This window comes from Clostridium sp. MSTE9, assembly GCF_000277625.1.
In the GTDB taxonomy this organism is placed as follows: domain Bacteria; phylum Bacillota; class Clostridia; order Oscillospirales; family Acutalibacteraceae; genus Faecalispora; species Faecalispora jeddahensis.
Genome location: NZ_AKFU01000046.1, coordinates 1 through 45,192, shown reverse-complemented (window position 1 = coordinate 45,192; position 45,192 = coordinate 1). Strand labels below are relative to the sequence as shown.

Genomic DNA, 45,192 nt, shown 5'->3' with positions numbered 1-45,192 from the left:
ATCCGCCGCCGGCCGCGCCGCCCTTTACGCCGAATACCGGGCCGAGGGAGGGTTCACGCAGAGCAACAATCGCCTTTTTGCCGATGTGGCGCAGGCCGTCGGTCAGGCCGACGCTGGTGGTGGTCTTTCCCTCACCCGCGGGGGTCGGATTGATTGCCGTGACCAGAATCAGTTTGCCGTTCGGTTTGTCCGCCAGATCACCCAGAAGCTTATAGTCTACCTTTGCTTTGTTGCGTCCGTACATCTCCAGGTATTTCTCGTCGATACCCGCGGTCTTTGCAATGTCTCGAATGTCTTTTGCTTCGTACTGCTGTGCAATTTCAATATCAGATAAAAAGCCCATTGTTACAAATCCTCCTGATCCATTATGAATTCGGCCCCCGAACGCCATCATAAGCCGCCACGTGCAACCCGCCAGGCGTTTGAAACCACTCTTTATTTCAAAATACCACACCAAATTCCCCGTTACAATAACCAAATTACCGCGAAGCGTCCAATTTGACGATAATAAGACGAAAAACCATATGAATTCCAGACGCTAAAACCATCGAAAATCCAGCAGGCATCCCGTTTTTACGAAGAACTGAAGTATTTGAAACGAACTGTTCCGACAAATCTCTTGCGTCGAAAATAAAAGGCTGATGTTCAGAAAATTCCGCCGAATAGGACGGATGCCACCAAACGAGCAAGTGCCGGGAATGGAAAAGTACTCATTTTAAATCGTTCAAGACGCAAATGTCAGGAAAGAAAAGACACCTGCGCCACCATCAGCCGGACGGGAGAGTCCCCCTGATTTTGAACCTTTACATTTACGGCAGCCCCGCCGGGTGCTACTTCCAGACGGGCCGCGTCGCGCGATGAAAGAGCGGTGGTTTCCCCTCCTGCGCTGAGCTCGGCGCTCCCCTGCACACACCAGCACAGCAGGACGCTGCGGCCCTGCTCACCGCTTTCGCAGCGGATCTCCGCCGTCTGCCCTGCGCCGACGATCAGCGCAAATGCGTTGCCCCGGCAGACGCCTTTCCGGGTCATCAGATTATAGTCTACAACCCTTCCGCGGCTGCGGGTTTCCCACGCGCCGTCAAATGCGGCGCATTCCAGCTCCCGCAAGATCACCGGCGTTTCGCTTCCATTATAAGTAAGGGAAAGCTCCCCCTCGACCGGCGCGATGATACGGTCGTAATCCGGCAGAGAGGTAAAGTCCGATTCCTCAAGCTCCACTGTAGCCGAGCTCAGCCGAAAATGAAAGTCGCGGTCGGCATATAATGCGCCGGGCGGCTCAATGATGATCTGCGTTGTTTTCCCGCCGGACCATTCGCTCACCACAAAATCCTGCGGCACGATCTTCTCCAGTTTTGTCATTTTGTGTCTCTCTCCTTCTGTAAAACGATGTGAATAAAGACGGTTTTCTTACACTATATCCGCTCTCTCGTCTAATAAACGTCATAAAGAGGTTGCTTTCACCGAAAAAGCCGGTTTGGGTGGTTGCACTTGCCGAAATCTTCTATTATGATTATTTTGTAGCCGATTCCGTTGCCGGATTCCCGTTCTCAGCGCGGATTCATCCACCATAAAAAATTTCAGTATAGAAACGGAGCCGATCATTATGATGAACAAAATTCTGGAATGTGTACCAAACTTCAGCGAAGGACGCGACCTGGAAAAGGTTGAGAAAATCGTCTCCTCTTTCCGCGGAAAAGAAGATGTAAAGCTGCTGGATTACAGCACCGATAAAGACCACAACCGCTGCGTTGTCACCGTAGTCGGCGAGCCCGAAGCGGTACGCGACGCGGTGATCGAGGCCATTGGCGTTGCCACCGAGCTGATCGACATGACCAAGCACGAGGGCCAGCACCCCCGCATGGGCGCAACCGATGTTGTTCCCTTCATCCCCGTGCGCAACTGCACCGTAGACGAAGCCAGCGAGATCGCCAAACAGGTCGGCGCCGCCATCGCAGAGAAATTCGGCGTACCAAGCTTCCTGTATGAGAAGTCCGCTTCCGCTCCTCACCGCGAGAATCTCTCCGAGATCCGCAAGGGCCAGTTCGAGGGCATGCCCGAGAAAATGAAGGACCCCAAATGGAAACCCGATTTCGGCCCGGATCACATTCACCCCACCGCCGGCGTAACCGCGGTCGGCGCCCGTATGCCCCTGGTTGCCTTCAACATTAACCTCGATACCCCCAACCTTGAAATCGCCAACCAGATCGCCCGCAAGGTCCGCTTCATCGGCGGCGGCTTCCGGTTTGTTAAGGCGATGGGCGTTATGCTCGAGGATCGCAACATCGCTCAGGTCTCTATGAACCTGACCGACTACACCAAATCCGCTGTATACCGCGTATTTGAAACCGTTAAGATGGAAGCCCGACGTTACGGCGTCAATGTGGTCGGCAGCGAAGTGATCGGCCTGGTTCCCATGGCCGCTTTGATCGACTGCGCAGAGTATTACCTGCAGATCGAGAACTTCAACATGGAGCAGGTCCTGGAAACCCGCCTGTAAGCAATCAATTTTGGAGGTAACATACCAATGGAAATGAAAGATATGACCCTTGAGGTCTTTTGTGCCACTACCGCATCCAACGAGCCCGCGCCCGGTGGCGGAAGCGTTTCTGCTCTGGCCGGCGCACTGGCCGCCGCTTTGACGGAAATGGTCGCCCAGCTGACCATCGGCAAAAAAGGCTATGAAGAGGCCGCGGACGAAATGAAGGCGATCATCCCTGAGGCTGCGGCGCTGCGCGCGGAGCTTCTCGATGAGATCACCCGTGACAGTACCTCCTTCAACGCTTATATGGAAGCGATGACTCTGCCGAAGGACACCGACGAGCAGAAGGAAGTTCGCCGCAACGCGATGCAGGAGGCTTTGAAAAAGGCCGCCGAGGTGCCGCTGCATGTTGCCGTAACTGCGGCAAAGATCATGCCGATGGCCGGCACTATGGTGAAAAAAGGAAATGCCAACGCCGTAACCGACGGCATGGTGGCCGCGATGATGACCCGCACTGCGGTTCTGGGCGCTCTGCTCAACGTGAAGATCAACCTCGGCTCCATTAAGGACGAAGCGTATGTAGCGGACATGAAGGCAAAAATCCACGAGATCGAAACCGCTATCGTTCGCGACGAAGCCGCTGTTTTGGCAGCTTCGCCCCTGAAATAAGAAGCTTATGATTTGAAAAGCACCAAACAGAATAAGTGAATGATGGGAACGGTCTGAGAAATCAGGCCGTTCTTTTTTGCTCTCCTTCTTTTGATACGATTAAAAACTCATGTGAAAGTAGTACCAGCGGTCAACGATTTTTTCTGTTTCATATTGATTGTCCCCGTTGACCTGCTCATAGCTCCACCCCGTATCGGTTTTTACCAGAGACATAACTTCCCCCTGAAAGCCCAAAGGAACATCCGACGGGGAATAATAGAACCCGGTGTAGGAAGAGGATGGAGCCAGACCAAAGCCGCCGCACAGGAATTCGACCATTTTGCTGTCGGAATGATAGACGATCTCCTGAACGCCGGAGACAGAAGCGCCCTCTGCGCTGCCGCGCTCTATGACAGAGGAAGCAACCTCTGTCAGCTGCGCTTCGTTGTTTTTCACACGAGAGACAATGGCCCCTTTGGTGCCGGGATACCAAACCGATACAACGGGAATACTGATCAACAGACAAACTACGAGAAACAAAAGCAGCACCGGCCGTTTTTTCAATTGGTCTTTCATCAGCTTTTCCCCCTGCCATTTTCATTCAGTCATTTCCAACGATAGCTTTCTGAAAGTGATCGGCGGGTTGAGCACGCTGACACCCGCGGAGAAGCGTCTCAAAAAACTGTCTGTTCCCACACGGATACGGCCTTGCAGAAAGCTACCGCAAGCAGCTATGCAGGCCAATAAGAACTTTCTGAAAGCGGCTGGTGGGTTGAGCCCACTGACACGCCACGGGGAACCCGCAGAAAACTCTCTTCTCTGGAAAGATAATCTGCCTTCGCGTCTTTTGCAAAAAGAAAAAAGCATACCGCAGCATCACCGCTTAGTATGAAGTTTGAAGTTATTTTACCACAAATACCCGGATCGTTCCACCCTGAAAAAGTCTGCGCGGGCAGTGAGCGTTTCGACGCTAAAGACCGCGGAGAAAGAATTTTACGTCGCATTTTATCAACCAAAATTGTTTCGGAAAACGAACATAACGACTTCTGATCCTTCCATTTTTTGTTTGCCAGGAAGATCGAGAAAAAGTGAAAGGATAGAAAAAGATTCTATATTTTGGTAAAAACCCAGTTATACTGTGATTTTCTCTTGTATTCAAAATGGAAGGAGTCTCTTGCTTCTTCTCATCTTCCATAAACCCTCTGTTCGCGGCTCCAAGAAGAAAATATTCAAAACTTGTTTTCGCAGGATTTTCTGCCCATATCTTCAACTTTCGCGCGTATTTTCAATTATTTTGATGAAATTTGAATTTTTTTCAGGAAAAAGAAGGCATTTTCCTGACTTTGAAAAATGCGATCAGACGGAAGAAAAAACAGGAAAAGAGCGATCTTGACGTAAAAATCCAGGCAGACTGCGCATTCTATAGTTTGTTATCAGATTAGCACAGTAAAATTCCATCTTATTTCCGTCTTTTCTATCAGAGCAAATTAAGGCTCAATGCAGGGGCAAAAACACCGCTTTTTCCCTAAATCATAACGAAAAAACCTGTAACATAAAATGAAATAGACGGACAAGCCTTCGATTGTTCCGGGAAAAACGGCATTTTTTCCTTTTCGAGCGCTTTGCAATAAACCCCCCTGATTTGCTCAAATTTTCACGTTTTGAATTCAATTTAACGTGCTAACATGTTAGCTAGCTACCAAATCATCTAGATGACACAATAAAGCAAATTTGGAATATTGTCATTAAAAACACAAGTGTGAAAACCTGCGTTTTTTTCATTCTATATTAGAAGTAAAACACCTTTCACAAAGCTCTTCAAAGCCGCATCGCACCTGGCTTTTTCAGGGCTTTTGAGGAGCAAAATCACTCTTATCAGAATCACAACTTTTTTTCATTGATCAATCTTTTCAATTTTTTTGCCTTTACCCTCTTCTCTTTTGTATCTTTTCCCCGTAAAATAAGAAGGAAAGTAAATTTAAGGCCATCAGTCTGGGTTTTGGCCACCCCAAAATTACGATCTTTTTCGCTTCAATCTGTCGGTTTTCATTATTTATTACAGTTTGCGTTTGTTTTTACCTAAGATTGCTCCTTTTCGGCCTGCAATTGCAATTCAGCAATTTTTGCAGCCTGATTTTTAGAAAAATAAGAAGATTCACTTAGACGTTTCTTTGACATGCGGCGATGTATAATCTGGTCAAAGTTCAACAAGTGATTTGTGTGTGAGTTGCATTGAAACCAAAATGGTAAAAGGAGATTGTACATTATGAAAACTGTTATTTTGACCGGCCAGGATTTGACCCTGGAAGAATTCGCACTGGTTTGCCGCGAGGACGTGCCTGTTGCTTTATCGGAGCAGGCCAAACAGAACATCATCGCTTCCCGCAAGGTTGTGGATCAGATCGTCGATGAGGATCGCGTTGTTTACGGCGTAACCACCGGATTCGGAAAGTTCAGCGACGTTGTCATCAGCAGCGACGAATGCAAGCTGCTGCAGAAGAACCTGATCATTACTCATGCGGTCGGCGCCGGCAATCCGTTCCCGCGCGATGCGGCCCGCGGAATGCTGCTGCTCCGCATTAACAATATGGCGAAAGGCTTTTCCGGATGCCGTATGGAGGTTGTAGACGTTCTGATTGAAATGCTCAACAAGGGCGTTACTCCTCAGATTCCCGAAAAGGGCTCTTTGGGCGCTTCCGGTGACCTGGCTCCTCTGGCTCACATGGTTCTGCCGATGATCGGCCTTGGTCAGGCGGAATACAAGGGCGAAATCCTCGACGGCGCCGAAGCGATGAAGCGTGCGGGCATCCCCGTCGTGGAGCTGAGCGCAAAAGAGGGCCTGGCACTGATCAATGGTACCCCGGCTATGACCTCTACCGGTGCTTTGACCGTTTATGACGCTCTGGAACTGCTGAAGGTCGCCGACGTTGCCGCCGCTCTGAGCTTTGAGGCACACAACGGCGTAGTCAACGCTCTCGACGAGCGCATCCATGTAATCCGCCCCCACAAGGGCCAGATGGATACCGCCAGAATCCTGCGGCAGCTGCTCAGCGGCAGCAAAAATACCACCCATCAGGGCGAGATCCGCGTTCAGGACGCTTACTCCCTGCGCTGCGTACCGCAGATCCACGGCGCGAGCAAGGATGCCATCAACTTTGTCAAGCAGAAGGTCGAAATCGAGATCAACTCGGTTACTGATAACCCGATCATTTTGAAGGACACCATGGAGGGCATCTCCGGCGGTAACTTCCACGGCCAGCCGATGGCGCTTCCCTTCGATTTCCTGGGAATCGCGATCGCGGAGCTCGCGAACGTTTCCGAACGCCGCATGGAGCGCCTGGTAAACCCCGCGCTGAGCGGTCTGCCCGCATTTTTGACCAAAGACGGCGGCGTAAACTCCGGCTTTATGATCGTTCAGTATTCCGCTGCGGCTCTGGTTTCTGAAAACAAGGTTCTGGCGCATCCCGCCAGCGTTGACAGCATTCCTTCTTCCGCAAACCAGGAAGACCACGTCAGCATGGGCACCATCGCGGCGCGCAAGGCCCGCGAGATTCTGGGCAACGCCCGCCGTGTTCTGGCAATGGAGCTGATGTGCGCCTGCCAGGCGATCGATATGCGCGGCGACAAGGGCATGGGCGCAGGCACGAAACCCGCTTATGATACCATCCGCGCTCTGGTGAGCAAGCTGGAAGAGGATCGCCCGCTGTATGAGGATATCAATCTGTGCGAAAGCACCCTCATCGACGGCAGCCTGATTTCTCATGTAGAAGAAGGCGCTTCAAAGATCGAGCTGTAATTTATCGAAAGAACGAACCTGAACACCGCCGACAGTTTTGATCCAACGCAAAGAGCATTCCCCGTATGAAGCCAGGATTCGGACGGAGATTGTCAGGTGTGGAAAAAATTGATCTGGTATGTCCCAGCACTGTTACTCTGCTCTTTGTTCTGATGGATCGCCCGAAGGAACGGGCGGTGTTCGGTTTTTCTTAACCCCCACGGTTCGTGCGGATAGTCCTTGCAGCGAATGAGATTCACAGCATACACAAATAAACGCAACGAAAGGAGAAATGAAACGCACTTGTTCACGCTGTGTTTGCTGACCGGCTGTATCCCCACAAAAAGGTCTGCGCCGGAACACTGAGAATGGTTTGCTTTCGCTTTCTCAGTTTGTGCTCTGTGAATCCTCCATACCGCTAACGGGGCTTGTGGCATAAAGAGGGGATGTTTTCTGTATCAGTTTTACAGGTTTTCCCTTTATTAAAACAAGAGGAGGTTATTTTATGATTTTGACGAACCCGGTACTTATTGCCGTTGTTGTGCTGCTTGTACTGTGCTTCTTGAGAGTGAACGTTCTGCTGGCCCTGTTTGCCTCTGCAGTTACTGCTGGTTTGGTCGCAGGCATGGACGTTTCGACAACAATGACAACCTTTATCACCGGTATCGGTGAGGACCCCGAAACGGCCCTGTCTTATGTGATGCTGGGCGGTCTGGCCGCCACCATCAGCTACACGGGTGTTTCTGACATTCTGGCGGTTAAAATCGCCAAGCTGGTCAACGGAAAATCACTGGTATTCGTGTTTTTCCTGGGCTTTATTTCCTGCTTCTCGCAGAACCTGATTCCCGTACATATCGCTTTCATTCCGATTTTGATTCCGCCGCTGCTGATCGTCATGAACAGGATGAAGATCGACAGAAGAGCTGTGGCCTGCGCCCTTGCGTTTGGTCTGCGTGCTCCTTATGTTGCCATCCCTGCCGGATTCGGTTTGATTTACCACGGCATCATTTCGAACAACATGACCAAAAACGGCATGGAAATCGACAAAATGGATGTTTGGCGTTACACCTGGCCCCTTGGCGTTGCAATGCTGATCGGCTTTGTTCTGGTCGTTCTGTTCCTGTATCGCAAACCCAGAGAGTACAAGAACGTGGAAGGCTTCGCGGTTGATCTGGATACCGTTGACACCACCATGACCTTTAAGCACTGGTCTGCGGTTATCGCTGCGGTTGTTACCCTGGTGATTCAGCTGGTTTGGGGTTCCCTGCCGCTGGGCGCTTTGATCGGTTTGGCCATTATGTTCATCACCAAGGCAGTCAAATGGTCCGACATGGATAAGATCATTGACGAAGGCGTTCAGCTCATGGGCTTCATCGCATTCGTTATGCTGGCTTCCAATGGCTTCAGCGCCGTTCTCCGCGACAGCGGCGGTGTTGATCAGCTGATCCAGAGCTCTTTGGGCTTCATCGGCGGCAGCAAGCTGCTCGGCGCGTTCATCATGATGCTCGTTGGTCTGTTCATCGTAATGGGCACCGGTACTTCTTTCGGTACCGTTCCTGTTCTGGCGGTTCTGTATGTACCGCTTTGCGCACAGCTGGGCTTCAGCGTCGGCGCAACCACGCTCCTGATTGCTGCGGCTGCTACCATCGGCGATACCGGCTCCCCTGTTTCCGATACCACACTCGGACCGACGGCCGGACTCAACGCGGACGGACAGCACGACCACATTTGGGATACGTGCGTACCAACCTTTATTGCATCCGATATTCCGATCTTTATTTTGGCAATCGTTGCTCCCCTCTTGATGTGATCGGAATTCCAAACAAACAGAGCGCCGTGGAAATTTCCACGGCGCTCTTTCTGTTACAGAAAAGTTCCTTTGAAGCAATCCTTTTTCCCCTCGAAGGGTAAAGAGAAACTGAATTTGAACTGCCGTAATCCTGAACGGTTTTAAAAGAATTCTTGAAAAAGATTTTAAAGCGTGTTATGGTGCGGATAGTTCATCAATCAGGAGGGATTTTTATGACCTATCAAATAGAAGAGATGACGGCAGGCCGGGCCATGTCGATGCGGCGTACCGGCTCGTATGGCCCCGGCAGTCACGTGCTGATGGAAACATTCAAGGAATGGGTCAGGGCCAACGACCTGTTCACCGACTCGGCAGTCATTCTGGGAATTTCACAGGATCATCCCCAGACCACACCGCCGGAACGCTGCCGCTACGACGTTTGCATTCTGGTTTCTGACGACTATCTCCAAACGGACACGGCTGTTACTGAACTCTCCCTGCCGGGCGGCAAATACGCGGTCTTTTCCATCCCCCACACCGCAGAGGCGGTTCAAAAAGCGTGGAACGACATCTTTCCGCAGCTTGCCGTCGATGGGCTGACTTTAGACCCCTCCCGGCCGATTCTGGAGAGATACGTGCCGGCAATGCTGCAAAAGCATCTGTGTGAAATCTGCGTCCCGGTGTGAGCGCATCTTTCCTCACAAATCATCCATCAGCAGACCCGTCCGCAGCTTTTTTGCGGACGGGTCTGCTGTATTTCTTTCGAAGTATGTTTACTCCCGGCAAGCGGGTTTCTGCTGCTCCAGCAGGTCTTTCAGGCTGCGGGCCGCGGCAGCGATATCCTGGGCAGCGATGATTGCCGAAACAACAGCAACACCGTCTATACCGCTCCCCCGGAACAAGGGAATGGTCTTTGCGTTGATGCCGCCGATCACAACAATTGGAATACTCACGGCGGAACGGATTTTTCTCAGTTCTTCCATGGAGACGAGCTGTGCGTCCGTCTTGGTGCCGGTGGCAAACATGGCGCCGACGCCAAGATAGTCCGCACCGTCGCGTTCGGCCTGAAGAGCCTCCTCCACTGTGGAGACAGAAACGCCGAGAAGCTTATCCTCCCCGAGGATGGCGCGAACCGTTTTCGCGGGCAAGTCCTCCTGCCCGACATGGACCCCCGCGGCGTCTACGGCAAGGGCAATGTCCACCCTGTCGTTAATAATGAGGGGTATCCCCTTTGCATCGGTCATCCGCTTCACACCGAGTGCCGTGCGGTAAAAGTCGAGAGAAGAAGCATCCTTTTCGCGCAGCTGCACCAGCGTGATCCCTCCTTTTATCGCCTGTTCCACAGCCTGCTCGAGCGTCGTCGTGCTCATCAGATCGCGGTCGGTAACCAGGTACAAGCTGAGATCAAAATCAGGCTTCATCGAGCTTCGCCCTCTCTTCCAGAATTTCGGCGCTCATGCGGCTGACTGCATCGACCAGCGCAACGCGAAAACTGCCGCTGCCGAGCTCTTTCGCCCGCTCAACCGCGAGCTCCCCCGCGATGCTCATGCAGAGGATTCCTCCCGCGGCGGCGGAGAGGAAATCGTCTGTGGCGCCGCAGAACGAACCGACGAGAGAGCTGCACATGCAGCCGGTTCCCGTCACGCCGGAAAGCGCCGGAACGCCGTTCTTCAAATACAGCGTGCGGGTTCCGTCCGTTACAATGTCGATGGCGCCGGTTACTGCCGTAACGCAGCCAAGGCGCTTCGATACCTCCTGTGCGGTATCGCGCGCGGCCTGCAGTCCACCGCGGCTGTCCTCCTCCGAGACATCCACGCCCTTTGTCCGGGAGTCAAGACCGGCCACAAACCGGACTTCGGAGAGATTCCCGCGCAGCACGCTGATCTTCACTTCTTCCAGAATCCGTCTGGTCGTTCGGTTGCGCAGCTCGGAGGCCCCCGCGCCGACCGGATCAAACACAACGGGGATTCGAGTTTTATTTGCCTGTTTCCCAGCCGCAAGCATCGACTCGATCGTTCTTTCATTCAGCGTGCCGATATTCAGCACCAGCGCGGAGGAAATCGCGGTGATATCCGCCGCTTCGCCGATATCGTCGGCCATGATGGGCGAGGCCCCAATCGCCAGCGTGATGTTGGCGCAGTCATTGACGGTAACATAATTGGTAATGTGGTGAACCAGAGGCTTTTTCGAGCGAACTTTTTCTAAAATTCCGCCGATTTGCTCTAGCCATTTTTTTTGAGTCATGCCATCTCTCCCCTTTCGTTTATTTGCGCTCGGGCATCAGTTCGACGTCGAGCCCTTCGAGAATCCGGTTCATGGTGCGTACGGCGCACATTTTCCCGCACATGGAGCAGCTGTGCTGATCCTCCGGCGGAACACTTTCAAAGTATGTTCTTGCCTTTTCCCCGTCGAGCGCGAGCGCAAAGGTTTCTTCCCAGTCCAGCCGCCTTCTGGCTTCGCTGATGCGGTAATCCGCCTCGCGCGCATGTTTGATTCCTTTGGCGATATCCGCCGCGTGGGCCGCGATTTTTGACGCAATGATCCCCTCCTTCACGTCGGACAGATCGGGCAGGCGCAGGTGTTCTGCAGGAGTGACATAGCAGAGGAAATCCGCTCCGTTTGCTGCAGCAATCGCCCCGCCGATCGCGGAGGTGATATGGTCGTACCCGGGGGCAATATCCGTGACCAGAGGTCCAAGCACATAAAACGGCGCGCCGTGACACAGCCGCTTTTCGAGCTTCATATTGGCGGCAATTTCATCCATCGCCATGTGGCCGGGGCCCTCCACCAGAACCTGTACGCCGCGCTCCCATGCGCGCTTGGTCAGATTCCCAAGCTCCGTCAACTCGGCGATCTGAGAGGCGTCTGTCGCGTCCGCAATGCTGCCAGGGCGCAGGGCGTCGCCAAGGCTGATCGTGACGTCGAATTCGTGCAGAATTTCGAGCAGCTCGTCGTAATGCTCGTAGAACGGGTTTTCGTTCCCGGTCATCTTCATCCACGCGAACAGCAACGAGCCGCCGCGCGAAACGATGTTCATCTGACGCCGCTCCCGCATGAAAATCTCTACGGCGCGGCGATTGAGCCCGGCGTGAATCGTCATGAAATCCACACCCTCTTCCGCGTGGGCGCGCACCACCTTCAGAAAATCCTGCGCCGTAATCTCTTTTAAATCCTTTTCCAGATACCCCACCGCATCGTAAACCGGTACGGTACCGATCATGGCGGGAGAGGTTTCGATCAGCTTTTGCCGGAAGGTATGCGTCTTGCCGTAGTTGCTCAAATCCATGATGGCTTCGGCCCCGAAGCGCTCGGCAAGGCGAACCTTTTCCATCTCGACCCGGTAATCCACACAGTCGCCGGAAACACCGAGGTTTACGTTGATTTTCGTGCGGAGCCCCTTCCCCACGCCGTGCGGATGAAGCACCGTATGCCGCACATTGGCCGGGATGACGACCTGTCCGCCGGCCACCAGCTCCAGCAGCTCCTGCTCCGCGATAGCTTCTTCCTGCGCTACCTGACGCAGTTCTTTTGTGACAATCCCTTTACGGGCAGCGTCCATCTGTGTTTGAAATTCCATTCATTTGCCCTCTCTTTCCTGTAATCCGTTCTGATAAAGATCGTAAAAATGATGCGTGGGGCCGCAGCCCTTACCAATCGCGAGCGAATGACGGATCGCGGTGGTAACGTACGCCTTTGCTTTGCGCACCGCTTCCTCCATGGAACAGCCCAGCGCCAGATTGCAGGCGATGGCAGAGGAATACGTACAGCCCGTGCCGTGTGTGTTTTTGGTCTGGATTCGCGTTTCGCTGAACCGGTAAAAGCGCTCGCCGTCGAACAGGATATCCAGCGCATCGCCGTCGGCGTGGCCGCCTTTTACCAGAACCCCCCTCGCCCCCATGGCGTGGATTTTCTTCGCAGCGCGCTCCATATCCTCCGGCGAGTGAATTGCAAGGCCGGTAATGGTCTCCGCCTCGGGAATATTGGGAGTGAGCAGATCGGCCAGCGGCACGATTTCGTGGATCAGCGTATCCATCGAATCCGGCTGCATCAGGGGGCAGCCGTTTTTGGCCAGCATCACGGGGTCGATCACCACATTGTTCGGGCGGTATTCGCGCAGCTTTTCCGCCACAGCCAGCATGCAGTCGGATTTGGAAAGCATACCGACTTTCACCGCGTCTGTGCCGATGTCCTGAAACACGGCGTCGATCTGCTGTTTGATCATGTCGGGAGAGATGTCCTGCACACCGAGAACTTCGCACGTGTTTTCCGCCACCACGGAGACAATCACGCTCATGCCGAAGGTGCCGTGCGCCGCAAAGGTTTTCAGATCGGCCTGAATTCCCGCGCCGCCGCTGCAATCCGAACCGGCTATGGTCAAAAGCTTTTTCATATGGGTCACCTTTCTTTCCTCAAAACAAAAAGGATGCCGCCGACCATGGCAAGCATCCTTTCGATCGATGTTTTGCTTCCCTACGCCAGTGTTAACTAACAGGTTCAAAGGGTCAGGTTTTAACCTTCTCAACTCCATAGAGTCCCCCCGCAACAGATTCAGTTGTTAAATAAAAAAGTGCTTTCCCTTATGAGGAAAGCACCGATTCATTCGTTCTGCATTTGCTTCCCTGCGCCAGTGTTAACTGACAGGTTCAAAGGGTCAGGTTTTAACCTTCTCAACTCCGTAGAGTCCCCCCGCAATCTATTCGATTACTCATAACTTAGCACGTATTTTCTTTTGTGTCAATACCGAACGAAAAAACACGTTTTGAGATTGGCCTTGTCAGAGCGGTACTCCGGCCGAGGACGCTGCACCATTGCCCAAACCCGATTGCCGTGGTAAACTGAGCTTATTAGAAGCGGAAATTCTGAACCTATACGCAGAGAAATTGGGATTTAGAAAGGGAAAACCGGATGAATATCATAAAAATTGAGGGAATATCAGAATCATATCCTGAACGGATAGATGGTACCCTAGAGTGGTATGCTTGCCAAGAGAGCAAAGATTACTTTTGTGATTTATATGAAGCTGAAGCAATTGTGAAATCGGGAAAAATATTTTCTGGAATGACCTGCCATTTGATTCATTATCCAGAGGGAACGGTTTACAGTCCATTCGAATTGAAAGAAAACGTCTATATCGAGCAGCCGGTTTGGGATGAAGGAAAGCTATCCTTTTTAGGAGTAGATTTTTTCAAACAGAAAATACAGCTGTATCGCTATTTTCCGGAGAATCAGGAACTTGAAATGATCAAAGAACTGCCGTTGGGAATTGTAGAAAATTGTTACAATCTTGCATTAAAAGTCTCGCCCCTTATGCTTTGTCGAGATGCAAACAATAAGATTTTTGAAATTGTCTGGCCAGAAAATAAAAGAATAGAGATAGGACAAACCGAGGATTTATTGTTCCGCGATGGAGAAGACTTATATTTTTCCGAATGGTATGAAGACCCGGAATACCATGAAAATGTAATCATCAGAGATCTGTCTACTGGAAAGATAAAGGAAAAACATTCCGGCTATCTCATTAAGCTGCCCAACGGAGTGTATTGGAAGATTTCATTATAATTTCCAATTTGAAAGGAGGGGATTCGATGCAGTACGGCCCGAATCCTGATGCGATCTACCCCAACGAAGCGATCAAAAGTGTCTGCTTTATTAAGAATGTCATCACCCGTCCCAATATTCTTGTGGGCGACTATACCTACTACGACGACATCCACGGCCCGGAGCGCTTTGAGGAGCACGTCACCCATCATTATGAGTTTCTGGGCGACAAGCTCATCATCGGAAAATTCTGTGCCATCGCCAAGGGCATCGAGTTTGTCATGAATGGCGCCAACCACCGGATGTGCAGCGTTACCACCTATCCATTCAACATCATGGGCAGCGGCTGGGAAAAATCCATGCCCTCTTTGGATGACCTTCCTTTTAAGGGCGACACCATAGTGGGCAACGATGTATGGATCGGACAGAATGTTACGGTGATGCCCGGCGTCCATATCGGTGACGGCGCCATCATTGCCGCAAATTCTGTGGTGGCGAAAGACATCCCCGCCTACTGCATTGCCGGGGGAAATCCCTGCAAGGTTATCAGAAAGCGTTTCGATGACGATCTGACCGAATACCTGCTGCAATTGCAGTGGTGGAACTGGCCCGCCGAAAAGATCTTTGAACATCTGGACATTCTGTGCAGCGCGGATTTGGAGAAAATCCGGACAATAGAAAAGCAGTGAACAGACGGAAAATACACAAAAGCGGAATTGACAGAGGCGCACAGAACCATATCTTCCATCATCCACAAATGCGAAAAAGCACGGGAAAAATTCTCGAACGGTACCTTTCATCACACGCTCCTAAAGAACAGAAGAAAAGAGATGTATATGTCCAAAGCCTTGATTGAAGAAGCTCTCGGCATCGAGGAGTGAAGTCCGATACGATAGCCATCCTGAAAAAGGCAGAGCGAATATACCGCCCTGAATCCGGAAATCATTACTGACAATCCAGGATACCGATTGCGGCAGAATTGCAGCGGAAAATTTTGATTAGGAGATGTCAATATGAAAAATGAAAAACGGGAATTGTCGCTCGAGCAGCGTGAGGAGCTGCTCAAAACCTTAAAGGCCCGCTTTGAGAAAAACAGGAATCGGCATCCGGGTATTGAATGGGATGAAATACAGGCAAAATTGGAAGCCAACGCGGAAAAGCTGTGGTCGCTGAACGAAATGGAAAAAACCAGCGGCGAACCGGATGTTGTGGGGTTCGATCGTTCTACGGGCGAATATCTTTTTTATGATTGTGCGGCGGAAAGCCCAAAGGGCCGCAGAAGCGTCTGCTATGACCGCAAAGGGCTCGAATCGAGGAAAGAACACAGGCCGGAGAATACCGCGGTTGATATGGCGGCTGCTATGGGCATTGAGTTACTGACGGAAGAACAATACCGGGAACTGCAGAAACTGGGAAGCTTTGATACCAAAACGTCAAGCTGGGTGAGAACTCCCTCCGATATCCGGAAATTGGGCGGGGCCCTCTTTTGCGACCGCCGCTACGATACCGTCTTCGTATACCACAACGGGGCGGAATCTTACTATGCCGCCCGGGGCTTTCGAGGCATGCTGAGGGTCTGAATTTGATAAGGATACAAAGGAACGGAGAAGTATAAAAGTATTGTTGACAAAATACTCAGCAAAATAGAAATTTACAGGGGAAGTATATGACATATGAAAAGATGAAGGCCGTACTCCAAGATTACAATTGGGATAATGGGTTTGATGTACCGAAACAAATGCTCCTGGATGAGAATTGCGATTTGGCTTTGGCATTAGAGGTTTTCTATCTTGGGGATGGCTTTGGATACTTTCAGACCTTTGCCCACAATATTGGCGGCACAAAGGAATGGTTTTGCTTTATCAGTGACCTGTATGATGATATTGATAACGGGAAATACAAGAAGTCAGAACACCACTATACAATTCCGCTGTCACAGGTACAACGTTATCAGCTTAGAAAAAACATCCCGGAAGTATTTTTGACAGACATATAAATCCCGGTTTAAGGAGGGCAAAATGATCATTCGTCAAGAACAAAAAAGTGATTCTGAAAAAGTGTATCAGGTGGTTCAGAAAGCGTTTGAGAAAGCGGAACGTTGCGACGGCAACGAGCAGGATTTGGTTGTTGCGCTGCGAAAAAGCGCGGCATACGTACCGGAGCTCTCTTTGGTCGCCGAAGAAAACGGTGAGGTTGTTGCGCATATTCTATTTACCAAAATCCGCATAGGCGATCAAACGGAACTGGCTTTGGCGCCGCTTTCCGTTTTGCCGGAATATCAGCGCCAGGGGATCGGAACAGCACTCATGGCTCGTGGGCATCAAATTGCCGCTCAGATGGGCTACGGATTTTCGGTAGTTCTGGGCAGCGAAGAGTATTATCCGAAAGCAGGATATGTACCGGCAGAACAATACGGCATCCAGGCGCCGTTTGATGTTCCAAGTAAGAATTATATGGCGCTTGACCTGCAGGGTAAGCCGCGTAAACTGAACGGTACCGTGGCGTATGCCAGGGAATTTTTTGAGGTATAGCGAGAAAATGGTGAGCGTATTGACCCAAGGCACAAAGAGTTGACAGTAGGAACAGAGACAATAAAATATGATCAAAGGGGGAATCATCTTGAAAACGATCGGACTGATTGGCGGGATGAGCTGGGAAAGCACGGTTACTTATTATCAGGTCATCAATGAAATCGTAAACCAAGAGTTGGGCGGACTGCATTCCGCAAAAATCCTGCTGTACAGTGTGGATTTTGCAGAAATCGAAAAGTGCCAGGCGGACGGTGATTGGGATAAAAGCGCGGATATTCTCTCTGCGGCGGCCCGGAACCTGGAAAAAGCCGGAGCAGACTTTATTGTGATCTGCACCAATACCATGCACAAGGTAGCGCCCCAGGTTCAAAGCAAAATCGGCATCCCGATCCTACATATCGCCGAAGCGACAGCGGATGAATTAAAGCGCTGCAACATTACAACGGTCGCATTGCTTGGAACCAAATATACCATGACACAGGATTTTTATAAGGAAAAGCTGACGCGTGCGGGAATTACTGTTCTGATCCCGGATGAACAGGAAATTGAAACGGTAAACAATATCATTTATAAGGAATTATGTTTGGGGATCATTTCGGAAATTTCAAAGGAAAAGTATCGGGATATCATCAGGGCTCTTGCCAGGCGCGGCGCTGAAGGAGTTATTCTCGGCTGTACGGAAATCGGGATGCTGATTCGGCAGCAGGATACCGACCTGCCTGTTTTTGATACGACCAGAATTCACGCGTCAAAAGCCGCCATGCTGTCCATCGAAAGATAATTTTTTCAATTTCTCAGCGGGGCTTATGGCCCTCTGCACAGAAAAAGCCTGCCAACAGCACAAGACCGTTGGCGGGCTTTTGGAATGCAAAGAAAAATCAGAATTCGGGCAGAGTAATGATAATTTCTTCCGACAGGCTCACCGGGCCGCCCATGCGGCAGCGGATAACCTTGCCGTTTTCGATTGCGGCGGCAGCTTCGATCACGCCGCCGGGCTGGTGCAGGCTGAAACGATGCTCGCCGTCACCCTGCTGCAAAGCCAGAAACACCGCAACCGCCATGGAACCGCTGCCGCAGCTGCTCTCCCAGATCAGGGAATCTGTGTCACACACATACACAACGGGCACCATGTTTTCTCCGTTCAGGAAAAGGATTCCGTAGGCGCTGGCGGGTGCGGCCGCCTGAACTGCCGCAAGCAGTTCCCGGACAAACGCCTCCCCTTTGGCTTCTCCGGGAACGATGGTATGTACAATTCCGTCAAAGCAAACGGCATTGTATTCCTGACCGTCAAACGGAATCTGAATCGTTCCAACAGGCAGCGGCATTTCCGTTTCGCACCGGCCGCCCTCCCGGTCAATCTGCACGGTGAGGGGCTGTTCGGCGCCGCTGACCTCTACAATTACGGTATCGGGGGTCCCAGGAAGCTGCGTGCTGAGCAAATACCCGAAGCTGCGGGTAGCGTTGCCGCAGAACTCGCCGCCCATCATCTGAATGCGGCCCTGTGCGCCCATGCGCGGCGGTACCTGAAAAGCCACCTGTTCTGCATGGTACTCTTCCATGGACAGCAGCTTTGCCGCAACGGGGGCATACTGCTCCGGCGGCACATCGCCCAGTACAAAAATAGTGATATTGCCCGCGGGATCGGCTACTCTGATCGAAAACTTCACTCGAAAGCTCCTTTCCTGCATACCGGCAGTTCTCCGGTATGATGTTCTGCCCTTACAGCAATTTCCTAAGAATCGTGCGGAATAAATTTTGTTCTCTCCCCGCCTTCGGCGGGGAGAGAACACTCTACTTTCCGACTTTGATTTGAATTTGCTATAGCATACCATGTGTGCGTCTTTTTTCCGTTTAAATTGTCGTGTCCGCCAGCTCCAGCGGCAGGTACAGCTCATAGGCCCCCGGAAGGTGCCCCATGTATTTTTCGGCGTTCGCACAGCACGCTTCAAAGCCCTCCGGAATCACGTCGGTGAACTCTTCGGGATAGTTTTTGATCAGGATCGCCTTAATCCGCTCCAGAATGCCCAAAGACATGGGCGAAGCCAGCATCTGCGCATGTCGTTCTGCCTCTGCGAGCAGGGGCTTCGAGTCCTTAAAGTTCCCTTCGGCGGCGTACAGCAGCGCGCAGTAGGATTTGGTGATGCCGCGCCCTACCAGGATGTTGGAGGCATCGTACAGCTTATTCGAGGTAAAGAAACGGTCAGCCGCCTGCTCCTTCTTACCCAACGCAAGCAGCGCGCGCGCCTGATTGGAATAGAATGTGGGATTTTTGGGGTATTTGCGGTCGCTGCAGATTTCCAGCGCACGGTCGTAATATTCCAGCGAGCGCTCAAAATTCTGCTGCTTGCGCTCCACCTCGCCCAGGTAATTGTAGCAGGCCGCAAGATTCAGCACGTAGTTCTGGGCATCCAGCGATGCGGATTCAAACCGGTTGATGGCCTGATTCAGCTGCTCGCGGCTTTCATCGTAGCGGCCGCACATCAGCAGGTACAGCCCGTACAGCCGGCATTCGATCGCGTAATCGATCCCAAGGCGGTTCTCCTTCGCGATCTCCATGCTCTTCTGAATGTTTTCGCACATCAGCCCGGTATCCCCCACCTGAATCCCGTAGAAGGTCAGCTGGCGCAGGCAGGCAATATGCATTTGCGGGTGTTCCTCCAGGTATTCGGCATGGCTCAGGCTGCGGTGAATCGCGTCGAGCCCCTTTTTGTACTGTCCCTGCGAAATACAGTATTTGCCGATCACAAGATACAGCCACGTTTCCATCTCGGCAAAATCCAGCGCGTTCGGCTGGTAGTTATACAGACGAACCAGCTCCGCCGTCAGCTCGTCAAAATACTTGGTCAGCTGCTTCGGCGCCTTTAGTGCCGAATCCTTTTGTAATTGCAGAATCGGATACAGCTCATAATTAAAGCGGGAATAATCCGAAAGGCTCAAAATCTTATACTGCAGCACCTTGGCGTCGTTGCCCGCCTGCGCGTAATGATAGATCACCCGCTGATACCAGCTGTTGTTATGAACCAGTTCGGCCGCCTGCTCGTAATAATTGGCGACGCGGGCGTGCAGCAGCCTGCGCTTGGAGGGTGAGAGCTGCGAATGGACGAAATCCTGCATCTTCGCGTGGCGGAACTGGAAGCGGATCTGCCCGTCCGACACCTTTTCCCGGATCAGGCTGCGCTGCTTGAGATCATCCGTCAATTCTATGATCTCTAAGGTGTTGCGATTGAAGATATATTCGACGATATCGAGCGTGATGGACTCGGGGCAGACCGAGATGGTGTCGAGCAGCTGCCGCGAATCGGTGGAAAGCTCCTCCAGCCGGGCCAGCAGGATATCCTGCGGATTCGACGGCATGTGCACGCCGGACGCGCCCGCATCCTGCGTCAGGTAGCTCATCAGCAGATCGAGGAAAAAGCCGTTGCCCTCCGAATCCTGATAAATGTGGCGGATGATCTGGTCGTTCAGAGCGTCCGGCCCCAGACGGTCGGCAAGAATATCCTTGACCACCTGCTCGCTGAAAGGCTCCAGCAAAAGCTGTGTGGCAAACTTTTCGCGCAGCAAGGCATTGATCTGCTTTTGAAGCTGCGGGGTCTGTACATCCAGGCAGGTGCAGATGCACATAATATTAGGGTTGCGCTCACGGATAATCAGCGAGAGCAGCTCGAGGCTGAGGTTATCCATAAACTGAATGTTATCGAAGAACAGAATGATGGGCGTTTCCTCCCCCACGAGAGAAAACAGCTTGAGCACGCTGTTGCGAGTGGTGCGGTAGTTGTAAGAGATCATGATGTCCTCCGGCACCTGCAGCGAAAGAGGCCGGTCGCCGAACAGCGGAAACAGCGTGTTGATGTGGTTCATATAGTTGGCGGGAACTGAGATGTTATGGCTGCGGATGTATTGATCGAGCTGCAGCATAATCGTGTTCCAGGGCTGGAGAATAAACTCCCGCTCCTCCTGAAAGCAGATGGTTTTCAGCACAATGCAGGAATCCTCACCGATGCTGTCAAAAAAATGATTGATGAGGTATGTTTTTCCGACGCCGTTGTCGCCCAGAACAAAAATGGCCGTGGGGGTTCCAAGCAAAAACGAGCGGTACGATTTCATCAGATACTGCATCTCTTCCTTGCGGCCGATCACGTGCACCATCGGCTGCTCGGGCTCTTCGGTGCTCGACTGCGTCCACGCGCTGAGCAGCTCGCGGTGCAGCTGAGAGAGCTCGGCGCACGGCGCGATGCGCAGCTCGGCGTTGAGCAGCTTGCTGATATTCTGATACACCTTGATTCCTTTATAATAGAGGCCGTTTCTCTGGTAGCATTCCATCATCAGCTGATAGACGCGCTCGTCCAGCGGATCTTTCTTGACATATTTGGCAAACAGCGATTCCGTCTCAGAAACATCCTTGCCCGCGGCCTGAATCATGCTGTCGTACAGCTGGCGCAGATAATATTCCTTGAGCTCGGTGCGCTCCATATCCAGCCAGTTTTCGAACACGTCCGCGTTTTTCAGGCTGAAGCCCTGCATCAGCTCGCCGTCGCACAGCGAGAAATCACGATTCTTCATAAAGTTGTCATAGTCGATATCGTAGCTGAGCTCGGGGTTCAGCGTAAGCAGGTGCTTTTTCGGCGAAACAATCAGTTCCAGATCAAACGTCTTTTTAATCGTATAAAGCGTATGGCGCAGATTCTTTTTGGCCACCTGCGAATCGTCGGAATCCCACAGCAGATTCGCGGCCTGTTCCCTTGAAATCGTCTTTTTCAGGGCCAGGCAATACAGCAGCGCTTCTGCCTTTTTAAACGGAAGCAAAACCTGCTGCCCGTCTAACAAAACTCTCGGGGTCTGCAAAAGTTGGAAAGAAATAGTCGGCATAACGGAAACCCTCTTTCTCATATTCAACAAAAAAACAGAACGAATCGGCTCAAATTTCTCCTCTGCATTTTATTATACACGATCTTTCATGAAAAAGCATCTATGAATTCAAATTTTTTTAAGTCATCCCCGCTTATTATAGACGTTATTTAGACAGCGCTGTGCTACTATATATTTGCAAAGGAGGTTCTACCACATGAACAATATTGAGATCGGTAATGCTATGACAATCAAACTCGACCCCGTTCTGCCGGAATATCCCACCTTCAAAGAGGGTGTTCGCCGCGCACCGAAGCGTGAGTTGACCTTGAACGAAAGAGAGATCAAGCTCGCACTGAAAAACGCGCTGCGTTATGTTCCGGAAGAGCTTCACGAGCAGCTTGCTCCGGAGTTCCTGGAGGAGCTGATGACACGGGGCCGCATCTACGGCTATCGCTTCATGCCGAAGGATCGCATCTACGGCAAGCCCATCGACGAGTACAAGGGCAACTGTGTAGAAGGCAAGGCGTTCCAGGTCATGATCGATAACAACCTGGACCACGAAGTGGCCCTGTACCCCTACGAGCTGGTTACCTACGGCGAGACCGGCCAGGTCTGCCAGAACTGGATGCAGTATCAGCTGATCAAAAAATATCTGGAAGCGCTGACTGACGAACAGACGCTTGTCATGATGTCCGGCCACCCGATGGGTCTGTTTAAGTCCCATAAGACCAGCCCCCGCGTGATTATCACCAACGGCCTGATGATCGGTATGTTCGACAATCCGCACGACTGGGCCAAGGCCACCGCAATGGGCGTTTCCAGCTACGGCCAGATGACTGCCGGCGGCTGGATGTACATTGGGCCGCAGGGCATCGTCCACGGCACCTTCAACACTCTGCTCAACGCGGGCCGCAAGGTTCTGGGCATTCCGCAGGACGGCGATCTGCGCGGACACCTGTTTGTCACCTCGGGCCTCGGCGGCATGAGCGGCGCGCAGCCCAAGGCGGTTGAAATCGCCGGCGGCGTAGGCATTGTTGCCGAAGTGGACGCTTCCCGTATTGAAACCCGCCACAGCCAGGGCTGGGTCGGCAAGGTAGCCGAAACTCTGGAAGACGCTTTTGCCTGGGCAAAGGACGCTATGGAAAAGAAAGAGGTTCTTTCCATCGCTTATCACGGCAATATTGTAGATCTGCTGCAGTACGCCGTGGACCACAACATTCACATCGACCTGCTCTCCGACCAGACCTCTTGTCACGTGCCGTACGACGGCGGCTACTGCCCGCAGGGAATGAGCTTTGAAGAGCGCACCAAAATGCTTGCTACTGACAAGGATGCCTTCTGCAAGAAGGTTGACGAGTCTCTCGTGAAGCACTTCCACCTGATTAAAACGCTGGTAGACCACGGCACTTACTTCTTCGATTACGGCAACGCCTTTATGAAGGCCGTATTCGACGCCGGCGCGAAAGATATTGCCAAAAACGGCGAGGACACAAGCGAAGGCTTCATCTTCCCCTCCTATGTGGAAGATATCATGGGCCCGATGCTGTTCGACTATGGCTATGGCCCGTTCCGCTGGTGCTGCCTGTCCGGCAAGCCGGAGGATCTGCGCAAGACCGACCACGCCGCCATGTCCATCATCGATCCCAACCGCCGCGGCGCAGACCGTGACAACTACATTTGGATCCGCGACGCGGAAGAGCACAAGCTGGTTGTCGGCACCCAGTGCCGCATTCTGTATCAGGATGCGCTTGGCCGCCGCGACATCGCCCTGAAATTCAACGAGATGGTCAGAAACGGCGAAATCGGCCCCGTAATGCTCGGCCGTGACCACCACGATACCGGCGGAACCGATTCTCCCTTCCGCGAGACCTCGAACATCTACGACGGCAGCAATGTGACCGCCGATATGGCGATTCACTGTTACGCCGGCAACGCAGCGCGAGGCATGAGCCTGGTGGCTCTGCACAACGGCGGCGGCGTAGGCATCAGCAAGTCCATCAACGGCGGCTTCGGCATGGTGCTCGACGGCAGTGAACGCGTGGACGACATTCTGATGGCTTCGATCCCGTGGGATACCATGATCGGCGTCGCCAGAAGAAGCTGGGCGCGCTGCGAGCATTCCATTGAGACCGTTGCGGAGTATAACCAGACCCGTAAGGACTCTGACGCGATCACAATGCCTTATATCGCCTCTGACGATCTCATTAACAAGACCTACGATAAAATCGTGAAATAAGAAAGCGGAGGAACCGATCATGAGCAAAAAACTGATCTGCCATGCCGCAGAGCTGGTTACCTGCGCCGGGAAAGGGCCGAAGCACGGCAAAGACATGTCCGACATCGGAATGATCAAGGATGGCGCGGTTCTGATCGACGGCGACAAGATCGTCGCTGTCGGCACGACCGAGCAGCTGAAACAGCAGTGCAGCGGAATCGACTGCGAGATCATCGATGCGACGGGCAAAACGGTTATGCCAGGATTCGTGGATTCTCACACGCACTTTGTGTTCGGCGGTTACCGCGCGGATGAATTCTCCTGGCGCCTGAAGGGCGACAGCTACATGTCCATTATGGAACGCGGCGGCGGAATTAATGCGTCTGTATCGAAAACCCGCGCGGCATCGCTGGAAGAACTGGTGGAGGTGGGCCGCGACCGGCTCGACCGCATGCTGGAATTCGGCGTGACCACCGTGGAAGGAAAAAGCGGCTACGGGCTGGATAAGGAAACCGAATTAAAGCAGCTTCGCGCCATGAAAGAGCTGAACAGCACACACTGTGTGGACGTTGTCTCCACCTTTATGGGTCCGCACAGCGTTCTGCCGGAATACAAGGGCCGTGAGCGTGATTTCATCGATTTTCTGCTCCATGAAGTCATGCCTGTGGTAAAGGAAGAAAACCTTGCTGAATTCGCGGATATTTTTACGGAGAAGAATGTATTCTCTGTTGAAGATTCCCGCCACTATATGACAGAGGCAAAGAAGATGGGCTTTAAGCTCAAGATTCATGCCGATGAAATTGTTCAGCTGGGCGGCGCTGAACTGGCGGCCGAAATGGGCGCTGTTTCCGCCGAGCATCTTCTGCAAAGCTCCGACAAGGGGATTGCCGACATGGCCAAGGCCGGCGTGATCTGCAACGTTCTGCCCTGCACGGCGTTCTGCCTGAAGGAACCGTACGCGAAAGCCCGCAAAATGATCGACGAGGGCGCGGCGGTTGCCCTTGGCAGCGACCTGAACCCCGGCAGCTGCTTTACCAACTCCATTCCCCTGATGATTGCACTCGCCTGCATTTACATGGGTCTGTCGATCGAAGAGGCCATCACCGCTCTTACCATCAACGGCGCAGCAGCGGTAGACAGAGCCGACCGGATCGGCAGCATCGAGCCCGGCAAACAGGCGGATATCATTCTTCTCAGATACCCCTCGATTCATTACTTGCCCTACCATACTGCTATTAACTTGGTCGAAACCGTCATCAAAAACGGTGAGATCGTTCACAAACGGTAAACCCTCTCCTTACTACAGAGAAAAATTCGGCGGAGTGACATTCTGCCTGCCGCTCCGCCGAACGCTTCTCTCTTTACTTTGCTAATACGTTCTTGCACAACTAGGTGCTTGACTTCTGCCACGGAGCAACATTTTCCCGGGTTTTTTGGCGGCCGGAATACCTGCCAAAGAGCCGGAACAGTGTTGCTCCCTCCTCTTTTTCTGCGGCTTTGCACACATTCCGGACAGAAACTTCCAGGCAGCAATACATTGAACCACACCAGAACAGATCAACCCATTTCTGCTTCCCTCTCCCACATGGCAGAAGGGAAGAAAATCAATCATTCAGGAACCAACTTTATTCAGAAACGAAAACAGGCAGCCCTGCTGGTCGGCGGGCTGCCTGCTTTCGTTGAGTTATTTTATGGTAATGATAAAAAGGAGGTGTACGCAAAATCATTGGATTAGATCAGGAGTTCTGACGTTGTTCCTTGATCTGGGCCTCAATCTGACCCATGGTGTGCAGCATCATCAGCGCGCCGAGACGTACTGTAATTCCGGAGGGGTCAAACGAAGGAGCGATTTCTACCAAATCTGCCGCGACGATACGGCCCATTTTTGCCACCCCGGAAATGATGTCGCACACCTGGTCAAACAGCAGGCCGCCGGGATACGGCGACGCCACGCCGGGCGCAATCGACATATCGAAACCATCAATGTCTACGGTAATATAATAATTTTTCGCCTTGGGGACTCTGGCCAGTACGCCCTCCACCCCCATTTGGTCGGCTTCGCGCGAGGAAATGAGAACGCTGCCATATTTCTTGGCGTCATCAAAATCTGTTTTTTTACTGCTGCCGATGCCGCGAAGGCCAATCTGAATCATGGGGCCAATATGATCCATTTCAGACAAGCGGCGCATGGGGCTGCCGTTGCCGTAGCGGAGCGGACCGACATGATCATTCCAGTCTAAATGTGCGTCGAACTGCACCACGCAGATTTCTTCCCCAAGCTCTTCAAGGGCGTTGCCCACCGGCGCGCTGATCGAATGGTCGCCGCCGAGTACAATCGGCACCGCGCCGCGTCTGAGAATCCCTCTGACACCGTCTGAAATTGCGTCGAAAGTGTGCTGCGGATCTGCCTGAAGAATATCCGCGTCGCCGCAATCCACAATCTTTAAAGGAGCAGCCAGCCGCTGGCAGTCATGTTCAAAATCGTAATAGCCGGTTTCGCCGCGGCTATACTGGGTAGAAGCCTCTCGAATACGGCGAGGCCCAAGGCGCGCGCCGCTCATATACCCTACTGCAAAGTCAACAGGTGCACCTAAAACGGCAATATCGGCGTCCAGTTGCTCCAGATCGGTACAGATGGGATATTTGCCAAACGAGCATATGCCGGTAATTGGAAGATTTAAGCGCTGCATGAAAGTTCCTCCTGTCAAAACTGTATCAACAAATGATTTTTCACGGCCCTTTGCGGGCCTCTTTGAATGTGTATTTATTATAGCATCCGGCCTGGGAATCTGTACAGCGAACTTGTTTTGTGGTATAATCCATTTGCTTACTATTGTTCGGTAAAGTGCGTCTTATGCTTTACAAAATGTTTTTCGCGAGAAGGAGCCGTTCCATGGATCAGACGGATATCAGAATTATGAATATTCTGCAGCAGGACTGCAAGACCCCGATGCGTGAAATCGGGCGTCAGGTGGGTCTGACCGCGCCTGCCGTTTCGGAACGGATCGCCCAGCTGCGCGATTCCGGCGCAATTCGTGCCTTTCGGGCCAAGCTGGATTTTGCGGCGGCCGGTAAAAAGCTGGCGGCTTATATCATGATCAACGTGCCGCCGGACACTTACGCGCGCTTTTGCACCTTTACCAAGGACAACCCGGCCATTACGGAGCATCACCATATTATCGGGCCGTACAACGCCCTTTTAAAAATTCATGTCGCCGATTCTGAAGAGCTGGAAAGCCAGCTGTCTGAAATCCGTTCCTTTGGCATGTCGCAGACCGCAGTGGTACTGAAAACCTATTTTGACCAAAAGCCGCTGCCGGAATGACAGCATTCGTATTCTCTGATACACCTGGCGCCAGTCCTCTCAGTAAACCGTGTTTTTACTGAGGAACTGGCGTTTTTTTACGCCCCAAAATCATTTTTCGGGCGTTCATCCTCTGCCCTTTCAAGCGGAGCTTTACCGCCCATTCTGCAAGCCCGCTTGTCCCGATTAAACTAAAAAATCTACTCTTCTTGTTAAAAATGATAAAATAATTGTCTTTTACACTGTCCTGCGTTACAATAACGTCTGAAAGTCCGTATCCATTGATTTGAGCGCCATATCTTTTCGAACGGCAGCCCGAATAACGGTCTTTCATTATGAAAGCGCGCCATGTGCGCAAAAATTTGTTGCGCCGCATCCACAATAACCGGAGCGGCAGTAAGGAGAGAACAAAATGTCTACAGCCAACACAAAACCTCTTTCGCACACATCCTTTTCCGCGCAGCGACTGACCGTGGTGGGCATGATGATCGCTTTGACAGTGGTGATGCTCAACACCCCCCTGGGCGCGATTACGCTGCCCATGATCCGCATTACCATTGCGCATGTGCCGATTCTCATCACGGCGATTCTGTTCGGCTTATCCGAAGGATTGATGGTGGCTTTTGCCTTTGGTGTCTGCACCCTGCTCATTGCGCTGACCTCGCCGGTCTCGGTTCTGGATCCATTTTTCGTAAACCCGCTGGTTTCGATTCTCCCCCGCGTAATCATCCCGGTGACTACTTATTTCAGCTACCGCGGGCTGCAAAAGCTGCTGCCCCAGTTTAAGGGCAAAGAAACACTCTCTGTGGCAATCAGTTTGGCAATCGGCAACCTGACCAACACCTTTGGCGTATACGCCATGCTATATCTGCTGTATGCCGCTCAGATTTTAGAAAAGACCGGAACTCCTGCGCTGAGCCTGATCATCGGGCTGATCTCCACCTCCACTGCCATCAAATGCGCGGGTATTGTGCTGATCGGCACGCCCATTGTACTGACCCTGCGCAAGGCGCTTCAGCATCTGCAGCGCTGAAAAATCATTTGCGCGAAGCTTTCAAAGAAACGTTCCGTATTCCGGAGCACGGGATACCACGGGAACGCCAACATAAGCCTGTGAAAGAACAGGCAAAACAGCGCACTGAAAAAGAGCCATCGAGCATAAAATGCCCCATGGCTTTTTTTTGCATTATTTTATTTTTGCAGGGGCTTAACCGGCCCGGTCAGTCTTCGCACTGGTTCTGCTCCTCATTCTTCTGCTTGTTTAAATACATCAGCCGGTCGATCCGGGTGAGGAAGGAAGAAGCCGTCAAGCCTTCCTTTCGGTCAAAGCAGTCGCAGCCAATCGTCAGCCCGATCTCATAGGGTACAACATTCTGGCGGTTGAATATCTCGATATTCTTATGCAGCCTTTCAAGGATTTCTTTCAGTTCGCAGGAATCCTGAATTTCCATCACCACCACAAACTCATCGCCGCCGTAACGCGAGATAAAATCCTGGCGGCGGAACGTCTGCCGTAAGATCCGTGATACGTTCCGCAGCGCCTGATCCCCGCTGTCGTGTCCATACTCATCGTTGATTTTTTTAAAGGAATCCAGATCGATCATCAGGCCGGCCAGCAGGCGGTTATCCCTGGTTTTGACCTTCACGGAGAGGTAATGGTCGAGATACCGACGGTTATAGAGCCCCGTTAAATAGTCTGTTCTCAGCTGGTCGTTCTGAATATTGATGTACAGCATCAGGATCGACAGCGTGGTACAGGCCCAGATCAAAACGCCCCTGGGCATGAGGAACTGGATCACCGCGCCGACGGTCGGAAAAAGCCCAAACAGAAAAAGGCTGGAAAACTCTTTGAAAGTCATACGCTTTCGATTGACAAACAGCAGCAGGCTGGTGGCAATCACATAAATCAGGCAGATGATCATTAAAATGATGATGTATTTGCCGCGATGGTAAGTATTATATTCGTCGAGGACAAAATAAATATTCCCAAAAACACTGACAACGGAGAGCACCAGATTGAACGCCACCGGAATCAGCAAAAAATGCATGTAGCTGCGCATGCGTTTCCGGCTTCCAAAAATATAGAAATCCACATACAGGTACCAAAGCAGGCAGATCACCGGATTGAGGGCATTGTAGGCCACCATCGCCCCCGACGACAGGATGCGGAAAATGCGTCCCGGTCTGCCGTCAATCATCCACATCAGCGTATCCAGAAGCAGCATTGCGGCAACAGCACAGATGATCGACAAAAAAAGCCGCTGATCCGGAAAATACTGGCGGTCCTGACGGCGTACATTTCGAAAGACAAAAAACAATATGATCAAAGCGTAGCAGTTCAGCTCAATAAATTGAACAATTAGATTCACTGTAACGACGGCTCCTTCCGGATATTTTCCCCCGAGTTCTTCCTTAAGATCATTCGGGACGCGAAAAATCGGCGGGCGGTATCCTCACGGTTCATTTTGATAATAACAGCGAAACCCCAACAATGCAAATAATGAAATCCATTTTTTTATAATTATTTTACACGGGAACGGCCGCTTTCTTTCTTCTTTTTAAGGCTTGCAAGACGGATACACCGCCCAAGATTCCTTTTTGTCGTTTTCACAGCATCTTCTCATGGATTTGCATCCAACAATATGAAAATTTAGGTTGACAAATTCCTTACTTCACACTATGATTTAAAACATACATGATATATATGAAATTGTTTTTCTTGTCTGGCGGCGATCCGTTTGACAAAAGAGAGAAACATATGAGCGGCTTTGGCCGCGGGTAAACCATCCATCACACAGCGATCCATTTGAGGAGCAGAAAATGAGGTGCAACCATGCTGACAAACAAAGAGCGGTTAATCGAGCAATTCACCAGACTGATTACCATTGACAGCCCCACCCTTGGGGAAAGGCAGATAGCCGACTACCTGAAGAGCGAGCTCACCGCACTGGGCCTGACGGTACAGGAGGACGACGCGGGCGAGCGTCTGGGCGGAACCAGCGGGAATCTGTATGGATTTTTAGAGGGTGACAGCAGCCTGCCGCCTTTGTTGCTGGGGTCACACATGGATACGGTGGAGCCGTCCTCCGGAAAACGGGCCATACTGGAAAACGGCGTTCTGCACAGCGAGGGGAGCACCGTTCTTGGCGCGGATGACTGCTCGGGAATCGCCGCGATCCTGGAAACGCTTCGCGTGATTCAGGAGCAAAAGCTGAATCACCGCCCGGTGGAGGTATTGTTCACGATTGCAGAGGAAATCTACTGCAAGGGCGCGGAACAGTTTGATTTTTCGCGGGTGCGCTCCAAAGAAGCCTACGTTCTCGATTATTCCGGCCCCGCGGGAACAGCGGCCTACCAGGCACCGACGATTCTGTCCTTCACCGCTGTTGTTCACGGGCTGGCGTCGCACGCGGGTTTTGCCCCGCACAAGGGCATCCACGCCGTTCAGGCCGCGGCCAGTGCGGTAGCCGCCCTGAAGCTGGGGCAGATCGACTCGGATACGACGCTGAACATCGGTACGATCCAGGGCGGAAAGGGAAACAATGTCATCCCTGATCTGTGCACAGTCACCGGTGAAATCCGCAGCTATTCCCATGAAACGGCGCTTTCTCTGGCTGAGAAGGTACATAAACAGTTCGAAACTTCCGCGGCGGCATTCGGCGCCACAGTGGAGTTTGAGGAAAAGCTCGGCTGCCGGGCCTACGAAACCCCGAAGGATCACCCCGTGATAGAGCGGTTCCAGCGGGCCTGCCGCGAGATAAACCTGCCCGGAACGCTGGAAAAGACGTTTGGCGGCAGCGATAATAACGTATTTGCCCAAAACGGCATTACGGGGCTTGTCGTGTCGAGCGCGATGTACCAGTGCCATTCACTGGAGGAATACGCCCCCGTAGAAGAAATGATTCAGTTAGCCGAGCTGGCCCGGCTGCTGATTACTCTGGAATGATTGAGAGATATTTATGAAAAATCCGCTGAATTACCAAACAACCGAATACGACTGCGGCCCCACCACGCTGCTCAACGCCATCAGCTATTTGTTCCGGCGGGAGGAAATCCCGCCGGACATCATCAAGCATATTATGCTTTATTGCCTCGATTCCTATAACGGAAAAGGAGAATTTGGGAAAAATGGAACGTCGCGCATGGCGATGATGTTCCTGAGCGACTGGCTGAATCAGTTCGGCAAGGTGAAAAAATTTCCGATCCACTGCGAATATTTGACAGGGCGGGACGTGTGCATCCACCAGAACAGCAAAATTGTCTCCGCCCTGCAGCAGGGCGGAGCGGCTGTGGTGCGGCTGCGTTATGGCTACTGGCACTATGTGCTTTTGACCGCCGCCGATGAAGAGAGCATTTACCTGTTCGACCCATATTACCGGAAAAAGCCGTTCCAGCAGAAGGGGATCGAGATTATTCTGGACATGCCTCTGAGCAGGAACCGCCGGGTCTCGTACGAGCTTTTGAACGGCTCCGGCCGCAGCCCGTATGCGCTTGGCCCCACCGAAACCAGAGAAGCGATTCTGCTGTTTAACACAGAAACGCAGAAAACGCCCGCAAACACCATCGAGTATTTTATCTGACAGAACGGTTGAAAGCGAGAGCAAAAATATACGCTCTCGCTTTTTTAGGTACCAGTCGGACCGAGCTGCCGGATCAGTATGATTCAGCCAATGGAATTCTGCAAGGGATGGGCAAAAGAGCCTTGGTTTCGCAGCACGAAACAAGGCCCTTTTGGATAACAACACTTACGTTTTTATTGATCCCGTGCGTCCGCGGCCAGACGTACCGGCGCAGCGGAAGGGGATTCCGGCATGGTGCGGATGCAGCCACGATACACGTGGCGGAACAGCAGCAGGCTTGCCGCCAGCGAAAAGATCTCCGCAATCGGGAACGCATACCAGACCGAATTCAGAGAGATATGGGCAAGCAGGTGGGCCGCAGGCAGCAGCACGATCATCTGGCGCAGCAGAGAAATCGCAAGGCTGTAAATTCCCTTGCCCAGCGCCTGGAACACCGTGCTGAACGTGATGCCCACCGCAGCCGGCACAAAGCAAAGGCTGATAATCTGCAGTGCCGGAACACCGATCTGCACCATCTCGGGGGAAGCTTCGAAAATCAGAAGCAGGCGAGCGGGCATTACCCAGAACAGAAGAACACCGGCAGCCATGATCAGCGCGCTGACCACAAGGCCGATGCGGATAGCCTGCACCATTCTCGGTTGTTTTTTCGCGCCGTAATTATACCCCAGAATCGGCATCATGCCCTGCATGAGACCGAACACCGGCATAAAGACAAACGACTGCAGCTTGAAATAAATTCCGAACAGCGCCACCGCCGTATCGGTAAAGCGAACCAGAATCAGGTTCATGCCCATTACCATCACCGATGCGATCGACTGCATGATGATGGTGGGGATGCCGACCGCATAAATATCGCGGACAATTTTGAGATCCAGACGGAAACCGCGGAAATTAACTTCGATCTCATGCTTTTTCTTCATCAGAACGGTCAATGATACACACATGGCGATACACTGGGCCAGCACGTTGGCGATCGCCGCGCCGGGCACACCCATGGCGGGAACGCCGAACCAGCCGAAGATGAAGATCGGGTCCAGAATCAGGCTGGTCAAAGCGCCGATCAGCTGAAAGACCATCGGATAGATCATATTGCCGGTCGCCTGCAGCGTCTTTTCTACATTGATTTCGACGAACACGCCGAACGAGAAGATGGAGACGATCTGAACAAACCGGGTCCCGTCCGCAATGACGGTCGGGTCTGTGGAAAAGCCCTCGATAAACTGGCGGGCAAAAAACAGACCGAACAGCGCAAACAGCGCCCAGTTGACAAGACCTAGCAGCAGGCCATGGGTCGCGGCACTGTTGGCCTCTTTTCTGCGGCCCTCCCCTAGGCGGCGCGAAACCAGCGAGTTAATACCGACGCCGGTGCCGACACCAAAGGCCACCAGCAGGGACTGGATCGGAAACGCCAGCGAAACGGCCGTCAAAGCCTCCTGACTGATTTTAGCGACGAAAAAACTGTCAACAATATTGTAAAGGGCCTGCACCATCATCGAGAACATTGCGGGCACAGCCATGCCCGCAATCAACCCGCCGACCGGCGCAGTTCCCATCTTATTTTCTTTGATTTCTGTTTTGATTGTTTCCATGTGTTCACTCCTGAAATGCGTTATGATAAATTTTTGATTCGATTGGGCCCAAAGAAACAAATTTTCCCACTTGTTTTCTTCCCGTAAAGAAAACGGCGGCGGGGATTTTTCTTTACTTCTAGGCCTGTCTATGCTATAATTTTAGTTCACAAAGTATGAATGATGGGAGGTTATCAGTTTGAGTAACGAAAACGGAAAAGAGAATGCCACGAAGTTTCCCACCTACCGCGGAAAGCCCCTTGTGCGCTGCGGCGACGTGATTTATTATGGAAGCATGAAAGACAAATACGTGGTAAAATTGGAAATCAAGAGCAAAAAACGCGTGCTGGATATGGACGTTGCCGACAAGGTCGGCATTCAGTTAATGTATACCAACCCCGACATTCGCGCCCGCAAGCAAATTGTAAAATCCAGCGAAAAGGAAGGGCTGTACCTGGCCATGGATATTGCCGATGCCTGGCTGCAAAGGGCTCTTTCTGAATAACGCAATTCTGATCGTTTTGGTCTATATTGAGAAATCATTTGTTTCTCACACGTTTGAAACCGCCGGGAATGCTCCCGGCGGCTTTTTGTTTCCGTCTTTTAAAGGGGGAGGCCGAACGGCCTGCCCCCTGCTTCGTTGTCAGGCGTTCTGAATTTTCCCGATATCGCGGCGGTAGTGGGCGCCCTCAAAATGGATGCCGGAAACCGCACGATACGCTTTTTCCAGCGCTTCCTCCAGTGTTTCACCCGTAGCGGTCACTCCAAGCACGCGCCCGCCGTTTGTGACGAACTCTTCGCCGCGCAGAGCGGTACCGGCGTGATACACCGTCGCCCCCTGCACCTGGCCGTCTTTGGACAGGCCGCTGATCGCAATGCCTTTCTGGTACTGCGCAGGGTAGCCGCCGGAGGCCATCACCACACAGGCTGCTGCCTGCGATGACCACTGAATCTCCTGCTCCTCCAGACGCTCATCGATGACGGCTTCCATAATATCGAGCAGGTCACTTGTAAGGCGAGGCAAAACCACCTGGGTTTCGGGGTCACCGAAACGGGCGTTGTATTCGATCACGCGCGGACCCTTCGGGGTGAGCATCAGCCCAAAATACAAACAGCCCTTAAATGGCCGGCCCTCGGCATTCATGGCATGGATGGTGGGAAGAAAAATGGTTTCCATGCACACGCGCGCCGTTTCGTCGTCGTAAAACGGATTGGGACTGATGGTTCCCATGCCGCCGGTGTTCGCGCCCTGATCGTTGTCGAGCGCGCGCTTGTGATCTTTGGAGGACACCATGGGGCGCACGCATTTGCCGTCGGTAAACGCCAGAACCGAAACCTCCGGCCCGGTGAGGAACTCTTCGAGCACGATGCGGCTGCCGGATTCGCCGAAGATTTTATCCTCCATCATCGAGCGAACCGCCTGCTCCGCTTCCGCGTAGTCCTGCGCGATCACGACTCCCTTGCCGAGCGCAAGGCCGTCGGCCTTGATAACGACCGGGTAGCTGTTCTCGCGGCGGATTTCCGCGAGCGCCGCCTCCGGCTCGGTAAACACCTGATACCCCGCCGTCGGGATATCGTATTTTTTCATCAAATCCTTTGAGAACACCTTGCTCGCTTCGATCTGTGCCGCAGCCTTGTGCGGGCCGAACGCGCGGATTCCCTGCGCTTCCAGCGCATCCACCATTCCGGCGGCCAGCGGATCATCGGGCGCTACGACAACCAGATCGACCTGATTGCTCTTTGCAAACTCCACCACGCCGGGAATATCCGTCACCTTGATGTCTACGCATTCCGCGTCACGGGCGATGCCGCCGTTGCCGGGCGCACACCAGATTTTCGTCAGCCGGGGACTTTCTTTCAGCTTGCGCACCAATGCATGCTCGCGGCCGCCGCTGCCGATTACCAGTACCTTCATATTTTCACACACTCCTGTTTTAAACTCATACCGATTCCTGATCCTGTTTGCAGCCGTAAATCGTACGGAACCTTTCCCTGTTGTTCGGCGGGAAAGGATTGCCGCACTTCACTGCGCATCACGGATTCGTATCGGGGCGATTAGTGGTGGAACAGACGCAGACCGGTAAATACCATGGCGATGCCGTACTTGTTGCAGGTATCGATCACATGGTCGTCGCGGATGGAGCCGCCGGGCTGTGCAATAAAGGAAACGCCGCTGCGGTGAGCGCGCTCGATGTTATCCCCAAAGGGGAAAAATGCGTCGGAGCCCAGCGAAACGCCGGTGATGCCCGAAAGATAGCGGCGCTTTTCCTCGCGGCTGAGCGGCGCAGGGCATTCGGTAAAAAACTGCTGCCAGACGCCGTCTGCCAGCACCTCTTCCGCGTCGTCGGAAAGGTACACGTCGATGGTGTTGTCGCGGTCCGGGCGGCGGATGTCCGCACGGAAGGGCAGGCTGAGTACCTGCGGATGCTGGCGCAGATGCCACAGATCCGCCTTATTTCCCGCAAGGCGGGTGCAGTGGATGCGGGACTGCTGCCCGGCCCCCACGCCAATGGCCTGTCCGTCCTTTGCGTAGCAGACGGAATTGGACTGCGTATATTTCAGCGTGATCAGCGCTACCAGAAGATCGCGCTTCGCTTCTGCGGAGAATGTTTTGCTGTCGGTGACGAAATTAGTCAGCAGGCTCTCGTCGATCACCGCGTTGTTGCGGCCCTGCTCAAAGGTGATTCCGAACACATCCTTATGTTCTACGGGAGTGGGAACGTACTCCGGATCGATCTGCACCACGCTGTAAGAACCCCTGCGCTTTGTTTTCAGGATTTCGAGCGCTTCGGCCGAATAGCCGGGCGCAATGATGCCGTCGGACACCTCGCGGGAAATCAGGCGGGCGGTCTGCGCGTCGCATTCGTCGGAGAGCGCGACCCAGTCGCCGTAGGAGGACATGCGGTCCGCCCCGCGGGCTCTGGCATAGGCGCACGCCAGCGGGGAGAGCTCCAGATCGTCGACAAAGCAGCTCTTCTGCAGCTCGGGCGGCATCGGCACGCCCACCGCCGCACCGGCGGGGCTGACATGCTTGAACGACGCGGCGGCCGGCAGCCCCGTTGCCGCTTTCAGCTCTTTTACCAGCTGCCAGCTGTTCAGCGCGTCCAGAAAATTGATATAGCCGGGCCGGCCGTTCAGCACCGTGACCGGCAGCTCGCCGCCGTCCTGACGAAAAATCCGCGACGGCTTCTGGTTGGGGTTGCAACCGTATTTCAGCATCAGTTCCATCTTCTGTTCCTCCCCTTACTGATTCTTATTGATGATCCGGGTTTCTGTTTCGCCGTTGGAAAGACGAATGCGGCGGGTAAACAGCGAAACCCGGTTTTCTGTGTTGAGGGAATTCCAGACCAACTGGGTAAACTCCTCCAGCTCCTGCGGAACACTGACGCAGACCGGCTCGCCTTCAAAGGAGGGGATCGGGCTGCCGTCGCAGCGATAAGTATGAATCAGGTGCCCCTGCCCCGGCACCGGCGTTTCGTACTCGAAAAACATGCGCTGCACTGAGGATGGATTGCCGCCCGCGCTTTTCAGAATCGAAAGGCGGTAGGCAAAGTCGGTGCTCGCGTTCATCCAGCCGGAAACGCGGGGGGTAAAGTTCGGTTCATCCGGTTCAAAGGTGCGGCTTCTCAGCGCATCCTCAAACGTTTCGCCGCGGCGCAGAAAATCATGCACCGTATCGGTCTGGTCGCCGTTTGTCACAATCACCTCAGTGCCGATCACACGCACCGGCGCATAGATGATCAGCGACGGATCGGACAGCTTTGAGGGGTCGAACGCCTGTGTGCGCAGCCCGTCGCCCTCCCGCACAAAAACACGGTTGCGGCTGTTTTCACTGCGTCCCATAATGAAATAGGCAATCAGTGCATACGCGCCGTCGGGCGTTTTCCCGAGCAGAATTCCGCGCCCGGGGTACCCGTTGCCCGCCAGGGCCTGTTCAATCGTTTTGGTTGTCATTCGGCTTCCTCCCGTTGTTCCTTGTTGATTTGCAGCACGCGGTTCCCGGCAACAGAAAGCCGGCCTTCGCAGAACAGAGATACCGCGCGGGGCAGTATCTTCCACTCGGCCTCTTCCATCACCCGCTTCTGCAGCGTTTCCGGCGTGTCGTCGTCGTGAATCTCGACAGCCTGCTGCAGGATGATCGGCCCGCCGTCGCACACCTCGTTGACAAAATGGACGGTTGCGCCCGTCACGCGCACACCGCGCAGGAGCGCGGCGCGGTGCACCGCGAGGCCAAAATACCCCTCCCCGCAAAAGGATGGGATCAAAGACGGATGGATGTTCATCATCCGATTGCGGTAGCGTGCGATCACTTCATCCCCGATGATCGTCATGAACCCGGCCAGCACCACCAGATCGGCCCCACAGCGCTCCAGGAGCGACAAAAGGGCATGGTCGTAGGCAGTTTGGCTGTCGAATTCTTTGCGGCGCAGAACCTCGCAGGGGATGCCTGCCTGCGCGGCGCGGGTCAGAGCGTATGCATCCGGTCTGCTGGAAATGACGCACGAAAGCCGCCCGCCGGAGAGTTCTCCCCGGCGTTCGGCATCGATCAGAGCCTGCAGGTTGGTTCCCCCGCCGGAAACCAGCACCACAATATTCAGCATAGAACAACGCCCTCCGTGCCCTGCTCCACCTGGCCGATCACGGATACGCGTTCGCCCGTCTCCCGCAGCAGCGCGGCAGCCTTGTCCGCTTCTTCCGGGGATACCACGAGACACATGCCAATTCCCATGTTAAAGGTATTGTACATGTCGTGCTCCGGGATATTGCCCACGGACTGCAGCAGGTGAAAAATCGGCAGAGAAGGCAGAGCGGCCTTTTCCAGCTTCGCGGTCAGGCCTTCCTTCATCATGCGCGGCACATTCTCGTAGAAGCCGCCGCCCGTAATGTGAGAAACCGCCTTCACATTGCATTGTTTCATCAGATTCAGAACAGACTTGACATAAATTCTTGTTGGGGTCAGAAGCTCTTCGCCCAGCGTTTTGCCCAGCTCGTCCACATGGCGGCCGACGTTGCCGGAATCCAGGCGGAACACCTTGCGCACCAGAGAAAAACCGTTGGAATGTACGCCGGAGGAGCCGAGACCCAAAATCACATCGCCCGGCTGCATCTGTGAGCCGTCGATGATCTTAGAGCGATCTACCATGCCCACGCAGAAACCCGCCAGATCGTACTCGTCCTCGGGATAAAAGCCGGGCATTTCCGCCGTTTCGCCGCCTACCAGAGCACAGCCGGACTGCACGCAGCCCTCCGCCACACCGGCGACGATCTTCTCGATTTTTTCCGGATGGTTCTTGCCTACCGCAAGGTAGTCCAGGAAAAACAGCGGCTGTGCGCCGCCGCAGACCACGTCGTTAACGCACATGGCCACGCAGTCGATGCCGATGGTATCGTGCTGATCCATCAGAAAGGCCAGGCGCAGCTTTGTGCCGACACCGTCGGTACCCGAAACGAGAACCGGCTCTTTCATGCCCGAAAGATCGGGACAAAACAGGCCGCCGAAGCCGCCCAGGCCGGACAGCACCCCAGGCGTGGTCGTTCTTGCCACATGGCTTTTCATGAGTTCTACCGCACGGTATCCGGCGGTGACATCTACCCCCGCCGCTTTATAGCTTTCGCTGAAACTTTTCATACCCTTCCCCCCATTTGACGCTTACAGAGCCTTCACGGCCGACTGAATCGCCTCATCTTTCTTCTCAACTTCATCCGCCATTTTCTGCTTCATCTGCTCGAGCTGATCGGCCAGCGCTTCATCCGTAAGGGAAAGCATCTGAATCGCCAGCAGAGCCGCGTTGTCCGCTCCGTCGATCGCCACGGTGGCAACCGGAACGCCGCTGGGCATCTGCACGGTGGCAAGCAGCGCGTCAAGGCCGTCCAGTGTGGAACACTTGATCGGGATCCCGATGACCGGGAGCGTGGTGTGCGCCGCAAGCACTCCTGCCAGATGCGCCGCCTTACCGGCCGCGGCAATAATGACGCCGAAACCGTTGGCTCTGGCATTTTTCGCGAACTCCGCAGCCATGAGCGGCGTTCTGTGCGCCGACATCACATGCACCTCTGTCGGTACTTCATATGCTTTGAGCCGCTTAATCGCGGCGGATACAACCGCAAAATCACTGTCACTGCCCATAATAACCGCAACTTTTTTTCCGCTTGACATGAAACAGCACTCCTTTTTCAAATCGTCATTTTGAAGTCTAAACTGCCGGAATTCAATCCATCGAACTTGCGAAATGGATGTTGCGCATCGCCCAATTGTCAAAGACAAATGAAGCGGCGCACTGGAATTTTTCTGATTAAAATCACAAAAGGATTGTGACTCGCCAGTGATTTTAATCAGAAAACAAAAAGCAGACCGCACCCTTACAGGGTGCAGTCTGCCCAGTTATTCAGAAACCCGGTTCCATCCGGCACATTTATCCAGACTGGTGAAAATCAACAGAACCGATCTCATGCCTTTCCCTCCGGTCTCTCCTGAATAATCCATCCCTTTCAGTTTAGGTTAAAAAGAAGTAAAATGCAATAGACGCCGCTTCAAAAATCATATTTTCGTAAGGTTATCATGAGCTTTCCCCAGGAAATACTGCCTATTTTGTCTATTTTGCGCGGTTCGGTTTTTCACCCTGCGGATCTTCTGTGAAGAGTTCTTTTACAGAAGTTGCAAGACCGGCCAGCCCCTGAATTTCGGAGGGAATGATGATCTTGGTGGCCTTGCCGTCGGCGGCCTTTTGGAACGCCTCCAGGCTCTTGAGCGCGATGACGCGGTCGCTGGGAGCCGCTTCGTTCAAAAGCTTAAGACTGTCAGCCAGAGCCTGCTGAACAGACATAATGGCCTGCGCCTCACCCTGGGCTTCCAGAATATGAGACTGCTTCTGCGCGTCGGCCGCCAGAATCGCCGCTTCCTTCTGGCCTTCGGCGATCAGAATTGCGCTGCGCTTTTGACCTTCCGCATCCAGAATGATGGCACGGCGGTCACGCTCGGCCTTCATCTGCTTCTCCATCGAGTCCTGAATCGCGGGCGGCGGCAGAATGTTCTTCAGCTCCACGCGGTTGACCTTGATGCCCCAGGCATCGGTCGCTTCATCCAGCACGATACGGATCTTGCTGTTGATGACGTCACGGGACGTCAGGGTGGTATCCAGCTCCAGCTCGCCGATGATGTTACGCAGCGTGGTAGCGCTCAGGTTTTCGATCGCGGAAATGGGGCGCTCTACGCCGTAGGCGTACAGCTTCGGGTCCGTGATCTGAAAATACACAACGGTATCGATCTGCATCGTTACGTTATCTTTCGTAATAACGGGCTGAGGCGGGAAATCGATGACCTGCTCCTTGAGGGATACCTTTTTGGAAATCCGGTCAATAAAAGGGACTTTCACATGCAGACCGGTCTCCCAGGTTGCGTGATAGGCTCCCAGCCGTTCCATAACGTAGGCATGCGCCTGCGGAACGATCTTGATGTTCGTGATGATAACCACCACGACAACCAGGACCAGGATCCATAGAATAATCCATCCCATAGTGAAACCTCCTGTTAAATAAAATACAGTTTTTTAAGATTCGGGCGCCACGATCAGCTTAACCCCTTCAATACGAAGCACCAGAACATTATGTCCTGCCGGGATCACAGCCCCGCTGTCGGAACGGGCGGACCAGATACTGCCCATTACCGTCACCTGACCCAGGCCTTTTTCGTTGTCGATTTCTGACGTGACGATACCGACCTTGCCGACATAGCGGCCGGCATTCGTTTCTTCCCGTTTGACTTTCAGGGCTTTTTTGATCAGCGGACGGGTCAGCGCCAGCGAAAGCGTCGTAACCACCGCAAACGTCCCTGTCTGAATCCAGATCGGCGCACCCAAAAGATTCGCGATCAGCGCCGCAATGCCGCCAACCACCATCCAGATGGATACCAGCTGCACGGTCACGGCTTCCAGAATTGCCGCTCCGACAATCACTGCCAGCCACACAAAAGGATAATAAGCCTCCATCGTTTCACACCTCCCGAACAGAGTACTGAACTGTATCACAATGCTATGACATTAGTTTACCATAAATGCGCATTGAAAGCAAATTTCAGTATTGAAACTATTCGACAAATCCATTAAAAACTGTTTCCTTTTCTGTAAAAATTTAGCTTTTGTTTTCATTCCTTTTTTATACCTGCAAATGGATAAATCTTGCTGTTTCCATTTTAATCTGCCGCCAGCCCGCTGCGCACCGTTTGATTCTCGCGCATTTGCAGCTGGCGGTAGCTTTCTGTCACCTCGTCGATAAACTCCCGTTCCGCGTCTGAGAGTTTCCCGTTCCGCTTGGTGACGATCCCGAACAGGATATGCTCCGAACAGTTCATCAGGGGAACCGAAACGACCCCATACAGGGAATTCTGCCCCGAAAATTCCGAAATTCCAATCGTAAAGAAGCCGCCGGTCGAAATCAGATTCATCTGCTCGGCGCGGTCGCTGACATACACGATCCGGGAGGAATCGTTCAAATCCAGATGAAGATTTTCGGCCGTGATATGGTAGATAAAATCCTCAAACTGCCCTATGTATCTGACAAACCCGTAATTTTTCAACTCCGAAATATCAATGCCGCTGCTGCCGTTGAGCAGCTCGTGGTCGCTGGACAGGCACACATACGGCAAAAAGGTGGCCAGCGGGCGGAACTCCAGCTCTTTATCGGAAAAAAGCTTCTGCATGATATTCGATTCCTGAGACGCAAAATGGATCACCCCCACATTTGCGCTGCCACTGATCACGTCGTCTATCACATTCATCGTGGAATCCTCGTTGAGCCGGTAGGAATAATTTTCCAGATCCCAGTGCCGGCAGCACACCCGGTTAAAGCACTCCGCCGTATGCGAAAATTTTGTCATAGAAATACTCATTACACTTTTACCGGCCTGTATCTCGCTGCTGAACTGCTTCAGATTTTCGATTTCCCGCAGGATGACCTCACAGTGCTTCAAATATTTTTTTCCGTTTTTCGTCAGCACGCAGCCCTGCTTCGTGCGCTGAAACAGCTCAAACCCCGCCTCCTCCTCCACCTCTTTGATGATGTGGCTCAGATGAGGCTGAGAAATGTACATCACCTTGGCCGCCTGATTAATCGACCCATAATCCGCGACGGCCTGAAAGTATTTCAAATACTTGATCTCCAACAAAAGCTCCTCCTTTACAGTCTATCCCCCAAGCATAGAAAAACCGATTGTTTTCCTACTATTATTTATCATATTTGGAAAAATTTGTAAAGTGTCCGCCCGGATTTGTACTATCTTACCGCGCATGGGAATGCTTTATGTCCATCCTCTTATATGGATTCGCGATAAGCATTATCACCAAAACGAATTACCCGGTTTGTTAGATTTGTGGTACTATGATACTATTCCATAAAAAATATCGCATCCAAGGGGTAATTTTATGATGATGCCACAAGACATTGACCTTATGTTACAGGACGCTTTGCTCTGCGGCAGAAGCTTTCTTTCCCGCGGTAAGGTCGCCGACTATATTCCCGAGCTGGCCAAGGCCGACCCTTCGCATCTGGGAATCTGCCTGATATTGCCGGACGGCAACGCCTGCCGTGCGGGCGACTGGAATGTTCCGTTTACGATGCAGAGCATCGCAAAAACCTTTTCCCTGATTCTGGCTCTGGAAACGGTCGGCTATGAAAAGGTATTCAGCAAGGTGGGAATGGAGCCTACCGGCGACTGCTTTGACAGCATTGTGCAGCTCGAATCCAAGCAGCTTCCCCCATTCAACCCCATGATCAACGCCGGTGCGATCGTCACCATCAGCTGCATCGATCTGCCCGATCCCTTTGAGGCGTTTCTCGATCTGGTGCGCCGCCTTTGCTTTCATGACACCATCCGCCTGAACGAGGCGGTCTACCTTTCAGAAAAGCGCTCGGGGCTGCGCAACCGCTCGATCGCCTACCTGCTGCAAAGCGACCATATTCTGGAGGGCGACCCCGAGCAGATACTGGACCGGTATTTCCGGATGTGCTCGGTGGAGGTAACGACGGAGGACCTGGCCCGTTACGCGCTGATTCTGGCCAACGACGGCCTGGACCCCGTTACCGGCAGCCAAATGATCGACGAGTGGATCGTGCGCATTGTCAAAACGCTGATGCTGACCTGCGGCATGTACGACGAATCCGGAGAATTTGCGGTAAAGGCTGGAATCCCATCCAAAAGCGGAGTAGGAGGTGGAATCGTAGCGGCGGCGGAACAAGGGATGGGAATCGCCACGTATGGACCGGTTTTGAACAAGAAGGGAAACAGCATCGGCGGGATTCATATGCTGGAATATTTGTCCGGCAAGCTGAACCTGCATTCCTTTGCAACCAAAACTTGCACTGCGGTGTAAACAAAAAAGGGGTAACATGTATGAGTGTATTTGCGGATCACCTGAATCAGATTCTGAACGCGACAAACGGCTTTCTTTACGGCAGCGTACTGCTGGTGCTGCTGCTGTTTACCGGCATCTACTTTTCCGTACGCACGCGCATCGTTCAGTTCCGAATGGCCAGGGAGGGAATTCGGCTGCTGTTTCAGGACAACGACAACAAGGAAGCCGTTTCGGGCTTTCAGGCCCTGATGGTCTCGTGCGCCTCCCGTCTGGGCGTCGGCAACATTACCGGCGTGGCCTCCGCCGTTATTCTGGGCGGCCCCGGCGCGATTTTCTGGATGTGGATGACGGCGGCTTTGGGCGGCGCTTCCGCCTTTGTGGAAAGCACGCTGGCACAGCTTTACAAGGTAAAAACTCCCGAGGGTGGGTTTCAGGGCGGCCCCTCGTACTATCTGGTGAAAATATTCAAACACCGCTGGGTGGGCGTTGTGTTTGCCTTGTCTTTGATCATTACATTCTCCTACGGCTTTCAGATGCTGCAGGCCAACGCGGTAACCGCTTCTTTGCAGCGCAATTTCGGGGACTCCCCCTGGGTCGCTTACGGTACCGCAATCATTATGACCCTTCTGACCTCTTACGCGGTTTTCGGCGGGCAAAAAATCATCGCGAAGGTTTCCGAGGTGATCGTTCCCTTTATGGCGGTCGGCTTTCTGCTGGTCAGCCTGGCGGTGATCGCTTTGAATGTGCAAAAGCTGCCCCATGTATTCGGTCAGATTTTCTCCATGGCGTTCAATTTTGAATCCGTTTCCGGCGGCTTTTCCGGCACCGCGATTTCGATCGGCCTGCGCCGCGGCCTGTATTCCAACGAAGCCGGCATGGGCAGCGCACCCAACGCGGCCGGTACTGTAGATGACACCCATCCCGCAAAGCAGGGGCTGGTTCAGATGCTCGCGGTTCATATCGACACGCTGATCCTCTGCACGGCGACCGCTCTGCTGATCCTCTGCCCCGGCGTCTCCTGGGAAGGGAAAGACGGAGGCTACGCCATGCCTCTGGTTCAGGCGGCGGTGGAATCTCAATTCGGCGCCTTTGGCCTATGGTTCGTTTCCATTTCCGTTTTCTTCTTTGCCTTCGGCACCATTATCGGAAATGTGTATTATGTGGAAACCAATGTGTATTATATCTGGCACCGCGCGCCCTCCAGGCTGTTCCGCCTGAGCATCGTGGCGGCTGTGTGCATCGGCTGCCTGATGACTGCCGAGCTGGCCTGGAATTTGGCGGACTTTACCATGGCGATTATGGTACTGCTGAACTTCCCCGCACTGATGATTCTGGCCAACACCGCCATCAAGGTTCTAAAGGACTACGAGGCACAGAAAAGGCAGGGCAAAGAAAGAATCTACTTCTACGCACCCAGCATCGGAATCCACGACACCGACTGCTGGAATGTCAACAGAGAATCCGAGCCACAGGTGGTTCCTGCCGAAACGGCTGTTAAGAGATAACCGGCACCGGATTTCCGGTTTAAAAATTGCTAATACCTCTCTCTTGTACAATATAAATTTGGCAGG

Annotated in this window: 43 protein-coding genes and 2 riboswitches; of the genes, 21 read left to right on the top strand and 22 right to left on the bottom strand. The window is 52.9% G+C overall.

What is annotated here, in order from left to right; all coding sequences use genetic code 11:
* Both HMPREF1141_RS13750 and HMPREF1141_RS13745 read right to left on the bottom strand, forming a co-directional pair.
* Positions 1–343: formate--tetrahydrofolate ligase (locus HMPREF1141_RS13750; protein ID WP_009065384.1), on the bottom strand; the 343-nt coding region annotated here is incomplete at its 3' end.
* A gap of 395 nt (positions 344–738) precedes the next feature.
* Positions 739–1,359 (bottom strand): HutD family protein, encoded by a 621-nt coding sequence (locus HMPREF1141_RS13745; RefSeq protein ID WP_009065419.1) that lies wholly within the window; start codon positions 1,357–1,359, stop codon positions 739–741.
* A gap of 244 nt (positions 1,360–1,603) precedes the next feature.
* Here HMPREF1141_RS13745 and ftcD point away from each other — a divergent pair, with 244 nt between their 5' ends.
* The gene (ftcD, locus tag HMPREF1141_RS13740; protein ID WP_009065402.1) at positions 1,604–2,497 is read left to right on the top strand and encodes a glutamate formimidoyltransferase; all 894 of its coding nucleotides are present in this window, start codon (positions 1,604–1,606) and stop codon (positions 2,495–2,497) included.
* Between the two features lie 27 nt (positions 2,498–2,524).
* The gene (locus HMPREF1141_RS13735; RefSeq protein ID WP_009065438.1) at positions 2,525–3,148 is read left to right on the top strand and encodes a cyclodeaminase/cyclohydrolase family protein; all 624 of its coding nucleotides are present in this window, start codon (positions 2,525–2,527) and stop codon (positions 3,146–3,148) included.
* A gap of 99 nt (positions 3,149–3,247) precedes the next feature.
* On the opposite strand, the gene HMPREF1141_RS13730 is transcribed toward HMPREF1141_RS13735, so the two are convergent.
* A complete protein-coding gene (locus HMPREF1141_RS13730) occupies positions 3,248–3,703 on the bottom strand; it encodes a hypothetical protein (protein ID WP_009065484.1) in 456 nt (151 codons plus the stop codon).
* 1,690 nt (positions 3,704–5,393) lie between these two features.
* Between HMPREF1141_RS13730 and hutH the strand changes: the two genes are divergently transcribed.
* The 3 genes from hutH to HMPREF1141_RS13710 all read left to right on the top strand — a co-directional run bounded on the left by hutH (position 5,394) and on the right by HMPREF1141_RS13710 (position 9,377).
* The gene (hutH, locus tag HMPREF1141_RS13720; RefSeq protein WP_009065414.1) at positions 5,394–6,923 is read left to right on the top strand and encodes a histidine ammonia-lyase; all 1,530 of its coding nucleotides are present in this window, start codon (positions 5,394–5,396) and stop codon (positions 6,921–6,923) included.
* Between the two features lie 484 nt (positions 6,924–7,407).
* On the top strand, positions 7,408–8,712 hold the full coding sequence (locus HMPREF1141_RS13715; protein WP_009065444.1) for a Na+/H+ antiporter NhaC family protein: 1,305 nt from the start codon (positions 7,408–7,410) through the stop codon (positions 8,710–8,712).
* Positions 8,713–8,924: 212 nt separating this feature from the next.
* The gene (locus tag HMPREF1141_RS13710) at positions 8,925–9,377 is read left to right on the top strand and encodes a GyrI-like domain-containing protein (RefSeq protein ID WP_009065450.1); all 453 of its coding nucleotides are present in this window, start codon (positions 8,925–8,927) and stop codon (positions 9,375–9,377) included.
* Positions 9,378–9,464: 87 nt separating this feature from the next.
* Here the strand turns inward: HMPREF1141_RS13710 and thiE are convergent, their stop codons facing one another.
* The 4 genes from thiE to thiD are packed head-to-tail and all read right to left on the bottom strand — an operon-like array spanning position 9,465 to position 13,081.
* Positions 9,465–10,112 (bottom strand): thiamine phosphate synthase, encoded by a 648-nt coding sequence (gene thiE / locus HMPREF1141_RS13705; RefSeq protein ID WP_009065424.1) that lies wholly within the window; start codon positions 10,110–10,112, stop codon positions 9,465–9,467.
* Positions 10,102–10,935 carry a hydroxyethylthiazole kinase gene (gene thiM / locus HMPREF1141_RS13700; RefSeq protein WP_009065426.1) on the bottom strand — a complete coding sequence of 278 codons (834 nt, stop codon included), beginning with the start codon at positions 10,933–10,935 and terminating at the stop codon, positions 10,102–10,104. Before thiM ends, thiE begins: the two co-directional genes overlap by 11 nt.
* A gap of 19 nt (positions 10,936–10,954) precedes the next feature.
* On the bottom strand, positions 10,955–12,268 hold the full coding sequence (gene thiC / locus HMPREF1141_RS13695) for a phosphomethylpyrimidine synthase ThiC (RefSeq protein WP_009065455.1): 1,314 nt from the start codon (positions 12,266–12,268) through the stop codon (positions 10,955–10,957).
* Entirely contained in the window at positions 12,269–13,081 is an 813-nt protein-coding gene (gene thiD / locus HMPREF1141_RS13690) for a bifunctional hydroxymethylpyrimidine kinase/phosphomethylpyrimidine kinase (protein WP_035317170.1), read from the bottom strand. It lies immediately after the preceding gene.
* Between the two features lie 59 nt (positions 13,082–13,140).
* A riboswitch (TPP riboswitch) is annotated at positions 13,141–13,240 on the bottom strand.
* A gap of 49 nt (positions 13,241–13,289) precedes the next feature.
* A riboswitch (TPP riboswitch) is annotated at positions 13,290–13,389 on the bottom strand.
* Positions 13,390–13,596: 207 nt separating this feature from the next.
* On the opposite strand from thiD, the gene HMPREF1141_RS13685 reads away from it, so the two are divergent.
* The 6 genes from HMPREF1141_RS13685 (at position 13,597) to HMPREF1141_RS13660 (ending at position 17,541) form a co-directional block, all read left to right on the top strand.
* Entirely contained in the window at positions 13,597–14,250 is a 654-nt protein-coding gene (locus tag HMPREF1141_RS13685) for a hypothetical protein (RefSeq protein WP_035317168.1), read from the top strand.
* A 26-nt stretch (positions 14,251–14,276) separates the two neighbouring features.
* Complete coding sequence (locus HMPREF1141_RS13680) at positions 14,277–14,918, top strand: Vat family streptogramin A O-acetyltransferase (RefSeq protein WP_009065386.1); 642 nt, start codon at positions 14,277–14,279, stop codon at positions 14,916–14,918.
* A 324-nt stretch (positions 14,919–15,242) separates the two neighbouring features.
* On the top strand, positions 15,243–15,809 hold the full coding sequence (locus tag HMPREF1141_RS13675; RefSeq protein WP_009065480.1) for a DUF4256 domain-containing protein: 567 nt from the start codon (positions 15,243–15,245) through the stop codon (positions 15,807–15,809).
* A gap of 86 nt (positions 15,810–15,895) precedes the next feature.
* The gene (locus tag HMPREF1141_RS13670; RefSeq protein ID WP_009065457.1) at positions 15,896–16,225 is read left to right on the top strand and encodes a DUF4274 domain-containing protein; all 330 of its coding nucleotides are present in this window, start codon (positions 15,896–15,898) and stop codon (positions 16,223–16,225) included.
* A gap of 22 nt (positions 16,226–16,247) precedes the next feature.
* Positions 16,248–16,760, top strand: a complete 513-nt coding sequence (locus HMPREF1141_RS13665; protein ID WP_009065467.1) for an N-acetyltransferase — start codon at positions 16,248–16,250, stop codon at positions 16,758–16,760.
* 88 nt (positions 16,761–16,848) lie between these two features.
* Positions 16,849–17,541, top strand: coding sequence for an aspartate/glutamate racemase family protein (locus HMPREF1141_RS13660; RefSeq protein WP_196795046.1), 693 nt, complete (start codon positions 16,849–16,851; stop codon positions 17,539–17,541).
* A 97-nt stretch (positions 17,542–17,638) separates the two neighbouring features.
* On the opposite strand, the gene HMPREF1141_RS13655 is transcribed toward HMPREF1141_RS13660, so the two are convergent.
* Together HMPREF1141_RS13655 and HMPREF1141_RS13650 are read right to left on the bottom strand one after the other, a co-directional pair.
* Positions 17,639–18,427, bottom strand: coding sequence for a hypothetical protein (locus tag HMPREF1141_RS13655; RefSeq protein WP_009065439.1), 789 nt, complete (start codon positions 18,425–18,427; stop codon positions 17,639–17,641).
* A 184-nt stretch (positions 18,428–18,611) separates the two neighbouring features.
* Positions 18,612–21,626: an AAA family ATPase gene (locus HMPREF1141_RS13650; protein WP_051044316.1), complete on the bottom strand. Its 3,015-nt coding sequence runs from the start codon at positions 21,624–21,626 to the stop codon at positions 18,612–18,614.
* A 196-nt stretch (positions 21,627–21,822) separates the two neighbouring features.
* On the opposite strand from HMPREF1141_RS13650, the gene HMPREF1141_RS13645 reads away from it, so the two are divergent.
* The 3 genes from HMPREF1141_RS13645 to HMPREF1141_RS13635 all read left to right on the top strand — a co-directional run bounded on the left by HMPREF1141_RS13645 (position 21,823) and on the right by HMPREF1141_RS13635 (position 25,558).
* A complete protein-coding gene (locus HMPREF1141_RS13645; protein ID WP_009065416.1) occupies positions 21,823–23,844 on the top strand; it encodes a urocanate hydratase in 2,022 nt (673 codons plus the stop codon).
* A 19-nt stretch (positions 23,845–23,863) separates the two neighbouring features.
* Positions 23,864–25,111, top strand: a complete 1,248-nt coding sequence (hutI, locus tag HMPREF1141_RS13640; protein WP_009065390.1) for an imidazolonepropionase — start codon at positions 23,864–23,866, stop codon at positions 25,109–25,111.
* Between the two features lie 249 nt (positions 25,112–25,360).
* Positions 25,361–25,558: a hypothetical protein gene (locus HMPREF1141_RS13635; protein WP_009065436.1), complete on the top strand. Its 198-nt coding sequence runs from the start codon at positions 25,361–25,363 to the stop codon at positions 25,556–25,558.
* 1 nt (position 25,559) lies between these two features.
* Here the strand turns inward: HMPREF1141_RS13635 and HMPREF1141_RS13630 are convergent, their stop codons facing one another.
* On the bottom strand, positions 25,560–26,513 hold the full coding sequence (locus HMPREF1141_RS13630) for an agmatinase (RefSeq protein WP_009065407.1): 954 nt from the start codon (positions 26,511–26,513) through the stop codon (positions 25,560–25,562).
* Between the two features lie 203 nt (positions 26,514–26,716).
* Between HMPREF1141_RS13630 and HMPREF1141_RS13625 the strand changes: the two genes are divergently transcribed.
* Positions 26,717–27,148: an Lrp/AsnC family transcriptional regulator gene (locus HMPREF1141_RS13625; protein ID WP_009065391.1), complete on the top strand. Its 432-nt coding sequence runs from the start codon at positions 26,717–26,719 to the stop codon at positions 27,146–27,148.
* A 55-nt stretch (positions 27,149–27,203) separates the two neighbouring features.
* Here the strand turns inward: HMPREF1141_RS13625 and HMPREF1141_RS13620 are convergent, their stop codons facing one another.
* Positions 27,204–27,461, bottom strand: a complete 258-nt coding sequence (locus HMPREF1141_RS13620; protein WP_009065393.1) for a hypothetical protein — start codon at positions 27,459–27,461, stop codon at positions 27,204–27,206.
* A 78-nt stretch (positions 27,462–27,539) separates the two neighbouring features.
* Between HMPREF1141_RS13620 and HMPREF1141_RS13615 the strand changes: the two genes are divergently transcribed.
* Entirely contained in the window at positions 27,540–28,160 is a 621-nt protein-coding gene (locus HMPREF1141_RS13615; protein WP_009065477.1) for an ECF transporter S component, read from the top strand.
* A 187-nt stretch (positions 28,161–28,347) separates the two neighbouring features.
* Here the strand turns inward: HMPREF1141_RS13615 and HMPREF1141_RS13610 are convergent, their stop codons facing one another.
* Positions 28,348–29,496, bottom strand: coding sequence for a GGDEF domain-containing protein (locus tag HMPREF1141_RS13610; protein ID WP_009065482.1), 1,149 nt, complete (start codon positions 29,494–29,496; stop codon positions 28,348–28,350).
* Positions 29,497–29,960: 464 nt separating this feature from the next.
* Between HMPREF1141_RS13610 and HMPREF1141_RS13605 the strand changes: the two genes are divergently transcribed.
* Positions 29,961–31,073 carry a M20/M25/M40 family metallo-hydrolase gene (locus HMPREF1141_RS13605; RefSeq protein WP_009065469.1) on the top strand — a complete coding sequence of 371 codons (1,113 nt, stop codon included), beginning with the start codon at positions 29,961–29,963 and terminating at the stop codon, positions 31,071–31,073.
* Between the two features lie 13 nt (positions 31,074–31,086).
* Positions 31,087–31,707, top strand: a complete 621-nt coding sequence (locus HMPREF1141_RS13600; protein ID WP_009065411.1) for a peptidase C39 — start codon at positions 31,087–31,089, stop codon at positions 31,705–31,707.
* 173 nt (positions 31,708–31,880) lie between these two features.
* Here the strand turns inward: HMPREF1141_RS13600 and HMPREF1141_RS13595 are convergent, their stop codons facing one another.
* On the bottom strand, positions 31,881–33,296 hold the full coding sequence (locus HMPREF1141_RS13595; RefSeq protein ID WP_009065422.1) for an MATE family efflux transporter: 1,416 nt from the start codon (positions 33,294–33,296) through the stop codon (positions 31,881–31,883).
* A 178-nt stretch (positions 33,297–33,474) separates the two neighbouring features.
* Between HMPREF1141_RS13595 and HMPREF1141_RS13590 the strand changes: the two genes are divergently transcribed.
* Positions 33,475–33,780, top strand: a complete 306-nt coding sequence (locus HMPREF1141_RS13590) for a hypothetical protein (RefSeq protein ID WP_009065472.1) — start codon at positions 33,475–33,477, stop codon at positions 33,778–33,780.
* A 138-nt stretch (positions 33,781–33,918) separates the two neighbouring features.
* Here HMPREF1141_RS13590 and purD read toward each other — a convergent pair whose 3' ends face one another.
* The 9 genes from purD to HMPREF1141_RS13545 all read right to left on the bottom strand — a co-directional run bounded on the left by purD (position 33,919) and on the right by HMPREF1141_RS13545 (position 42,432).
* On the bottom strand, positions 33,919–35,190 hold the full coding sequence (gene purD, locus HMPREF1141_RS13585) for a phosphoribosylamine--glycine ligase (RefSeq protein WP_009065404.1): 1,272 nt from the start codon (positions 35,188–35,190) through the stop codon (positions 33,919–33,921).
* A 140-nt stretch (positions 35,191–35,330) separates the two neighbouring features.
* Positions 35,331–36,503, bottom strand: a complete 1,173-nt coding sequence (locus HMPREF1141_RS13580) for a phosphoribosylaminoimidazolecarboxamide formyltransferase (protein ID WP_009065396.1) — start codon at positions 36,501–36,503, stop codon at positions 35,331–35,333.
* A 15-nt stretch (positions 36,504–36,518) separates the two neighbouring features.
* Positions 36,519–37,229, bottom strand: coding sequence for an IMP cyclohydrolase (locus HMPREF1141_RS13575; RefSeq protein WP_009065465.1), 711 nt, complete (start codon positions 37,227–37,229; stop codon positions 36,519–36,521).
* Positions 37,226–37,876, bottom strand: coding sequence for a phosphoribosylglycinamide formyltransferase (purN, locus tag HMPREF1141_RS13570; RefSeq protein WP_009065400.1), 651 nt, complete (start codon positions 37,874–37,876; stop codon positions 37,226–37,228). The genes HMPREF1141_RS13575 and purN overlap by 4 nt, the downstream gene beginning before the upstream one ends.
* On the bottom strand, positions 37,870–38,904 hold the full coding sequence (purM, locus tag HMPREF1141_RS13565) for a phosphoribosylformylglycinamidine cyclo-ligase (protein ID WP_009065448.1): 1,035 nt from the start codon (positions 38,902–38,904) through the stop codon (positions 37,870–37,872). The genes purN and purM overlap by 7 nt, the downstream gene beginning before the upstream one ends.
* 21 nt (positions 38,905–38,925) lie before the next feature.
* The gene (purE, locus tag HMPREF1141_RS13560) at positions 38,926–39,432 is read right to left on the bottom strand and encodes a 5-(carboxyamino)imidazole ribonucleotide mutase (RefSeq protein WP_009065475.1); all 507 of its coding nucleotides are present in this window, start codon (positions 39,430–39,432) and stop codon (positions 38,926–38,928) included.
* A gap of 436 nt (positions 39,433–39,868) precedes the next feature.
* Positions 39,869–40,789, bottom strand: a complete 921-nt coding sequence (locus HMPREF1141_RS13555) for an SPFH domain-containing protein (protein ID WP_009065435.1) — start codon at positions 40,787–40,789, stop codon at positions 39,869–39,871.
* Positions 40,790–40,822: 33 nt separating this feature from the next.
* Complete coding sequence (locus HMPREF1141_RS13550) at positions 40,823–41,260, bottom strand: NfeD family protein (protein ID WP_009065453.1); 438 nt, start codon at positions 41,258–41,260, stop codon at positions 40,823–40,825.
* Positions 41,261–41,463: 203 nt separating this feature from the next.
* Positions 41,464–42,432 (bottom strand): LysR family transcriptional regulator, encoded by a 969-nt coding sequence (locus HMPREF1141_RS13545; RefSeq protein ID WP_009065461.1) that lies wholly within the window; start codon positions 42,430–42,432, stop codon positions 41,464–41,466.
* A gap of 259 nt (positions 42,433–42,691) precedes the next feature.
* Here HMPREF1141_RS13545 and glsA point away from each other — a divergent pair, with 259 nt between their 5' ends.
* Both glsA and HMPREF1141_RS13535 read left to right on the top strand, forming a co-directional pair.
* Positions 42,692–43,639 (top strand): glutaminase A, encoded by a 948-nt coding sequence (gene glsA, locus HMPREF1141_RS13540; protein ID WP_009065428.1) that lies wholly within the window; start codon positions 42,692–42,694, stop codon positions 43,637–43,639.
* Positions 43,640–43,659: 20 nt separating this feature from the next.
* Positions 43,660–45,126: an alanine/glycine:cation symporter family protein gene (locus HMPREF1141_RS13535; protein WP_009065382.1), complete on the top strand. Its 1,467-nt coding sequence runs from the start codon at positions 43,660–43,662 to the stop codon at positions 45,124–45,126.
* Positions 45,127–45,192 lie beyond the last annotated feature (66 nt).

Bases quoted from the DNA above. Each gene is read 5' to 3' on its own strand.
- HMPREF1141_RS13745 (WP_009065419.1), bottom strand. From the start codon at position 1,359: ATGACAAAACTGGAGAAGATCGTGCCGCAGGATTTTGTGGTGAGCGAA.
- ftcD (WP_009065402.1), top strand. From the start codon at position 1,604: ATGATGAACAAAATTCTGGAATGTGTACCAAACTTCAGCGAAGGACGC.
- HMPREF1141_RS13735 (WP_009065438.1), top strand. From the start codon at position 2,525: ATGGAAATGAAAGATATGACCCTTGAGGTCTTTTGTGCCACTACCGCA.
- HMPREF1141_RS13730 (WP_009065484.1), bottom strand. From the start codon at position 3,703: ATGAAAGACCAATTGAAAAAACGGCCGGTGCTGCTTTTGTTTCTCGTA.
- hutH (WP_009065414.1), top strand. From the start codon at position 5,394: ATGAAAACTGTTATTTTGACCGGCCAGGATTTGACCCTGGAAGAATTC.
- HMPREF1141_RS13715 (WP_009065444.1), top strand. From the start codon at position 7,408: ATGATTTTGACGAACCCGGTACTTATTGCCGTTGTTGTGCTGCTTGTA.
- HMPREF1141_RS13710 (WP_009065450.1), top strand. From the start codon at position 8,925: ATGACCTATCAAATAGAAGAGATGACGGCAGGCCGGGCCATGTCGATG.
- thiE (WP_009065424.1), bottom strand. From the start codon at position 10,112: ATGAAGCCTGATTTTGATCTCAGCTTGTACCTGGTTACCGACCGCGAT.
- thiM (WP_009065426.1), bottom strand. From the start codon at position 10,935: ATGACTCAAAAAAAATGGCTAGAGCAAATCGGCGGAATTTTAGAAAAA.
- thiC (WP_009065455.1), bottom strand. From the start codon at position 12,268: ATGGAATTTCAAACACAGATGGACGCTGCCCGTAAAGGGATTGTCACA.
- thiD (WP_035317170.1), bottom strand. From the start codon at position 13,081: ATGAAAAAGCTTTTGACCATAGCCGGTTCGGATTGCAGCGGCGGCGCG.
- HMPREF1141_RS13685 (WP_035317168.1), top strand. From the start codon at position 13,597: ATGAATATCATAAAAATTGAGGGAATATCAGAATCATATCCTGAACGG.
- HMPREF1141_RS13680 (WP_009065386.1), top strand. From the start codon at position 14,277: ATGCAGTACGGCCCGAATCCTGATGCGATCTACCCCAACGAAGCGATC.
- HMPREF1141_RS13675 (WP_009065480.1), top strand. From the start codon at position 15,243: ATGAAAAATGAAAAACGGGAATTGTCGCTCGAGCAGCGTGAGGAGCTG.
- HMPREF1141_RS13670 (WP_009065457.1), top strand. From the start codon at position 15,896: ATGACATATGAAAAGATGAAGGCCGTACTCCAAGATTACAATTGGGAT.
- HMPREF1141_RS13665 (WP_009065467.1), top strand. From the start codon at position 16,248: ATGATCATTCGTCAAGAACAAAAAAGTGATTCTGAAAAAGTGTATCAG.
- HMPREF1141_RS13650 (WP_051044316.1), bottom strand. From the start codon at position 21,626: ATGCCGACTATTTCTTTCCAACTTTTGCAGACCCCGAGAGTTTTGTTA.
- HMPREF1141_RS13645 (WP_009065416.1), top strand. From the start codon at position 21,823: ATGAACAATATTGAGATCGGTAATGCTATGACAATCAAACTCGACCCC.
- hutI (WP_009065390.1), top strand. From the start codon at position 23,864: ATGAGCAAAAAACTGATCTGCCATGCCGCAGAGCTGGTTACCTGCGCC.
- HMPREF1141_RS13630 (WP_009065407.1), bottom strand. From the start codon at position 26,513: ATGCAGCGCTTAAATCTTCCAATTACCGGCATATGCTCGTTTGGCAAA.
- HMPREF1141_RS13625 (WP_009065391.1), top strand. From the start codon at position 26,717: ATGGATCAGACGGATATCAGAATTATGAATATTCTGCAGCAGGACTGC.
- HMPREF1141_RS13620 (WP_009065393.1), bottom strand. From the start codon at position 27,461: ATGAAAGACCGTTATTCGGGCTGCCGTTCGAAAAGATATGGCGCTCAA.
- HMPREF1141_RS13615 (WP_009065477.1), top strand. From the start codon at position 27,540: ATGTCTACAGCCAACACAAAACCTCTTTCGCACACATCCTTTTCCGCG.
- HMPREF1141_RS13605 (WP_009065469.1), top strand. From the start codon at position 29,961: ATGCTGACAAACAAAGAGCGGTTAATCGAGCAATTCACCAGACTGATT.
- HMPREF1141_RS13600 (WP_009065411.1), top strand. From the start codon at position 31,087: ATGAAAAATCCGCTGAATTACCAAACAACCGAATACGACTGCGGCCCC.
- HMPREF1141_RS13595 (WP_009065422.1), bottom strand. From the start codon at position 33,296: ATGGAAACAATCAAAACAGAAATCAAAGAAAATAAGATGGGAACTGCG.
- purD (WP_009065404.1), bottom strand. From the start codon at position 35,190: ATGAAGGTACTGGTAATCGGCAGCGGCGGCCGCGAGCATGCATTGGTG.
- HMPREF1141_RS13580 (WP_009065396.1), bottom strand. From the start codon at position 36,503: ATGGAACTGATGCTGAAATACGGTTGCAACCCCAACCAGAAGCCGTCG.
- HMPREF1141_RS13575 (WP_009065465.1), bottom strand. From the start codon at position 37,229: ATGACAACCAAAACGATTGAACAGGCCCTGGCGGGCAACGGGTACCCC.
- purN (WP_009065400.1), bottom strand. From the start codon at position 37,876: ATGCTGAATATTGTGGTGCTGGTTTCCGGCGGGGGAACCAACCTGCAG.
- purM (WP_009065448.1), bottom strand. From the start codon at position 38,904: ATGAAAAGTTTCAGCGAAAGCTATAAAGCGGCGGGGGTAGATGTCACC.
- purE (WP_009065475.1), bottom strand. From the start codon at position 39,432: ATGTCAAGCGGAAAAAAAGTTGCGGTTATTATGGGCAGTGACAGTGAT.
- HMPREF1141_RS13555 (WP_009065435.1), bottom strand. From the start codon at position 40,789: ATGGGATGGATTATTCTATGGATCCTGGTCCTGGTTGTCGTGGTGGTT.
- HMPREF1141_RS13550 (WP_009065453.1), bottom strand. From the start codon at position 41,260: ATGGAGGCTTATTATCCTTTTGTGTGGCTGGCAGTGATTGTCGGAGCG.
- glsA (WP_009065428.1), top strand. From the start codon at position 42,692: ATGATGATGCCACAAGACATTGACCTTATGTTACAGGACGCTTTGCTC.
- HMPREF1141_RS13535 (WP_009065382.1), top strand. From the start codon at position 43,660: ATGAGTGTATTTGCGGATCACCTGAATCAGATTCTGAACGCGACAAAC.